Consider the following 57288-nt stretch of genomic DNA (forward strand, 5'->3'; position numbering starts at 1 on the left):
GTGATGATCGCCGGGCAGAAGCTCATGCTCGCGATCACCGGGTGGCTGGTCTACCCCCTGATCCTCATCCTCTTCGGGGCGAGCCTCTACCTCATCCCGTCCTGGAAGCCGGACGCCCTCTTCACCGGCGGCCCGGTGGACCTGGGCGGCATCCTGCTCTCCACGTGGCTGGTCATCCCCGTCCTGGTGTTCGCGTTCAACCACTCGCCGGCGATCTCCCAGTTCTCCCTGGCCATGCAGCGCCAGTACGGAGCGGGCGCGGCCACGCGCGCCTCGGCGGTGCTGGCCAAGGTCACGGGCCTGCTCGTCGTCTTCACCATGTTCTTCGTGTGGTCCTGCGTGCTGGCGCTCGGCCCGGACGGCATGGCCGAGGCCCAGGAGCAGAACCTCCCGGTGCTGTCCTACCTGGCCAACGTCCACGGATCGCCGCTGATCTCGCTGCTCGGCCCGGTCGTGGCGTTCCTGGCGATCGTCTCCTCCTTCTTCGGCCACTACCTCGGCGCGGCCGAGGGCGCCGCCGGCGTCGTCCGCTCCCTGGTGGACAAGGACGGCTCCCGCATCAGCGACCGCACCCTGCGCCTGGTCATCGCCGTCGTCATCTTCTTCACGACCTGGGCCGCGGCGGTCGCCAACCCCAGCGTCCTCGGCCTCATCGAGACCGTCGGCGGGCCGGTGATCGCCATGATCCTGTTCCTCATGCCGATCTACGCGATCCACCGGCTGGACGCCCTCGCCCCCTACCGGGGGAAGGCCTCCAACGTGTTCGTGGTCCTCGCCGGCCTCGCAGCCGTGAGCGCCCTCGTCTACGGCATCGTCCGCAGCGTCACCGGCGCCTGAGGCCGCGCCGACGCGCCTCACGCCGACACGAGTCCGGCCCTCACCCCGCGGGGTGAGGGCCGGACTCGTCCAGGGCGGCGGGCGCCGCGCGTGCGGCGGTTCCGTGACGGTTCAGCGGCGGATCAGCGCGCGGGCGCCGCGCCGGGCTCCTCGCCCATCGCGATGGGCAGGCGCACGCTGTTGCCCCACTCGGTCCACGAGCCGTCGTAGTTGCGGACGTCCTCGTGGCCCAACAGGTGCTTGAGGACGAACCAGGTGTGGGACGAGCGCTCGCCGATGCGGCAGTAGGCGATCACGTCGTCGCCCTCCTTCAGGCCGGCGCCGTCGCGGTAGATCTCCTCGAGCTCGGCGCGGGACTTGAAGGTGCCGTCCTCGTTCGCGGCCTTCGCCCAGGGCACGGAGGCCGCGGTCGGGATGTGGCCGCCGCGCAGCGTGCCCTCCTGCGGGTAGCCGGCCATGTGGGTGGTCTCGCCCGTGTACTCGGCGGGGGAGCGGACGTCGATCAGCGGCGTGGTGCCGATCGCGGCGAGGACGTCCTCGCGGGCGGCGCGCTCGGTGGTGTCGTCGCGCTGCACCACGGGGTACTCGGCGCGCTCGACCTGCGGGACCTCGCGGGTGGTCTCGCGGCCCTCGGCGATCCACTTGTCGCGGCCGCCGTCCATGAGGCGCACGTCCTCGTGGCCGTACAGGGTGAAGACCCAGAGGGCGTAGGCGGCCCACCAGTTGGACTTGTCGCCGTAGAAGACCACGGTGGTGTCGCGGGAGATGCCCTTCGAGGCGGCCAGCTCGGCGAACGCCTCGGGGCCCACGAAGTCGCGGGCCACGGGGTCGTTGAGCTCGGTGTGCCAGTCGATCCGCTGGGCGCCGGGGACATGGCCGGTGGCGTACAGCAGGGCGTCCTCATTGGACTCCAGGACCACGACGTCCGCGTCGTGGACGTGGTCGGCGACCCACTGCGTGGAGACGAGCTTCTCGGGATGGGCGTACTCGGTGGTCTGCGCGGTGTTCTCGGTCATGGGTGCCACATTACGCCAGGCCGATGATGCGTAATGGGGAAGGCGAGCCTCAATCCGGACACGCGGGGTCACACGCCGGGCAGCAGACGGAGGCTCCCGACGCCGGGGGGTCCGCCCGGCGCCGGGCCGGGGCGGGCGCCCCCTGGGGCGGCCACGACCGCGCCGGTAGCATGGCCCGGTAGTCCGCCCCCCACACCAAGGATGGAGCACCCCGTGGCCCAGACCGTCCACCTCGCCGACCGCTCGCCGCAGGTCACCCCGGACCAGCTGCTCGCCGGCTTCCATCCCTCCTACCGGTTCGGGGAGGTGTCCTTCGACTCGTACATCCCGGATCCCGCGCATCCCTCCCAGGCCGAGGCCGTGCAGCGGCTGCGCGACTTCGCCGCGTCGATCGGGCGCCCCGCGTCCGGGGGCGGCGGCGGCTTCTTCGGCGGGCTGTTCGGCGGCGGCCGTCCCAAGGCCTCGGCCCAGCCGGCCGGCATCTACCTCGACGGCGGCTTCGGCGTCGGCAAGACCCACCTGCTGGCCTCCACGTGGCACGCCGCCCCGGGGCCCAAGGCGTTCGGCACGTTCGTGGAGTACACCAACCTGGTGGGCGCGCTGGGCTTCCGCAACGCGGTGGACGTGCTCACGCAGTACACGCTCGTGTGCATCGACGAGTTCGAGCTCGACGACCCGGGGGACACGGTCCTGATGTCCCGCCTCATGCGCGAGCTGGCCGACGCGGGCGTGCGCCTCGTGGCCACCTCCAACACCCTGCCGGGCTCGCTCGGCGAGGGACGGTTCGCGGCGCAGGACTTCAAGCGCGAGATCCAGGTGCTCTCCGAGCAGTTCGACGTCATCCGCATCGACGGTGAGGACTACCGCCACCGCGGGCTCGCCGCCGCCCCGGCCCCGCTGCCGGACGCCGAGGTGGACCGCGCCGTGCAGACCAACTTCCCGCACGCCGGCGTCGTCGCGGTGGACGACTTCGATGCGCTCACCGCGATGCTCTCCCGTGTCCACCCCTCGCGCTATCGCGAGCTCGTCAAGGACGTCGACGTCGTCGCGCTCCACGGCGTGCGCACCATCACGGACCAGGCCACGGCCCTGCGGTTCGTGGTGTTCGCGGACCGGCTCTACGACAAGGACGTGCCCGTCGTCGCCTCCGGCGTGCCGTTCGACGACCTGTTCACCCAGGAGATGATGCACGGCGGGTACATGAAGAAGTACTTCCGCACCGTCTCCCGCATGACCGCGCTCGTGCGCGAGGGACAGCTGGGCGAGGTCGAGGCGAAGTGACCCGCTGAGCCGGGGCGGGCCGCGCGCCCGCCCCGGCATGGGCCGCGCTGGCCCCGGCCTCCGACGACGACGAAGGCCCCCTCCCGTGCGGGGAGGGGGCCTTCGAGGTGGAGCGGATGACGAGATTCGAACTCGCGACCTCCACCTTGGCAAGGTGGCGCTCTAGCCAGCTGAGCTACATCCGCGTGGCCCGCCCCGCGAGGGGGGTCAGTCCGTGCGCGATACTGGGATCGAACCAGTGACCTCTTCCGTGTCAGGGAAGCGCGCTACCGCTGCGCTAATCGCGCTCATCCATTCCGAGGAACGGTGAACATGCCGCCACCCTCATGCCGGGAGACTGCGAGGTCGGGACGGGATTCGAACCCGCGTATACGGCTTTGCAGGCCGCTGCCTCGCCTCTCGGCCACCCGACCAGGGGTGAAGGTGGAGCGAGCGGATGACGAGATTCGAACTCGCGACCTCCACCTTGGCAAGGTGGCGCTCTAGCCAGCTGAGCTACATCCGCAGAAGGGAACCGGGAGCCCGTTCCGAAGAACCGAAACCGCGATTTCCAACGAGAAAGAACTCTAGACCATGCCGGGCCCTCCCGCCAAATCGGCCCCGTGCCGGCGTGTCCGGGCGGATCCTGACCGTCCCCGCCGCCCTGTCCCGTCCAGGGCGTTTGAGAGGATGTCTGACCATGACCCAGCCACGACTCGCGCACCAGACGCCGTCCGGACGCATGTACGCCCGCTCGCTCTCGGGCCTGCCCGAAGTCCCCTCCATCACGACGGTGATCGGCATGGAGAAGACGGACCTGGACGGCTGGATCGGATGGATGGCCGCGGACGCCGTGGTCAAGGACGAGCGCCTGGCCCAGGCGGTCGGCTCCTCCGCCCGCCTGCGGGAGGTCGCCCGCCAGTCGGCGGACGCGGCCGCGCGCTTCCGCGACGCCGCGGCCGAGCGCGGAGACCGCGTCCACGACTACGCGGAGCAGGTCTCGCGCCGCGCCCTCGGGCAGCCGCACACCATGGCCGAGGCCCGGGCCGCACTGATCGAGCACGGGGAGGGGGCCTACGCAGACCGCTTCGACGAGTGGTGGGACCTCTACGACGTGAGGCCCGTGGCCGCAGAGATCACCGTGTGGAACCACACCGTGGGCTACGCCGGCACCCTGGACCTCGTGGCGCGGATCGGCGGTCGGCTGTGCCTGATCGACTACAAGACCAAGGGCACCGGCAGGGACGGCCGCGTCAAGGCGCTCGACCCGAAGGTGGTCATGCAGCTCACCGCGGGCCTCAAGGCGGAGGAGTCGCTCGTGGACGCCGAGGCCGGCACGTGGGAGCCCTGGCAGCACGGCGCCGCGGAGATGCTGCTCGGCGTCGCCCTGGGGGAGACGGAGGTGGCCGTCCACCAGGCCAACCCCGCCGTGCTGCCGCGGCACTGGCACAAGTTCTGGGCGCTGCGCCAGGTGTGGACGCACGCGCAGGCCGTCGCCGACGCGGGCCCGGCGCTGCGCGTGATCGGCCCGCCCCCGGTGGCGGTCCCGGCGGCGGCGGCGGGCGGCCTGGAGGCCGCCCGCGCGGCGGCCTTCGGCGGGGCGGCGGAGCCGACCGGCACCGGGTCCGCGGCCGCGGAGGCGGGCCCGGCCGATAGGGTGACCGCGTGACCGTCCTCCCCCTCCGCACCGTGCCCGATCCCGTGCTGCGCACCCCCGCCGCGCCCGTCCCAGCGGGCGTCGAGGTGCGCCGCCTCGTCGCGGACATGGTCGAGACCATGCACGCCGTCGGCGGCGTGGGGCTCGCCGCCCCGCAGGTGGGCGTGGGCCTGCGGGTCTTCGTGTTCGACGTGGACGGCATGGCCGGCCACGTGGTGAACCCCGTGCTGGTCCGGGGCGAGGAGACCAGCCGGGACCTCGGCGAGGGCTGCCTCTCCGTGCCCGGGCTGCGCTACCACCCCGCGCGCGCCGTCGAGGCCGTCGTAACCGGCGTCGACGTGGACGGGGCGCCCGTCGAGCACCGGGGGACGGGCCTGGTGGCCCGCTGCCTGCAGCACGAGGCCGACCACCTCGACGGCATGCTCTACATCGACCGGCTCGACGGCGACGAGCGCCGCGAGGCCCGCCGCCGCCTGCGGGCCGGCGAGGTCGACCGCACCGCCGCCCGGGTGAGCGCGGAGCGCGCCGCCGTCGTCGGCTCCGTTTTCGCCGGATCGGCCCGGGGAGGCGGCCGATGAGCGCCCCCCTGCGCGTCCTCTTCGCCGGCACGCCGGCCACCGCCGTGCCCGTGCTGCGGGCCCTGCTGGCCTCCGACCACGAGGTCGTGGGCGTCCTCACCCGCCCGGACGCTCCCGTCGGCCGCAAGCGGGTGCTCACGCCCTCGCCCGTCGCGGCGGCGGCGGCCGAGGCCGGGCTCCCCGCCGTCAAGGCGGATCGCCTGCGCGGCGAGGCCGGCGCCGAGGCGGTGGCCTCGATCCGCGGGCTGGACGCCGACGTCGCAGTGGTCGTCGCCTACGGGGCGCTCGTCCCCGCCGACGCGCTGCGGATCCCGCGCCTGGGGTGGCTCAACCTGCACTTCTCGCATCTGCCCGCCTACCGCGGCGCCGCCCCGGTGCAGCGCGCCGTGATGGACGGCGTCGCGGTGACGGGGGCGGACGTGTTCCAGCTCGAGGAGGGCCTGGACACCGGCCCGGTGTTCGCCCGCCTCACGCGCGAGGTGGCCCCCGACGAGACCTCGGGCGACCTGCTGGCGGACCTCGCCGAACGGGGCGGCCCGCTGGTGCTGGACGTGCTCGACGCGCTCGCGGACGGCACCGCCGTCGCCGCGCCCCAGGAGGGCGAGCCCACCCACGCCGCCAAGCTCACCGCCGCGGACGGCCTGGTGGACGCCGCCGCCCCCGCCGGCCGGGTGGCCGCGCGCATCAACGGTGTCACCCCCGAGCCGGGCGCCTGGGGCTGGCTGGCGGCCCGCGCAGACGCCGAGCCCGTGCGCTTCAAGCTCGGCGGCGTCGCCCCCGTGGCCGAGGACGACGCCGCCTGGCCGGCCGAGCTCGCGCCGCTGGCCCCGGGACGCATCGCCGTGGTGGCCAAGGGCGCCTGGCTGCGGACCGACGGCGGCGCGGTGCGGCTGAGCACGGTCCAGCCGGCCGGCAAGACGACCATGCCCGCCCTCGACTGGGCGCGCGGCGCCGGCGAGGGCGCCACGCTCCTCTCCGGCGCCGCACTCGCGGCCCACGGGGAGCGGGAGCAGCAGCGGGCGGCCGAACGGGCCGCCGCACGGCAGGAGGGACGAGCATGAGCGGAGCATCCGAGGGGACCGGCGGCCAGGGCCGCGGGCGCGGCGGCGCCGGAGGCGGAGAGCGCTCGGGCCGGCCGGCCGCAGCCGGCAAGGGCGGGCGCGGCGAGCCCCGCCGCGACGCGCAGGGGCGCACCCGCAGCCGCGGCCGCTCCGGAGCGGGACGGCAGTTCTCGTCCCAGGCGCCCTCGCAGCGCTCCCGCAGCGCCGACCCCGCGCGCCGGGTGGCGTTCGAGGCCGTGCGCGCCGTCCACGCCGAGGACGCCTATGCGAACCTCGTGCTGCCCCCGCGCATCCGCCAGGCCCGGCTGGACCGCCGCGACGCCGCCTTCGCCACGGAGCTGGCCTACGGCACCCTGCGCGGCCGCGGGCTCTACGACGCCGTCCTGGCCCGCTGCGTGGACCGTCCCCTGGAGCAGATCGACCCGCCCGTGCTGGACGCGCTGCGCCTCGGCGCCCACCAGCTGCTCGCCATGCGCGTGCCCGCGCATGCCGCGCTCGACGCCACGGTCGCGCTCGTGCTCTCCGAGATCGGCGCCGGGCCGTCCGGCTTCGTCAACGCCGTCCTGCGCCGTGTCTCCGAGCGCCCGCTCGAGGACTGGCTGGCCGACGTCGCCCCGGCCGACGGCAGCGACGCCGCCCTGGCGGTGCGCACCTCCCATCCCGTGTGGATCGTGCGCGCACTGCGCCAGGCGCTCGCCGCCCACCCCGGCGCGGACGCCGACCAGATCGAGGAGCTGCTCGCCGCGGACAACGCGGCACCGGTGGTGAACCTCGTGGCCCTGCCCGTCGACGGCGGGGAGGAGGCGCTCGCCCGGGTGATCGCGGACGGCGCCGAGCCCGGTCCGCTCGCTCCCGGCTCGGCCCTGCACGCCGGCGGCGACGCCTCCCGCCTGCCCGGGGTGCGTGAGGGCCTCGTCCGGGTGCAGGACGTCGGCTCCCAGCTGACGGCCCGCGCCCTCGTGGCCGTGCCCCGCGAGTCCGACGCCTCCGAGCGGGCCGAGCGCTGGCTCGACCTGTGCGCGGGGCCCGGCGGCAAGGCCGCCCTGCTGGCCGCGCTGGCCGCCGAGCGCGGCGCCACGCTCACGGCCAACGAGCTCGCACCGCACCGCACCGACCTGGTCCGCTCCGCCCTGGCCGCCGTGCCGCGGGAGGCCTGGACGGCGCACACGGGGGACGGGCGGCGGATCGCCGACGCGGTGGAGACCCCGGGGGACGGCTACGACCGGATCCTCGTGGACGCCCCCTGCACCGGCCTGGGCGCCCTGCGCCGCCGGCCCGAGTCCCGCTGGCGCCGCACGCCGGCCGACCTCGCCGAGCTCACCGGCCTGCAGGCCGAGCTCCTGGACGCCGCCGTCTCCGTCCTCGCTCCCGGCGGTGTGCTCGCCTACGTCACGTGCTCCCCGCACGTGGCCGAGACGACGGTCCAGGTCCAGGACCTGCTGCGCCGCCACCCGCGGCTCGAGCAGGTCGACGCCCCGGCGGCGCTCGCGGAGGTCGCGCTCGCGGACCTCGGGCTCGGCGGCGCCCCGGCCGGCGCCGGTGACGGCGGGGCGGACGACGGACCCCCGGCCGAGGAGGCCACGGCCCGCACCGCCCAGCTCTGGCCCCACCGCCACGGCACGGACGCGATGTTCCTCGCCCTGTTCCGGGCGCCGGCGGAGGGTCAGGACCGTGGCTGAGGGTCCGCACGCCCCGCGTCTGCACAGCCCCCGTCTCCACCCCTCGATCCTCTCGGCGGACTTCGCCCGGCTGGCGGAGGAGCTCGCCCGCATCCCGAGTGCGGACGCGGTGCACGTGGACGTGATGGACAACCACTTCGTCCCGAACCTGACGCTCGGCCTGCCCGTCGTCCAGGCCATCCGGGCCGCCACGGCGCTTCCCCTGGACATCCACCTGATGATCGCCGACGCCGACCGGTGGGCCCCGGACTACGCCGAGGCCGGCGCCGAGTCCGTGACCTTCCACGCCGAGGCCTCCGGCGCCCCCGTACGCCTGGCCCGCGAGCTGCGCGCCCGCGGGTCCCGGGCGGGCATGGCGCTCAAGCCGGCCACCCCCGTCGAGCCGTACCTGGACATGCTCCCCGAGCTGGACATGCTCCTGCTGATGACGGTGGAGCCCGGCTTCGGGGGCCAAGCGTTCCTGGACGTCGTGCTGCCCAAGATCCGCCGCGCCCGTGCCGCCCTGGACGGCGCCGCGACTCCGCTCGCCCTCCAGGTGGACGGCGGCGTCAACCGGGACACGATCGAGCGCGCGGCCGAGGCCGGGGCGGACACCTTCGTGGCCGGCTCCGCCGTGTTCGGCGCCGACGATCCGGACGCGGCCGTCGTCGCCCTGCGGGACGCCGCGCGTCACGCCTGCGGCTGAACACCCTCGGCCCGCAGCGCCGGCCCCGCGAACCCCCGAGGCCGCGTGGCATACTGGCGCACGCAACGTGCTCCGAGATGCGGTGGAAGTCCGCACCGGCGGTGACAGCCCGCTAACCGCGCGCCCCGCCCTCACCCGAGGGTCCGGGACCGCGGCCTGACCGGTGGAATTCCGGTGCCGACCGTACAGTCGGGATGGGAGAGGCACGCGGCCGTGCCGTCCTGCGCGCTGACGCGGGAGGGCTGCGGAGCGCACCCCTCGGAGTCCCGAACCGAGGAGGTGGCGTCAGCCCCCATGCAGTGGCTCGTGGACGTCTTCACCTGGACCATCCCCGTCGCCGGCGGCGGCCTCCTGGTGCGGGAGGTGATCGGCAACCTCTTCGGGCTGGCCTCCGCGCTCGGCGGCATGGCCCGCAAGGTCTGGGCATGGCCCGTCGGGATCATCGGCAACGCGCTCCTGCTCACGGTGTTCCTCGCCTCCCTCTTCGGCGGCGCCGACCACGCGACGCTCCTCGGCCAGGCCGGCCGCCAGGTCATGTTCATCGCGGTCTCCGTGTACGGCTGGGTCCGCTGGCGGGCCGCGAGCCGCGGCCGCGGCGACCACGCCCCCGCGATCACCCCCGAGTGGGCCGGCCGGGGCGGGCGGACGCTCCTCGTGCTGGGCCTGCTGATCGGCACCCTCGCCCTCACCCCGGTGTTCCGCGCCCTCGGCTCGTGGGAGCCGGTGTGGGCGGACGCCTGGACCTTCGTCGGCTCCCTGCTCGCCACGTACGGCATGGCCCGCGGCTGGGTGGAGTTCTGGCTCGTGTGGGTGGCCGTGGACGTCGTCGGCGTCCCCCTGCTGTGGAGCAGCGGCTACTACGCCTCCGCGGTGATGTACGCGTTCTACGGGGTCTTCACCCTGATCGGCTTCTTCGTGTGGCTGCGCGCCAAGGACCGGGAGGGCACGCGATGAGCACCCCCTCGAGGAGCACCCCCATGGACCTCGCCGCCGCCGCGGCCATGCGCGGCGTGCGCGGCGCCAACCCGCTCGTGGGCGCCGTCCTGACCGCCCCCGACGGCGCCGTGCTCGCCGTCGGTCACCACCGCGGCCGCGGCACGGCCCACGCCGAGGTCGACGCGATCGCCCGGTGGGAGGCCGCCCGCGCCGCCGACCCCGGGCTCGCCGCCCTCGACACAGCGGCGTTCGACCCCGCCGACCTCACGCTCCACGTGACCCTCGAGCCCTGCGACCACACCGGCACTACGGGCCCGTGCTCGGAGGCCGTCCTCCGCGCGGGCTTCGGCGCCCTGCGCTACGCCGTCGCCGACCCCACGGGTGACGACGGCGGGGGCGCCGCCCGCCTGTCCCGCCACGGGGTGCGCGTGGAGGGCCCGACAGGGGAGGCAGCCGCCGTCGCCCTCACGGCGCGCTGGCGGGCCGTGCGCGCCGCGGGACGCCCCTGGGTGACGGCGCACCTGGCCCAGTCCCTCGACGGGAACGCCGCCGCCGCCGACGGGACGAGCCGCTGGATCACGGGGGAGGCCTCCCGCCACCACGCCCACGAGGTGCGCGCCCGCGTGGACGCGATCGTGGTGGGCACGGGCACCGTCCTCGCCGACGACCCGCGCCTCACCGCCCGGGCCGCCGACGGCGCCGCGGCCGCGCGCCAGCCCGTCCCCGTGGTCCAGGGCCGCCGTCGGATCCCCGCCGACGCCGCGCTGCACGCCGCGCACCCCGTCGTGCTGCAGACGGGAGAGCGCGACCCCCACGACGTGCTCGCGGCGATCGCCGCCCACCCCGGGCCGTGGCCCCACGGCCGCCGCGCCGAGCACGTCCTCGTCGAGGGGGGCCCGCACGTCCTCGGCGCGTGGTTCTCCGCCGGCCTCGTGGACGAGGTCATGGCGTACACGGCGCCGCTGCTCCTGGGCGCGGGGCTGCCCGCCGTCGCCGGTCTGGATGTCGGCACGCTCGCCGACGGGATCCGCCTCGTCCCCGACCCCGCCGAGGGCGGCCCTGTGAAGGCCCTCGGCGAGGACGTCTGGACGCACCTCATGCCCGCGCCCTGACCCGGGCCACCGCCCCGCCCCCTGCTGCCTCCTCGCCCCCACGACCAAAGGATCCGCATGTTCACCGGGATCATCACCCACCTCGGCACGGTGCGCGCCGTCGAGCCGCGCCCCGAGCAGGACACGCTCACGCTCGTCCTGGACGCCGGCGGCGCCCTCGACGGGCTCCCCGCGGGCGGCTCGCTCGCCGTCGACGGCGTGTGCCTCACCGCCCTCCGCTCCGGGGAGGAGTCCGACGCGCTCTTCCGCGCCGACCTCATGGGGCAGACCCTCGCGATGACGAGCCTCGGGGACCGCGTCCCCGGGGACCGCGTCAACCTCGAGCGCTGCCTGCGCCCCACGGACCACCTCGACGGGCACCTCGTGCTCGGCCACGTCGACGGCGTCGGGGTGGTCCTCTCCGTCACGCCCCAGGGCGCGTGGACCACGATCCGCATCGGCCTGCCCGCCTCGCTCGCGCGCTACGTCCCCGCCCAGGGCTCGATCGCCCTGCAGGGCGTCTCCCTCACCGTCACCGCGGTTTCCGCGCCCGGGGACGCCGAGCACTGGTTCGAGGTCGGGATCATCCCCGCCACCCTGCGGGCCACCACCCTCGGCGGGCTCGCCCCGGGGGACCGCGTCAACCTCGAGACGGACGTGATGGCCCGCTACGCCGAGCGCCTCGCCCTGATTCCCGCCACCCGCGCCGCCGAGGAGGACGCCCATGAGTGAGCACGGGAGTGAGCACATCCGCCTGGACGCCATTCCCGACGCCGTCGCCGCGATCGCCGCCGGACGTCCCGTCGTCGTCGTGGACGATGCGGACCGCGAGAACGAGGGCGACCTCATCTACGCCGCGGCCCTCGCCACCGACGCCGTCACCGCGTTCACCGTGCGGCACACCTCCGGCGTGATCTGCGCGCCGCTCCCGGGGGCCCTCGCGGACCGCCTCGAGCTGCCGCCCATGACCACCGTGAACGAGGACCCCAAGGGGACCGCGTACACCGTGAGCGTCGACGCCGTCGCGGGGACCACCACCGGCATCAGTGCCGCCGACCGCACCCGCACCCTGCGCGTGCTCGCCGGCGCGGACAGCGACCCGGCCGACCTCACCCGCCCCGGGCACGTCTTCCCGCTGCGCGCCGTCCCCGGGGGCGTGCGCGCCCGCCGCGGCCACACCGAGGCCGGCGTCGAGCTGTGCGCGCTCGCGGACCTGCCCCCGGTGGCCGCGATCGCCGAGCTCGTCCACGACGACGGCACGATGATGCGCCTGCCCGCCTTGCGCGCGTTCGCCGACGAGCACGGCCTCGTGCTCGTCTCCATCGCGGACCTCGTGGCGCATCTCGAGACGGAGAGCCCGCTGCCGGCCGACGTCGCCCCCGAGGCCACCCTGCCCACCCGCCACGGCGTCTTCCGCGTCAGCGTGCACCCCGACGCGCAGACGGGGGCGGAGCACGTGCTGCTCCTGGCCGACCCCGTGCCGGCGCCGGAGGACCCGCTCACGGTGCGCGTGCACTCCGAGTGCCTCACCGGCGACGTCTTCGGCTCCCTGCGCTGCGACTGCGGGCCGCAGCTCGAGGACGCCCTGGCGCACGCCGCGGCCGAGGGCGGCGCGGTGCTCTACCTGCGCGGCCACGAGGGGCGCGGGATCGGCCTGGCCTCCAAGATCCGCGCCTACCGCCTCCAGGAGGAGGGCCTGGACACCGTGGAGGCCAACCTCGCGCTCGGCCTGCCGGGGGAGGCGCGTGACTACGCCGGCGCCGCCCGGGTGCTGATCGAGTCCGGGCACCCGCGGGTGCGCCTCGTGACGAACAACCCCGCCAAGGTCGCGGGCCTGCGGGCCGGCGGGGTCGAGGTGGTGGAGCGCGTGCCCGCCCCCACGCCCGTCACCGAGTACAACGCCGCGTACCTGCGCACCAAGCGCGACCGCATGGCCCATGCCCTCGCGGACCGTGACCTCGGCGAACCGGCCCCCACGCCGACCCCCATGCACCCCACCCCGAGCCCCCAGGAGGAGACCGCATGAGCGGCCACGGAGCACCCCAGACCACCCTGTCCGCCCTGTCCGAGGCCGACCGCGCCACGGCCGCCGGGCTGCGCGCCGTGATCGTCGCCGCGCAGTGGCACACCGAGATCATGGACGGCCTCATCGCCGGCGCCCGCGCCGCCGCCGCGGAGATCGGCCTGGAACCGGCCCTCGTCCGCGTGCCCGGCACCGTCGAGCTGACCGTGGCGGCCGCCCGCCTGGCCGCGGACCACGACGTCGTGGTCGTGCTCGGCGTCGTGGTGCGCGGCGGCACCCCGCACTTCGAGTACGTGTGCCAGTCCGTGACCCAGGGCGTCACCGAGGTCTCCGTGCGCACCGGAGTGCCCGTCGGCTTCGGCGTCCTCACCGTGGACACCGAGGACCAGGCCCGCGACCGCGCCGGGCTGCCCGGTTCGCGCGAGGACAAGGGCCGCGAGGCGCTCGAGGCCCCCGTGCTCACCGAGCTGGCGCTGCGCGGCGCCGGGGCCTGAGGCCCGCCCGGCCGGCCGGCGAGGGAGCCGCGCGCACGCCGTCCCCGGAGGCCGGCCTCCTCATCGCGGCGCTCACGGGCGCCGTCGTGTCGATCCTCGTCCTCCTCGTCACCCCACGGCATGCGCCGGGGCGGCTGTGGGTGGCGGCGGTCCCGGTGATCGACCTCCTCGCGCTGCCCCTCCTCCTCCTGGCGCTCGGCCGGTCCCTCCACCTCGCGGCGGCGGTGACGGCGCTCGCGGCCGTGATCGCCGCGCTGATCGGCCGCACCTACCTCGAGGCGCACGGGCGCACGCCCCGGGATGCCCACCGCATCGCCGGTCTCGTCGCCCTGGCCCACATGGCGACCGTGCTGCTCGCCGTCCCGCTCGCCGCCGTGACGGTCGGCCTGGGACCGCTGGTCTTCGTCGTGGCCCTCCTTCCGCCCCTGCTCCACGGTCTGTGGTTCACGACTCTGGGGCGAGGCGGAGTCGACCGCGCGCCCGCGGCCCCCTGCTGCGGCCCGCCGGCACGGCGACGGGCCAGGCCGGCCGTCGTCCTGCCGGCTGCCGCGGCCATCGTCCTCATGGCCGCCTGGGCCGCCTGGCCGGTGCCCGCACCCCCGGCCGACGCCACACCGCAGGCCCGGCCGGCACGCCATCCTGCGGCTCAGAGCAGCTCGCACTCACGGTCGGCGGATTCGACTCCGCGATGGGCACGTCCTCGGCGGGGATCACGGCCGTGAACACGTCGGACGCCGCCTGCGCCCTGCGGGGCCGCCCGGACGTGGAGATCGTGCAGGGCGGCGACCCGATCGGCCTGCGCCTCGCACCGATGGACGCCCGGGCCCTGACGCTCACCCCGGAGCAGGCGGCCCGGGAGGACCCCGATCTCGGCGTGGTCCTGGAGCCCGGGCAGCAGGCCGTGGCCGGGCTCCTGTGGCCGGGCTACCGCACGCTGGCCGACGGGAGGACTCCGCAGGCCGTCCGGGTCGGACTCGCCCCGGGAGACGCCGCGCTCCGGGCCCCCATCGGCGTGTCCGACGAGCTGGGAGGGAGTCCGGGCCCGGCACCCTTCGACCTCCAGGACGGCGTGCCGGGCGGAGCGGAGCTGCGCGTCGGACCGTGGACGTCGCGCCGATAGGGCACGCCGGACGGTGCTGCCGCGTCACACGAGGACGACGACGGCGCGCCGCACCGGGGTGCCGCTAGGGTGACGGCCGTGAAGACCTTCGAAGAGCTGTTCGCCGAGCTGACCCGCACCGTGGCCGAGCGCCCTGAGGGCTCCCACACGGTCGCCCGCGTGGACGCCGGCGTCCACGCCATCGGCAAGAAGGTCGTCGAGGAGGCCGCCGAGGTCTGGATGGCGTGCGAGCACGAGTCCGACGACGCGGCGGCCATGGAGATCTCGCAGCTGCTCTACCACCTGCAGACGATGATGATCGCCAAGGGCCTCACCCTCGAGGACGTCTACCGCCACCTCTGAGCGGGACCGCGCGACGACCTCGCGCGTCCCCGCCGCCCGCCTGAACCCCCCACGAGGAGAGACCGTGCTGCGCATCGCCGTCCCCAACAAGGGCGCCCTGTCCGAGGCCGCCCGCGAGATCCTGCTGGAGGCCGGCTACCGCCAGCGGCGCGACTCCCGGGAGCTTGTGCTCGTCGACCCGGAGAACCAGGTGGAATTCTTCTACCTGCGGCCGCGCGACATCGCGGTGTACGTCGGCCAGGGCACCCTCGACGTAGGCCTGACCGGCCGAGACCTGTTCTGCGACGCGCAGGTGGGAGACACCGCCGAGGAGGTCATGGCGCTCGGCTTCGGGAGGTCCGTGTTCCGCCTGGCCGCGCCGGTCGGCGCGTTCAGCGCGGCCGGCGAGCTCTCGGGCAGGCGCATCGCCACGAGCTACGACGGCCTGCTCACGGCGTACCTCGAGCGGACCGGCCTGGACGCCACCGTCGTCCACCTCGACGGCGCCGTCGAGTCCTCCGTGAAGCTCGGCGTGGCGGACGCGATCGCCGACGTCGTGGAGACCGGCAACACCCTGCGGGCCGCGGGCATGGAGGTCTTCGGCGAGCCGATCCTCGACTCCGAGGCGATCATGATCGGCCGCCGGGGCGCCCAGCCCGAGGGCCTCGACGTGCTGTTGCGCCGCCTCAACGGCGTCCTCGTGGCCCGCCGCTGGGTGATGATCGACTACGACATCCGCCGCGAGCTCCTGGACCGCGCCACCGCGGTCACGCCGGGACTGGAGTCCCCGACCGTCTCCCCGCTGCGCGACGAGTCGATGGTGGCCGTGCGCTCCATGGTGCGCAAGGGCGACGCCAACCGCGTCATGGACGAGCTGTACGACCTCGGAGCCCGCGGCATCCTCATCTCCGCCATCCACGCCATCCGCCTCTGACCCCCTCGGACCACACGGTCCGCACCCCCGTCGGCCTCGAAGGAGCCCCGCCATGACCGTCGCCGTCCGCGTCATCCCCTGCCTCGACGTCGACGCCGGGCGGGTGGTCAAGGGCGTCAACTTCGAGGACCTGCGCGACGCCGGCGACCCGGTCGAGCTCGCCCGCCGCTACAACGCCGCGGGGGCGGACGAGCTCACGTTCCTCGACGTCACCGCCTCCACCGCGGACCGCGCCACCACGTACGACGTCGTCACCCGCACGGCGGAGGAGGTCTTCATCCCGCTCACGGTGGGGGGCGGCGTCCGGACCGTGGACGACGTCGACCGCCTCCTGCGCACCGGTGCGGACAAGGCCTCGGTGAACACCGCCGCCGTCGCCCGCCCTGCGCTCATCACGGAGATCACCCGGCGCTTCGGCTCCCAGGTGCTCGTGCTCTCCCTCGACGCGCGGCGCACACAGGACCCCGCGTGTGCGTCCGGCTACGAGGTCACCACCCACGGCGGGCGCACGGGGACCGGCATCGACGCGGTGCAGTGGTGCCGGGAGGCGTCCGAGCGCGGCGTGGGGGAGATCCTGCTGAACTCGATCGACGCGGACGGGACGCGGGCCGGCTTCGACCTGGAGATGATCCGCGACGTCCGGGCCGTGACCCGTGTGCCGCTGATCGCCTCGGGCGGCGCGGGGGAGCCGGCCCACTTCCCGGAGGCGGTGGCCGCGGGGGCGGACGCGGTGCTGGCCGCGTCCCTGTTCCACTTCGGCCCGGACGACATGCTCGCCCGCGTCAAGGACGCGCTGCGCGCCGCGGGGCACGTCGTCCGCTGAGGGGCACGGACCACGCCGCGCGGCTCAGGCCGCGCCGGTGACGCGGTCCGTGGTCACGAGCGCGGCGCGGCGTCGCCCGTGCGCGTGCAGGACGAGCTCGCCGGCGGCCCCCGTGACGCGCACGCTCACGCCGTCCTCGCCGGGCCGGCGCGCGACGATGGGCGTGTTGTCCACGCGCGAGGCGGGCCGGAGCCGGCGGGCGAGCACGATCCCGGTCTCGGCCCCGCGGTAGAGGAGCCGCGCGCGACCGCGCAGGCGGGTGTAGAGCGTGTCCGCGTAGTCGTCGGCGAGGATGCGCGGAGCCCAGCGCTCCTGCGCACGCCGCACGTCCTCGGTGTGCACGAAGAACTCGAGCAGCTGCACCTGGCCGGCCACGCGCCGTCCCGGGGCGGTCCGGCGGGCGGCCGCGGCCAGCCCCCGCAGCCGGGCCGCGACGCGGGGACCCTCGCCGGGCGCGCGCAGGGGTCCGCGCGCCACCAGCGCGACGAGCTCGGCGTAGCCCTCCTCGGAGGCGTGGGCGTCGCCGAGCTCCTGCGTGAGCTGGGCGAGCCGGCGGCGGGCGACCCCGGGCAGGACGATCCCGGCGGCCGAGGGGGAGGTCTCGCGCAGGTGCACGTGGGCAGCCAGGTGCTCCGTGCGCCAGCCCTCACACAGCGTGGGCGCCGCCGGGCCCGCGGCGAGCAGCGCCTCCACCAGCGCGGCGCGCGAGGCCACCGCGAAGTCGGTGGCGGTGTGCTGCGCGGCGGCGGGGGTCTCGGCCATGGCCTCCACGCTACACGCGGCTCCCTAGAATGGACCTCCATGAGCACCCCCCAGACCGCCGGCCTCCCGGAGTCCCTGACCTTCGACGACCGGGGCCTCATCCCGGCCATCGCGCAGCAGCACGACACGGGCGAGGTGCTCATGATGGCGTGGATGGACGAGGAGTCCCTGCGCCTCACCCTCGAGTCCGGATGGGCCACCTACTGGTCCCGGTCCCGCGGGAGGCTGTGGCGCAAGGGCGAGAGCTCGGGCCACCGACAGCGCGTCCTCGCCGTCAGCGCGGACTGCGACGGCGACACGCTCCTGCTGCGCGTCGACCAGACCGGGCCCGCGTGCCACACCGGCACCGCCAGCTGCTTCACCGACCGCCGGATCGCGGACCTGACGGGCCGCACCCCCGAGGAGGACGCCCGATGACCCGCCCCCACGCCTCCGACGCCACCCCCGACCGCGCCGAGTTCCTGCGCCTGGCGGACACCGCACGCGTGATCCCCGTGGTGCGCACCGTGCTCGCCGACGGCCTCACGCCCCTGGCCATCCACCGCCGCCTCGCCGCATCGCGTCCGGGCACCTTCCTCATGGAGTCCGCGTCCCAGGGCGCCGCGTGGTCCCGCTACAGCTTCATCGGCGCCGGCTCCGCGGCCACCCTCACGGCGCGCGACGGCGAGGCCCACTGGCAGGGCACGCCCCCCGAGGGGCTGCGCCGCGAGGGCCCGGCCCTCGAGGTCCTCGCCGACTCCCTGCGCCTGCTGCGCACGGACGTCCGGGACCGGGTGGGGGTGTCGCTGCCGCACCTGGTCTCGGGGCTCGTCGGCTTCCTGGGCTGGAACACGGTGCGCTCGTGGGAGCACCTGCCGCACCCGCCCGAGGACCACCTTCGCCTTCCCGACCTCGCCATGAACCTCGTCACGGACCTGGCCGTGCACGACGCGGTGGACGGCACCGTCACCCTCATCGCGAACGCGATCAACGGCAACGGCCTCGCCACCGGGGCCGAGCAGGCCCACGACGACGCCCTCGCGCGGCTGGACGCCATGGTCGAGCGGCTCCGCACGCCCGTGCCCGAGCCCGTGAGCGCCGTCTCCCGCCGCTGGCTGGACGCTTCCGCGGAGGACGTGGCGGCGCAGGCCGAGGACCGCTGGGGGGCCGAGGGCTTCCGAGCCGCTGTCGGGAAGGCCCAGCAGGCCATCCGGGACGGCGAGGTCTTCCAGGCGGTGCTCTCCCGCCGCCTCTCCGTGACCACGGACGTGAGCGGGGAGGACGTGTACCGCGTGCTGCGCACGGTCAACCCGAGCCCGTACATGTACCTCTTCTCCTTCGAGACGCCCGAGGGGGAGCCGTACGAGATCGTCGGCTCCTCGCCCGAGGCCCTCGTCACCGTCCAGGACCGGCACGTCGTCACGCACCCGATCGCCGGCTCGCGCCGCCGCGGGGCGAGCGCCCAGGAGGACGCGCGCCTCGGCGAGGACCTGCTCCACGACCAGAAGGAGCGCGCCGAGCACCTCATGCTCGTGGACCTCTCCCGCAACGACCTCTCCCGCGTGTGCGAGGCCGGTTCCGTGGCGGTCACCCAGTTCATGGGCCTGGAGGCGTTCAGCCACATCCTGCACCTGGTCTCCCACGTGGAGGGGCGCATGCGCGACGACGTCGACGCCCTCCAGGTGCTGCGGGCCGCCTTCCCGGCCGGCACCCTCTCCGGAGCCCCCAAGCCGCGCGCGCTCCAGCTGCTGGACGAGTGGGAGCCCACCGAGCGCGGGCCGTACGGCGGAGTCGTCGGCTACTTCGACCTCGCCGGCAACATGGACATGGCCATCAACATCCGCTCCGTGACCCTGCACCGCGGACAGGCCCACGTGCAGGCGGGTGCCGGGATCGTGGCGGACTCGGACCCGCGGGCCGAGGCCGCCGAGACGGTCACCAAGGCCACCGCCCCGCTGCGTGCGGTGCTCGCGGCCGCCGAGCTGGAGGAGGCGTGATGCGCCGCCGCACGGCGGTGCTCCTCGCCCTCGCCTCCGGCGCGCTGGTCCTCGCGACCGCGGGGCAGACCTGGGTCGAGGCGTCGGGCCTGACGGGTGGGACCGCCGACCACGCGCGGGCCGTGGGCGCCTCCGCGGCGCCCGTGGCGACCGCGATGGCCGTCGTCGTGATGGCCGGGGCGCTCGCCCTGACCACGGCCCGCCGGGTCGGCGCCGTCGTCGTGGGCCTCCTGACGGTGCTGGCCGGCGTGGTCATCGCCTCGACCGCCGTCTTCGCCGCCCTGGACCCGGTGGCGACGGCGACCCCGGCCGTCGCCGCCGTCACGGGCACCACCGCTGACGCCGCCTCCTATGCCGTGACCGTGTGGCCGTGGGTGTGCGCGGCGGCCGGCGTCCTGGCCGCCCTCACGGGGGCGGCCGCCCTGGCCTCGGCCCGCTCGTGGCGCTCCGCCCGCCGCTACGAGGCGGCCGCCGGCACTCCCGCCGGCGCCCCCGCGGGCGCGACGGCCGCACCCGCCGCCACGGTGGACGAGATGGACGCGTGGGACGACCTCTCGCGCGGTCACGACCCGACCTGAGCGGCGTCCCGTGGCACAATGAGGGGCAGTCGTCATGCACACCACGTCGAGTGAGGGACACCCATGAGCCACACCGAGACCACCACCACCTCCGGCACCCGCCGTCGCGACCTGCGCGAGGAGCGCGACGCGGACCGCGGCGTCGACGCGGGGGTCGTCGTCACCGAGGACGGCCGCGTGCTGGGCGACCCCACGCACGCGGAGGTCCCGGACCACGGCAACACCCCGGGCGGCTGGATCATGGCCGGTCTCGGCGTGCTCGGCGTCCTCGCCGGCTGCATCGGTGCGCTCACCGACCTGCAGATCCTCATCTGGATCGGCCTCGCCATGCTCGTGATCGGCGGCATCGTGGGCCTCGTGTCGGCCAAGCGCCAGTCGGCCCGGCCCGACTCGGCCCGCCGCGGCCACTGAGGCCCACTCCGTGAGCGTCCTCGACGACATCGTCGAGGGAGTCCGCGAGGACCTCGCCGAGCGCCGCCGATCGCTCCCTCAGGAGCGGCTCGCGGAGCTCGTCGCGGCCGCCCCGGCCCCCCTCGACGCGCACGCGGCGCTGACCGGCGGCCGTACCGACCCCGCGGGGATCCACGTGATCTCCGAGGTCAAGCGCGCCAGCCCGTCCAAGGGGCACCTCGCCGACATCCCCGAGCCCGCCGCCCTGGCCTCCGCCTACGAGCGCGGGGGAGCCTCCGCCGTCTCCGTGCTGACCGAGGCCCGACGCTTCGGCGGCAGCCTGGCCGACCTCGACGCCGTGCGCGCCGCCGTCGCCCTGCCCGTCCTGCGCAAGGACTTCACGGTGGAGGAGTACCAGGTCCACGAGGCCCGCGCCCACGGGGCGGACCTCGTGCTCCTCATCGTGGCCGCCCTCGACGACGCACGCCTGCGTAGCCTCCTGCAGCTGACGGAGTCACTCGGGATGCATGCCCTCGTCGAGGCCCACACCCCCGGGGAGGTCGAGCGCGGCGTGGCCGCCGGCGCCCGGATCCTGGGCGTGAACGTGCGCAACCTGAAGACCCTCGACATCGACCCGGACCGCTACGCGGCCCTGGCCGCCGGGCTCCCCGAGGACGTCGTGCGCGTCGCCGAGTCCGGCGTGGAGTCCGAGGAGCAGATCCGCTCCTACGCTGCCGCCGGCGCCGACGCCGTCCTCGTGGGCGAGGCCCTCGTGCGCCACGGCCACCCCGAGGCGGCGCTGCGCGCGTTCCGCGCCGCCTCCCTCACCGTCCGCTGACCCCCCGACCGAAGGAAGTGGTCCGCCCATGAGCGCGGAGCGATCCAGCACCCAGCCGTCCATCGAGTTCGAGGGCGTGTTCCAGGGCCTGCCGGGCCCGTACTTCGGCCGGTACGGCGGGCAGTGGATGCCCGAGTCCCTCATGGCGGCGCTCAAGGAGGTCACGGAGACCTACGACGTGGCGCGCCGGGACCCGGCGTTCGAGGAGGAGCTGCGCGGCTACTTCCGGGACTACGTCAACCGGCCCTCGCTGCTCACCGAGGTGCCGCGCTTCGCTGCCGAGACCCCGGGCGTGCGCATCTTCCTCAAGCGCGAGGACCTCAACCACACCGGCTCGCACAAGATCAACAACGTGATCGGCCAGGCGCTGCTGGCCCGGCGCATGGGCAAGACCCGCCTGATCGCGGAGACCGGCGCCGGCCAGCACGGCGTGGCCACCGCCACCGCGGCCGCCCTCTTCGGGATGGAGTGCACCGTGTACATGGGGGAGGAGGACACGCGCCGCCAGGCCCTCAACGTGGCCCGCATGCAGATGCTCGGCGCGGAGGTCATCCCCGTGACCATCGGCGCCCGCACCCTGAAGGACGCCATCAACGAGGCGCTGCGCGACTGGGTGGCCTCGGTGGACACCACGCACTACCTGATCGGCACCGTCACCGGCCCGCACCCCTACCCCACCATGGTGCGGTACTTCCACTCCGTGATCGGGGAGGAGGCCCGCGAGCAGGTCCTCGCCCAGACCGGCCGCCTGCCCGACGCCGTCGCGGCGTGCGTGGGCGGCGGATCCAACGCGATGGGCCTCTTCCACGGGTTCCTGGACGACGAGGGCGTGGAGCTGTACGGCTTCGAGGCCGGCGGCGAGGGCCTCGAGTCCGGCCGCCACGCCGCCTCCATCACCCTGGGCCGCACCGGCGTGCTGCACGGCGCCCGCACCTACCTGATGCAGGACGAGGACGGGCAGACCATCGACTCGCACTCGATCTCCGCGGGCCTGGACTACCCCGCCGTGGGTCCCGAGCACGCCTTCCTGCACGACACCGGCCGGGCCGCGTACGAGCCCGTCACCGACGCCGAGTGCATGGCCGCGTTCCAGCGGCTCACCCGCACCGAGGGCATCCTTCCGGCGATCGAGTCCGCCCACGCCCTGGCCGGCGCGCTGCGCCTGGCCCGCCGCTGGGCCGACGAGGGCCTCGTGGGCGCGGACACCGCCGAGGGCGAGGAGCGCATCATCGTGGTCAGCCTCTCCGGCCGCGGCGACAAGGACGTGGCCACGGCCGCGGCCTGGTTCGGCCTCGGGGAGGCGGACGAGCAGAAGGACCCGCTGGACGAGCTGACCCCGGGAGAAGAGCAGTGAGCACCGACGTGACCTCCAAGACCGCCGCCGCGATCGCTGCCGCCCGCGACGCCGGGCGCACCGCCCTCGTGGCCTACCTGCCCGCCGGCTACCCCTCCGTGGCGGACTGCGTGGAGGCCGCCGTCGCCCTCGGGGAGAACGGCGCCGACGTGATCGAGATCGGCCTGCCCTACACCGACCCGGTGATGGACGGCCCCGTCATCCAGCGCGCCACGGCCGCCTCGCTCGCCGCCGGCTTCCGGGTGGCGGACGTGTTCGAGATCGTGCGGCAGGTGACCGCCCGCACCGACGCGGCCGTGCTCGTCATGACGTACTGGAACCTCGTGGACCGGATGGGCGTCGAGGAGTTCGCGGGCCGCCTGGCCGCGGCCGGGGGAGCGGGGCTCATCACGCCCGACCTCGTGCCCGAGGAGGCCGGGGAGTGGTTCGAGGCCTCGGACCGCCACGGCCTGGACCGCGTGTTCCTCACCGCCCCCTCGTCCTCGCCGGAGCGCGTGCGCCTCACCGTGGAGGCCTCGCGCGGGTTCGTCTACGCCGTCTCCGTGATGGGCGTCACCGGCGCCCGCGACCAGGTCTCGGACGCGGCCGAGGCCGTCGTCCGGGCCGCCCGTGAGGCCGGTGCCGAGCACGTGTGCGTGGGCCTGGGCGTCTCCCAGGCCGAGCACGTCCGCGAGATCGGGGCGTTCGCGGACGGGGCGATCGTGGGGACCGCGCTGGTGCGCGCCCTCACCGACGGCGGCCCCGAGGCCGTCGCGGCCCTGACGCGCGAGCTGGCCGCCGGCACCGTGCGGGAGGCCTGAGCATGTTCGCCGGTGCCCTCGCCCCCCTCGCGGCGATCCCGTCCCCGTCGTGGGACGGCCTGCAGCTGGGCCCGCTGAAGGTCCACGCCTACGCGCTGTGCATCATCCTCGGCATCATCCTGGCCCTCTGGCTGGCCTCGCGCCGCTGGGATGACCGGAACGGCCCCGAGGGCGCGGTCCTCGACGTCGCGATCTGGGCCATCCCGTTCGGCTTCGTGGGCGGCCGGCTCTACCACGTGCTCTCCTCCCCGGACCGGTACTTCGGCCCGGGCTTCGACGGCACGGGCGATCCGGTCCAGGCCTTCTACGTGTGGAACGGCGGCCTGGGCATCTGGGGCGCCATCGCGCTGGGCGCCGTGGGCGCCTGGATCGCGTGCCGCCGGTACGGGCTGCGCCTGAGCGCCTTCGGCGACGTCGTCGCCCCGGGCATCCTGCTGGCCCAGGCCGTGGGCCGCTGGGGCAACTGGTTCAACCAGGAGCTGTTCGGCGGGCCCACCACGGCCCCGTGGGGCCTGCGCGTGGACGCCGACCACCCGAACTTCCCGGACGGCGTCGCCCCGGACACCCTGTTCCACCCCACGTTCCTCTACGAGTCCCTGTGGTGCCTGCTCGGCGTGGCCGTGCTGCTCCTGGCGGACCGCCGGTGGCGGCTGCGCCGCGGGGCGATGGTCTGGGCCTACGTGGCCTGGTACACCGCCGGGCGCGTGTGGATCGAGACGCTGCGCATCGACGACGCGGAGCTGGTCACCCTGTTCGGCCTCACCCAGCGCCTGAACGTGTGGACCTCGATCGTGATGCTCCTGCTGGCGCTCGTGATGCTCGCCGTCATCCTGGTCAAGCACGGCCCGGCCGCCGCCGGCCCGCGCTCGGACGACTCCGTGTGGCTGCCCGGCCGCGGCCCCGCCCTCGAGGCCGGCGCGGGCGCGCCCGTCGACGCGGCGGTCGCGGGGCAGGGCCCCGACGACGGCGCCGGATCCACGGCCGCGGGGGTCCGCGAGGACCGCTGAGCGTCCAGCATTCGGACATCCGCGTCTGAGAATGTGGCGCAGGTCGCCTTCCTCTCTACTCTCGTGCGCAACGCGACCCGCCGGGCGATCCCCGAGGCAGGGTCCGCTCACCATCGCAGGGGCCAGCGTCGTCCCCTCCTCACCCCGGCCCTCCGGCCGGCCACAGGAGAAGGACGCGCCATGCAGCACCCATCGAAGACCCCGCACGCCGACCCGTTCCGCGCGTTCGCGGCCCAGCCGGAGGCGGCGGGTCTCTACGACCCGGAGCAGGAGAAGGACGCGTGCGGCCTCGCCGCCGTCGCCACCCTGCGCGGCCCGGCCACCCACAAGATCGTCCAGGACGCGCTGACCGCCCTGCGGGCGCTCGAGCACCGCGGCGCCGTGGGCGCGGACGAGGGCACCGGCGACGGCGCGGGCATCATCACCCAGGTCCCCGACGCCCTGCTGCGCGCCACCGTCTCCTTCGAGCTGCCCGCGGCGGGGGAGTACGCCGTCGGCACCGCCTTCCTGCCCCAGGACGAGGCCGCCCGCACCGCCGCGCAGGAGGCGATCGCCGAGGCCGCCGTCGTCGAGGGCCTGGACCTGCTCGGCTGGCGGCCCGTCCCCACCGACGAGTCCGTGCTCGGCCCGGGCTCGCGCGCCGTCGTGCCGGTCTTCGAGCAGCTCTTCCTTGCCGTCTCCGCGGGCGAGGACGTCGAGGCCCCCGGCCAGTCGCTGGACGCCCGCGCCTGGCGCCTGCGCCGCCGCGCCCAGCGCAGCGGCGTCTACTTCCCCTCCCTGTCCTCGCGCACCCTCGTCTACAAGGGCATGCTCTCGACGGCGCAGGTCGAGCCGTTCTACCCGGACCTCTCGGACGAGCGGTACGTGACCCGCCTGGCCGTGGTCCACTCCCGCTTCTCCACGAACACGTTCCCCTCGTGGCCGCTGGCCCAGCCCTTCCGCACGATCGCGCACAACGGCGAGATCAACACGGTCAAGGGCAACCGCAACTGGATGCGGGCCCGCCAGGGCGAGCTGCGCCACCCGCTGCTCGGCGAGGTGCCCGAGGAGATGTTCCCCATCGTGAGCGCCTCCGGCTCGGACTCGGCCTCGTTCGACGAGGTGGCCGAGCTGATCCACCTGGCCGGCCGCCCGCTCTCGCACGCGATCATGATGATGGTCCCGGAGGCGTGGGAGAACCACACCACCATGGACGAGGACCGGCGCGCGTTCTACCAATACCACTCGATGCTCATGGAGCCGTGGGACGGCCCCGCCGCGATCGCCTTCACCGACGGCGTGCAGCTCGGCTCTGTGCTGGACCGCAACGGCCTGCGCCCCGCCCGCTACTGGGAGACCCGGGACGGGCTCGTGGTGCTCGCGTCCGAGGTCGGCGTCCTGGACATCGACCCGGCCACCGTGGTCCGCAAGGGCCGGGTCAAGCCCGGGCGGATGTTCCTGCTGGACACCGAGCAGGGCCGCATCATCGAGGACGAGGAGGTCAAGGCCGAGATCGCCGCCTCCGCTCCGTGGAAGGACTGGGTGGCCGACTCGCTGCGGCGGATCGAGGACCTGCCCGAGCGCGAGCCCGTCCGCTACCACGGCGACTCCGTCCGCCTGCGCCAGCGCCTGTTCGGCTACACGGACGAGGAGGTGCGCACGATCATCGAGCCCATGGCGCGGCACGGCGCCGAGCCCCTCGGGGCGATGGGCACGGACACCCCGATCGCGGTGCTCTCCCCGCGCCCGCGCCTGCTCTTCGACTACTTCATGCAGAACTTCGCGCAGGTGACCAACCCGCCGCTGGACTCCATCCGCGAGGAGCAGGTCACCTCGATGCGCACGTGCATCGGACCCCAGGCGAGCCTGCTCGCCGCGGGCAAGGTGACGACGGACGCCGTCGAGATCCCCTTCCCGGTGCTGGACAACGAGCAGCTCGCCCGCATCGCCGCGGTGCGCGCCGAGGACGGCACGCGCCGCGCCCTCAAGGTCAAGGGGCTCTACCTCGTGGCCGGCGGCGCCGAGGAGATGCGCTCCCGCCTCAAGGAGATCTGCGAGCAGGTCTCCGCGGCCGTCCAGCGCGGCGTGCAGTACGTGGTCCTCTCGGACCGGGACGCCAACGCGCAGTGGGCGCCCATCCCGTCCCTGCTGCTCACCTCGGCCGTGCACCACCACCTGCTGGCGAGCGCCTCGCGCACCCGCACCTCCCTGCTCGTGGAGGCCGGCGACGTGCGCGAGGTCCACCACGTGGCCGTGCTGATCGGCTACGGCGCCTCCGCCGTCAACCCGTACCTGTCCATGGAGACGGCCGAGGAGCTCGTGCGCACCGGCACGCTCACCGGCGTCACCGAGCAGGAGGCCACCCGGAACCTCATCCACGGGCTCGGCAAGGGCGTGCAGAAGATCATGTCCAAGATGGGCATCTCCACGGTGGCCTCGTACTGCGGCGCCCAGACGTTCGAGGCGCTCGGCCTCTCCCGGTCCTTCGTGGACCGCTACTTCACGGGCACCCGCTCGCCGATGGACGGCGTGGGGCTGGACGTGATCGCGGCCGAGTCCGCGGCCCGCCACGCCACGGCGTTCCCCGTGGACGGCTCCTCCGCCTCCACCGTGGGCCCGCGCGGCACCTCGGGCCTGCCCGTGGGCGGCGAGTACAAGTGGCGCCGCGAGGGCCCGCCCCACCTGTTCAACCCCGAGACCGTGTTCCGCCTGCAGCACGCCACCCGCGAGCGGCGCTACGACATCTTCAAGGACTACACGCGGCGCGTGGACGAGCAGTCCGCGGACCTGATGACCCTGCGCGGCCTGCTCGGGCTCGCCACGGAGGGGCGCGAGCGCGTGCCGGTCTCCGAGGTCGAGTCCGTCGAGTCGATCGTGACGCGGTTCTCCACCGGCGCCATGTCCTACGGCTCGATCTCCCAGGAGGCCCACGAGACGCTCGCGGTGGCCATGAACCGCCTCGGCGCGCGCTCGAACTCGGGCGAGGGCGGCGAGGACCCCGAGCGCCTGCTCGACCCGGAGCGCAACTCGCGCGTCAAGCAGATCGCCTCGGGCCGGTTCGGCGTCACGAGCCTGTACCTGTCCACCGCCACGGACCTGCAGATCAAGATGGCCCAGGGCGCCAAGCCCGGCGAGGGCGGCCAGCTCATGGGCGCCAAGGTGTACCCGTGGGTGGCGCGCACGCGGCACTCGACGCCGGGCGTCTCCCTCGTCTCCCCGCCGCCGCACCACGACATCTACTCGATCGAGGACCTCGCCCAGCTGATCCACGACCTCAAGCGCGCCAACCCGCAGGCCCGCGTGCACGTCAAGCTGGTCTCCGAGACCGGCGTGGGCACGGTGGCCGCCGGCGTGACCAAGGCGAAGGCCGACGTCGTGCTCATCTCGGGCCACGACGGCGGCACCGGCGCCTCCCCGCTGAACTCGCTCAAGCACGCCGGCACGCCGTGGGAGCTGGGACTGAGCGAGGCCCAGCAGACGCTGCGGCTCAACGGGCTGCGCGACCGCGTGACCGTGCAGGTGGACGGCCAGCTCAAGACCGGCCGGGACGTGGTGATCGCGGCCCTGCTCGGCGCCGAGGAGTTCGGCTTCGCGACGGCGCCGCTCGTGGTCTCGGGCTGCATCATGATGCGCGTGTGCCACCTGGACACCTGCCCCGTGGGCGTGGCCACGCAGAACCCCGAGCTGCGCGCCCGCTTCACCGGCCGGCCGGAGTTCGTGGTGACGTTCTTCGAGTACATCGCCCAGGAGGTGCGCGAGCTGCTCGCCGAGCTCGGCCTGCGCTCCCTGGACGAGGCGATCGGCCGCCAGGACCTGTTGCACAAGGACGCGGCGATCGGGCACTTCAAGACCGAGGGCCTGGACCTGTCCGGCGTGCTCTCGGACGCCGGGGTGCCCGAGGAGGCCCCGCGCCGCCGGCTCACGGAGCAGGACCACCGGCTCCAGGACCAGGCGGACCAGCGCTGGCTGGACCAGGTGGCGGACGCCGTGGTCACCGAGACGCCCGTGACCGTCACGGACCGCCTCGTGAACACCGACCGCTCCGTGGGCACCCTGCTGGGCCACCGCGTCACCGCGGCCCGGCTCGACGACGAGCTGCCCCGGGACACCATCCGCATCGAGCTGACCGGCGAGGCCGGGCAGTCCCTCGGCGCCTTCCTGCCGGCCGGCGTGACCATCACCCTGTCCGGGGACGCCAACGACTACGTGGGCAAGGGCCTCTCCGGCGGCACGGTGGCCCTGCGACCCGACCCCGAGGCCCCCTTCGCGGCCGAGGAGAACATGATCGCCGGCAACGTGGTGGGCTACGGCGCCACCTCGGGGCGGCTGTTCCTCAACGGCCGCGTGGGGGAGCGGTTCCTGGTCCGCAACTCGGGGGCGGTCGCCGTCGTCGAGGGCATCGGCGACCACGGCCTCGAGTACATGACGGGCGGCACCGCCCTCGTGCTGGGGGACACCGGCCGCAACCTCGCGGCCGGCATGTCCGGCGGCGTCGGGTTCTTCCTGGACCTGGACCCCGCTCAGCTCAACCCGCTCGCCGTCAAGGAGGACGAGCTGCTGCTCGGCCGCCCCGAGGGTGCGGACCGCGCGCTGATCCGCGAGCTGCTCGAGGAGCACCGGGCCGCCACCGGCTCGGACCTGGCCGCGCGCCTGCTCGCCGAGCTGGACGGCCCCGCTGAGGCCGCCGAGGCGCTCTGGGAGCGCTTCACCACCGTCCTGCCGCGCCGCTACGCGGCCGTCCAGGAGATCCGAACCGAGAGCGGGGACGCCGGCACCGACCCCGACGGCGACGCCGCCTGGGCCCGAATCCTGGAGGTGACCCGTGGCTGACCCGCGCGGATTCCTGAAGCATCGCGAGCGCGTCGCGCGCCCCTCGCGCCCCGTCCCCGTCCGCATCATGGACTTCAAGGACGTCCACGTGCGCCAGGACGAGGCGATCGTGCGCACGGAGGCCTCCCGCTGTATGGACTGCGGCGTGCCCTTCTGTCACGCCGGCTGCCCCCTGGGCAACCTCATCCCCGAGTTCAACGACCTCGTGTACCGGGACGACTGGGACGAGGCCGGCGCCCGCCTCGAGGCCACGAACAACTTCCCCGAGTTCACCGGCCGGATCTGCCCCGCCCCGTGCGAAGCCTCGTGCGTGCTCGGCATCAATCAGCCGGCCGTGTCCATCAAGCAGGTGGAGCTGTCGATCGCGGACCACCTCTTCGACGCGCCCTCCCTCACCCCGCACCCGCCGCAGCGGCAGAACGGGCTGACCGTCGCCGTCGTCGGCTCGGGCCCGGCGGGCCTGGCCGCCGCCCAGCAGCTGACCCGCTCGGGCTACACCGTGGTGGTCTACGAGAAGGACGAGGCGCTCGGCGGGCTGCTGCGGTTCGGCATCCCGGACTTCAAGCTGGAGAAGCATCTGATCGACCGCCGCATCGCCCAGATGACCGAGGAGGGCACCCGGTTCCGCACCGGCGTGCGGATCGGCACGGACATGAGCTGGGAGGCGCTGCAGCGCCGCTACGACGCCGTGGTACTGGCCACCGGCGCCCCCGTCGGCCGGGAGCTGCCTCTGCCGGGCCGTGGCCTGGACGGCATCCACCTGGCCATGGACTACCTCGTGCCCGTCAACCGGCGGGTCGCCGGCGGCGAGCCCGAGCCGATCAGCGCCCAGGGCCGGCACGTCGTGATCCTCGGCGGCGGCGACACGGGCGCGGACTGCATCGGCACCGCCCACCGCCAGGGGGCCGCCTCGGTCACCACGCTGGCGATCGGCAGGCGGCCGCCGGAGCAGCGCCCCGAGCATCAGCCCTGGCCCACCGTGCCCACCCTGTTCGAGGTCGCCTCCGCGCACGCCGAGGGCGGCGAGCGCACCTACCTCGCCTCCACCGTCGAGTTCCTCGGCGACGCGGACGGCCGGGTGCGCGCCCTGAAGGTGGCCGAGACCGAGATCCGGGCCGACGGCACCCGCGGCCCGCGCGCCGGCACCGAGCACGAGATCCCGGCCGACCTCGTGCTGCTGGCCCTCGGCTTCACGGGCGCGGACCTGGACGAGCTCGTGGACCGCTCCGCCGTGAGCCTCGAGCGCGGCCTTGTGGTCCGCGACGAGACGTACGCCACGCAGGCCCCGGGCGTGTTCGCCTGCGGCGACGTCTCCCGCGGCGCCTCGCTCGTGGTGTGGGCGATCGCCGAGGGCCGCGCCGTCGCGGCCGAGGTGGACCGGTTCCTCACGGGGGACACCATGCTCCCGGCGCCGGTCCGGCCCTCCGACCACGGCTTCGTCCTGAGGTGAACGGCGGGGCGCGCCCCTCGGACGGGGGGCGCGCCCGTGCCTAGAGTGGACCCATGAGACACGCCAAGATCATCGCCACCTTTGGGCCCGCCACCGCCTCCGACGAGACCACCCGCGCGATCATCCGGGCGGGGGCGGACGTGGTCCGCCTCAACATGAGCCACGGTGACCACGAGGTGCACGCGGGCTCCTTCGAGCGCGTGCGCCGGCTCAGCGTGGAGGAGCGGCGCCCGGTCGCGATCTTCGCGGACCTGCAGGGCCCCAAGATCCGCCTCGGCCGCTTCGCCGACGGCCCCCACGGCCTCGAGACGGGGGACCGCTTCACCATCACCACGCGCGACGTCGAGGGCACCGCGGACCTCGTGGGGACCACCCACGCCGGCCTGCCCGGGGACGTCCGCCCGGGGGACACCCTCCTCGTGGATGACGGCAAGGTGCGCCTGCGCGCCGTCGAGGTGACCGACACGGACGTCGTCACCGAGGTCGAGGTCGGCGGGGACGTCTCGGACAACAAGGGCATCAACCTGCCCGGCGTCGCCGTCGACGTGCCCGCCCTGTCCGAGAAGGACGAGGACGACCTCCGCTGGGCGCTGCGCACCGGCGTGGACATGGTGGCCCTGTCCTTCGTGCGCGACGCCGCGGACGTCGAGCGCGTCCACGCGATCATGGACGAGGAGGAGCGCCGCGTCCCGGTGATCGCGAAGATCGAGAAGCCGCAGGCCGTGGAGAACCTCGAGGCGATCGTGGACGCGTTCGACATGATCATGGTGGCCCGTGGCGACCTCGGCGTGGAGCTGCCGCTCGAGGAGGTGCCCGTGGTACAGAAGCGCGCCGTGGACCTCGCCCGCCGCTGGGCCAAGCCGGTGATCGTGGCCACCCAGGTGCTCGAGTCCATGATCGAGAACCCGCGCCCCACCCGCGCCGAGGCCTCGGACTGCGCGAACGCCGTGCTCGACGGCGCGGACGCCGTCATGCTCTCCGGCGAGACCTCGGTGGGCACGTACCCCGTGCTGACCGTGGAGACGATGGCGCGCATCATCGAGTCCACGGAGACGCACGGGCTCGAGATGATCCACCCGCTCGGCTCCCGCCCGCGCACGCGCGGCGGGGCGATCACGCGGGCGGCCGTCGACGTGGCCGACCAGCTGGACGTGCCGTTCCTCGCCACCTTCACGGAGTCGGGCGACACCGCCCGCCGCCTCTCCCGTCTGCGCCCGCGGCAGCCGATCTACGCGTACACGCACCGCGAGCACACCCACAACATCCTGTGCATCGCGTGGGGGGTGTACCCGAAGATGGTCCCCTTCGCGGAGACCACGGACCACATGACCCGCCTCGTGGAGGAGTCCCTCACCTCGGAGGGCATCGCCGAGCGCGGAGACCTCGTCGTGATCGCGGCCGGCTCGCCCCCCGGGCAGGTCGGCTCCACGAACACCCTGCGCGTGCACCGCGTGGGCGACGACGCGAGCGGGGTCGCCGTCCCGCCCTCCGAGCGCGAGCCCGTGGGCTTCTGGCCCGCGCACTCCCCGCGCTGAGCGGCGTGGCGGCCGCGGCGGCCAGCCGTCAGCCGACCTGGTCGACGACCGTCTGCGCGACCTCGCGCATGGTGAGGCGCCGGTCCATGGAGGTCTTCTGGATCCATCGGAAGGCCTCCGCCTCCGTCAGGTCCATCCGCTCCTGGAGGAGCGACTTGGCGCGATCCACGACCTTGCGGGTCTCGAGGCGATCGCCCAGGTCCCGGACCTCCGCCTCGAGGCTGCGCAGCTCGTCGAAGCGCGCGACCGCGAGCTCGATCGCGGGGACGATGTCGCTCTCCGTGAAGGGCTTCACCACGTAGGCCATCGCCCCGGCGGTGCGAGCCCGCTCCACCAGCTCGCGCTGCGAGAAGGCCGTGAGCATGACGACCGGTGCCAGGCGGTCCCGGGCGATCTCCCCGGCCGCCGCGATCCCGTCCATGACCGGCATCATCACGTCCATCACGACGATGTCCGGGCGGTGCTCGCGCACGGCGTCCACGGCGGCGCGGCCGTCGCCGGCCTCCGCGACCACGGTGTAGCCGGCCGCGGTGAGCAGCTCCACCACGTCGAGACGGATGAGGGCCTCGTCCTCGGCGACGACGGCGCGCAGGCGGGGGGTCTCGGCGTTGGGGCTCATGGGGACCTCCGGGTGAGGGGGCCGGGCCGGGTGCCCGGGCGCAAGAAGCGTACCGTGTGCGCCTGAGGCCCCCTGTTAGAGTGGTCGGGGCCGCCGTCGTGCGGACCTGCCCGAATGGTGGAATCGGTAGACACGCCGCACTCAAAATGCGGTGCCGTGAGGCGTGTGGGTTCGAGTCCCACTTCGGGCACCCCCATCGACCCGCCGGAAGGAGGCGCCTGCATGGAGTCTCCTGACACGCGCTGTGCCGACGTGAGCGCCCGGGGCACCAACGGGCAGGTCTCCTCGTGGGGGGCCCTCCACGCCGGCGTGCCGCCGAGCCGCCGCTGAGCCGGCCCGCCGCGGACCTCCCTCCGCCCGTGGGCCCCACCGGCCCACGTCCGACGTTCCTCGACCATGCGGGGTGTCCCACTTGCTCCTGATCAGCCTCTGTCTCACCGCCCTCGCGGTGGCGGCCGCCGTCCCGCTGGGCCGGTGGCTCGGCCGCGACGCGGGATGGGTGCTGGCCGTGCCCCTCCTCGCGGCCGCCGGCGTCCTCCTCTCCGCCTGGACGGGGGAGGCCGTCCGCGAGCACCACGCCTGGATCCCCGCGATCGGGGTGGACCTCGACCTGCGCCTGAACGGGCTCGCGCTCGTGTTCTCGCAGATCGTGCTCGTGATCGGCGCCGGCGTCCTGGCGTACTCCAGCCGCTACCTCGGCCGGGACCGCGAGAAGGAGCGCCACGGGACGTTCTACCTGCTGATGACCGTCTTCGCCGCCTCGATGCTCCTCCTCGTCCTGGCGGACAACCTCGTCGTGCTGTTCGTCGCGTGGGAGTTCACCTCCTTCACCTCGTTCTTCCTGATCGGGCGGGCGGGGGAGAAGGGCCGCGAGCCGGCGATCCGCACGCTCCTCGTCACGGTCGCCGGCGGCCTCGCGCTGCTGGGCGCGGTGGCCGTGATGATCGTCCAGGCCGGGACGGCGTCCCTGTCGGACGTGCTCGCGGCCGACCTCTGGCGCGACCCGGCGGTGAGCACCCTCGTGGCGGTCCTGCTCGCGGTGGCGGCGTTCACCAAGTCGGCGCAGTTCCCCTTCCAGGCATGGCTGCCCGACTCGATGGTCGCGATCTCCCCGGTCTCGGCCTACCTGCACGCCGCCGCCATGGTGAAGGCCGGCGTGTTCCTGCTGCTCGTCTTCAGCCCCGTGCTGGCCGGCACCGCCGTGTGGTCCACCCTGCTGATCGCCTCAGGCCTCACCACGGCGATCTTCGGAGCCGTCTCGGCCATCCGCCGCCATGACCTGAAGGGCCTGCTCGCCTACTCCACGATGAGCCAGCTCGGCCTGCTCGTGACCCTGATCGGCGTGGGCACCCCGGCCGCCCTCACGGCGGCGATCGTCCACACCGCGGCGCACGCGCTCTTCAAGAGCGCCCTGTTCATGCTCATCGGCATCGTCGACCACCAGGCGGGCGGGCGGGACCTGCGCGACCTCGCCGCCCGGAACGTCCGCATGCCCGTCACCGGGACGGCGATCGTGCTGGCCGCCGTCTCGATGGCCGGCGTGCCGCCGCTCCTCGGCTTCGTCTCGAAGGAGGGGCTGCTGGACGCGGCCCTCGACACGCCGGGGCCGGCGTGGACGGCCTGGGTCGTCACGGGCGGGATCGCCCTGGCCTCCGTCTTCACGTTCGCCTACTCCGGGCGTCTCGTGCTCGGCGCGCTCGGCCTGTGGGGCAGCAGCCCCACGGGCGCGCGCCACACGTGGCAGTCCGGCCGGGGCGAGCCGGTGCACGACCCCTCGTTCACGTTCTGGGCCGTCCCGGCACTGGGCGCGCTGGCCGGCCTCGTCCTGGGGCTCGCCCCCGGGGTGCTGGACGAGCCGGTCGGGAAGGCGGCGACGGCCGCGGCGGGCCTGCCGGTCCACCCTCACCTGGCCCTGTGGCACGGGCTCACCCCCGCCCTGGGCGTCTCGGCCGCCGTGATCGCGTGCGGCCTGCTCCTCGTCGCACTGCGCCGCCCCGTCGAGCGGATCGCCTCCCACGTCGAGCTGCCCCTGTCCGGTCTCGCCGCCGTGGACGGCGTGCGCCACGCCCTCGTGGACATCGGCGCCTTCGTCAGCCGCGCCTCCGGGACCATCGCCCCGCGCGGCCACCTGCTGACGCCCGCACTCGTGCTCGGCGTCTTCGCGGTGGCGGGCGTCCTCACGGTCGAGGACCTCCCGGCTGTGGTGGGCCAGCCCTCGCGCTGGCACGACTGGGCCCTGGTCCTCCTCGTGGGCGCGGGCGTCGTCGCCACCATCCGCGCCAAGACGCGCATCGCGGCGATGGTCGTCGTGGGCGTCGTGGGCTTCGGCGTGACCCTGTGGTTCTTCACCCTCGGGGCCGTGGACGTCGCGCTCACCCAGCTCCTCGTCGAGGTCCTCACGGTGTGCGTCATGGTGCTGCTGCTGCGGCGCCTCCCGGCGCGGTTCCGCACGGACGGCACCCCCCGCCGGGCGGGGGCCGTGGTGGCGGCCCTCATCGCGGGCCTCGCGTCCATGCTGGGCGTCCTCGCCTTCACGGGCCGCGGCGGGGTCTCGGAGATCTCCCGCTACTACCTGGAGCACTCCTACCACGACGCCGGCGGGTACAACGTCGTCAACGTCATCCTCGTGGACTTCCGAGCCCTGGACACCTACGGCGAGATGACGGTGCTGGGCGTCACCGGCCTGACGATCGCCGCCCTCCTGATGAACCGGCGCCCCGCGCCGCCGCGCCCCTCCGCCGTGGACCTGAACTCACCGCTCGCCTCCGTGCGGGAGAACCTCGTCTACGCCCGGACCTTCGGACGAGCGCTGAGCCCTGTCATCATCGCCCTGTCCCTCCTGCTGTTCTTCCGCGGGCACTACGAGCCCGGCGGCGGCTTCATCGCGGCGCTCGTGGGCGGTGCCGGGTACGCCCTGATGTACCTGGCCGCGGACACGGGGACGGCGCGTCGTCTGCAGTGGCCCTACATGAGCCTGATCGGCGGGGGCATCACCCTCGGCTCGCTCGCCGGCCTCGCCGGCTACCTCACCGGCAAGGGCTTCCTGGGCTCCGCGAGCGTCAAGGTGCTCGGCTATGGCGTCTCCACCACGCTCGTGTTCGACCTGGGCGTCTATCTCTCCGTCATCGGGCTCGTCGTCGCCGCGTTCGCGCTGCTGGGCGGGGACGAGGCGGAGGAGGAGTCCGACGAGCACGGCCCGGTCGACGACGGCGCCCCGCCGGGAGTCCTCCCCGCGCCTCCCGGGGCACCGGTCACGGCCGTCGCCCCGACCACCACGATCACGACGACACGAGAGGGGGCCTCCCGATGACCATCGCCATCACCGTGGGCCTGCTGATGTTCGGGGCCGTGTACCTGTTCTCCAAGCGCGAGCTGCTGCGCGTGATCCTCGGCATGGTGCTGCTGGGCCACGCCGCCAACCTCGCGATCATCGCGGCCGGCGGCACCGACCGTCGGACACCCCCCTTCACCCCCGGGGGAGCGGTCCCCGAGGGGGCGGCCGATCCGCTGCCGCAGGCCTTCGTGCTCACGGCCATCGTGATCTCGTTCGCCATCACCGTGCTGCTGCTCGTGCTCGCCGTCACCGGCCGCACCGACGACGCCACGGCGGACCCCCACGAGACACCCGATGCGCTGGAGGCCGCGGCCTCCGACGCCCGCTTCCCCGCGGCGGAGCGCAGGGCCGCCGCCGAGGAGCTGCGCAGCGGCGCCATCCCGCGCGTGTCCGCGCGGGCCGCCGAGCCGTCCGCCCCGCACGGTCCGGGGGCACGCGCATGAGCGACCACGCCGTCGGGCTGCTGCTGCCCCTGTTCGTCGCCCTTCCCCTGCTCGCGGCGGGCCTGCTCGTGATCGCCGGCGAGCACCGCCGACTGCATCGGGGGGCCCTCACGGCGCTCCTCGCGCTCACCGCCGTGGCCGGCACGGCCCTGCTCGTGCGGTCCCTCGACGGCTCCGTCGCGGCCGCCGGGGTGGGCGGCTGGCCGGACGGGGTCGCGATCCCGTTCGCCGCCGACACGCTCACGGCCCTCATGCTGACCCTCACGAGCGCCCTCACCCTCGTGGGCGCGGCCTTCGCCTACGGCTCCCGCGTGGCCAACTCGGTCCACTTCGCCCCGCTCATGCTCGTCCTCGTGGCCGGCGTGAGCGGCGCGCTGCTCACGGCGGACCTCTTCAACCTGTTCGTGTTCATCGAGGTCATGCTGCTGCCCTCGTACGGGCTCTTCGTCCTCTCAGCCAACCGCCGCGAGCCGCTGCGCCGCGTGGACGGCGCCCGTCTCTACGTGACGCTGAACCTGCTCACCTCCACGATCCTCGTGACGGGCGTGGGCTTCGTGTACGCGCTCACTGGCACCGTCAACCTCGCGGCCCTCGCCGGGGCGGCCGCCCGGGACGAGCGCGTCGCCCTCGCCGCGGGGCTCGTGCTCTTCGCGCTCTCCATCAAGGCCTCGGTGCTCCCCCTCCACGGCTGGCTGGCTCGCGCTTACCCGTCCACATCGCCCGCCGTCACGGCGATCTTCGCGAGCCTGCACACCAAGGTCGCGGTGTATGCGATCTACCGGATCTACTCCGTGGTGTACGACGGCGACCCGCGGCACCTCTGGTTGCTGCTCACCCTGAGCCTGCTCACGCTCGTGGTCGGCGCCGTCGCCTCCGTGGGCGAGCACGGCACGCGCTCGGTCCTCTCGTGGCAGATGGTCAGCGGCATCGGCGGGATCCTCCTGGGCGTCGCCCTCTCCAGTCAGGCCGGACTGTCCGCCGGGCTCTTCTACCTGATCCACCACATGGTGGTGATGGCCTGCCTGCTCACGGCCACCGGCGCGATCGAGGTGCGGTACGGGACCGGCCGCCTCGCGGACCTGCAGGGCCTCGCCCGGCGCGAGCCCCTGATCGCCACGGCGTTCTTCGTCGGCATGCTCTCCCTCATCGGCATCCCCCCGTTCTCCGGCTTCGTGGGGAAGCTGATGCTCGCGGTGGCCGGCGTCGAGGCGGGTCGGACCGTCATGGTGACCCTGCTGCTGGGCTCCTCGCTCGTGAGCCTGTGGGCGCTGTTGCGCGTGTGGAACGCGTGGTTCTGGGGCGAGCCCCGGGCCCCGCACGGACACCGCGAGCGGCTCGCGACGTCGGCGATGCCCGTCGTGAGGGCGGGGCAGAGCGCCCACCCGGAGCCGGCCGGCTCCGCCGCGACGGGCCGCGGGTCGAGCACGGACACCGAGCGCACCGAGTCCTGGATGTCCTCCGAGGCCCTCGACGCGCCCACGGGCGTGCTGCCCGTGGTGCTCTCCCCGGACGAGGACGCCCACCGATCGCGCATCCCGGCGCGCCTGGCGACCCCAGCCGTCCTGATGGCCGCCACGACGCTGGCCCTCGGCCTCGGCGCCCAGGGCCTGTGGACTCTCACGGACCAGGCCGCCGCCGGCCTCGTGGACCCGAGCGCCTACATCGAGGCGGTGCTCGGCCTGTGACCCCCACTCCGCAGACCTCAGGGAGGCCCAGCATGACCCCCACGGACGGGACGGTGGACCTGCGCCCGGGCACGAAGGGCGCGCTCTCCTGGCCGGTGCGCTGGCTCGTGTTCTGGTGCTGGTACGCCTGGGCGCTGGTGACGTCGTCCGGCGCCGTGCTGCACGACCTGATCACGCCCGGCGACCAGGCCCGCTCCGGGATCGCCCGCGTGCACAGCAACTGCCGCACGGACCCGGAGCTGACCCTGCTCTCGACGCTCATCACCCTCACCCCCGGCACCCTCACGCTGGGCACCCGCCGTGAGGCGGACGGCCGGCGCCTGCTCTACGTCCACGGCCTGTACGCGGACGACGCGGACGCACTCCGCGAGGAGATCCATGACATGGAGCGGCGCATGCTGCACGCGATGCGCCGCACGGGGGTGACCGCATGAGCGCGCTCGACTACGAGTGGTCCCACCTCGGCATCGACATCGCCCTGGTCCTCCTGCTGGTCTCCGCCGTCGTGTCGGCGGTCCGGATCCTGCGCGGGCCGCTCGATGCGGACCGCGCCGTCTCCGGCGACCTGCTCAGCTTCAGCGTGATCGGGATGGTGGTGCTGCTCGGCGTGCGCGCCGGGAATCCGTTCACGTTCGACCTGGTCCTCGTGGCGGCGATCGTGGGCTTCCTGTCCGGCATGTCCCTGGCCCGCGCACTCACGCGCGGAAAGCGATGAGGAGGTCCTGACGATGGACGCCTTCCTGACGGTTCTCGGCTCGATCATGGTGGTGGGGGGAGCCCTCGTGTTCCTCGGCGCCGCCGTCGGGCTGATCCGCTTCCCCGACCCCTACATGCGCATCTCGGCCACCGGCACCGCCGGCGGCGTGGGCATGATCCTGATCGTGGTCGGCGCCCTCCTGCACATGCCGAGCGTGTCGAACCTCGTGAAGGTGGTGCTGATCGTGGTGCTCCAGCTCGGCAGCGCCGCGGTGGCCACCATGGCCCTCGGGCGCTCGGCCTACCTCACGGGCGTGCCCATGGCCTCGGGCCACTACGACGAGCTCGCAGCGGACACCCCGGGGCGCGAGCACGGCGAGCCGGCGCCGCGGGCCGCCGACGCGGACTGAGGGGCTCCGGCGCGGTCGGAGCGGCCGTGGCGTGGTGCGTCAGCCCTGGCGGGCGAGCACGAGGTTCGTGATGCGGGCCGTCGAGAGGCGGCGCCCGTCCTCGCCCGTCATGACCACCTCGTGGGTGATGAGCGTGCGGCCCACGTGGACCGCCGTCGCCGTGCCGGTGACGGTTCCGGCGCGCGCCGCGGCGTGGTGCGTGGCGCCGATCTCGATGCCCACGACGTTGTGGTCCCGCCCGGCGGCGACCTTGGCGGCCACCGAGCCCAGCGTCTCGGCCAGCACGAGGTGGGCGCCGCCGTGCAGCAGGCCCACGGGCTGCTCGTTGCCGGCCACCGGCATGGTGGCGACGGCGCGCTCCGCGGTGAGCTTCGTGAACACGATGCCCATCTTCAGGGCCAGCGGGCTGACGCCGGCCCCGCCGAGGGCGTCCTGCAGCTCGGGCGGCAGGCCCGCCGCGGCGGAGAGCTCCGCGAGCTGCTCGGGCGTGAACCGCGGTCGCACCCCCGCCCGGAAGGTGAGGTCGGCGAGGGCGGCCGGGAGGTCGGGGCTGTAGGCGGGGGTGTCGCTCATGGGCACTAGGCTGGCACCTGGACCACGAGAGGAGCAACGAGACCATGGGTGAGACCGCCGCGGCCGAGACCGGCACCTCCGAGACCCGGCCGCGCCTTATGGTGCTGGACGGCCATTCGATGGCGTTCCGCGCCTTCTACGCGCTGCCGGCCGAGAACTTCGCGACCGACACCGGTCAGCACACCAACGCGGTCTACGGCTTCACGGCGATGCTGCTGACGATGATCCGCCAGCAGGCGCCCACCCACGTGGCGGTCGCCTTCGACCTCTCCGGGCCCACGTTCCGCTCCGCCGAGTACGCGGAGTACAAGGCGGGCCGCTCGGAGACGCCCGCCGAGTTCGCGGGGCAGATCGAGCTGACCGTGAAGGTCATGGAGGCCCTCGGCATCCCCACCCTCACGGTGGAGGACTACGAGGCGGACGACATCGTGGCCACGCTCTCCGCCCGCGCCGAGGCCGCGGGGTGGGACGCCGTCGTCGTGTCCGGGGACCGGGACGCGTTCCAGCTCATCTCCGAGCACACCACGGTCCTGTACCCGAAGAAGGGCGTCTCTGACATCCCGCCGATGGACGCGGACGCCGTCATGGCCAAGTACGGCGTGAGCCCCGCCCAGTACCCGGACCTCGCCGCGCTCGTGGGGGAGTCCGCGGACAACCTGCCGGGCGTGCCCGGCGTCGGCCCCGGCTTCGCGGCCAAGTGGATCAACGCCTACGGCGGGCTCGAGGGCGTGCTGGAGAACGCGGACAGCATCACCGGCAAGAAGGGCGAGGCCCTGCGCGCCCACCTCGAGGACGTGCGGCGCAACCGCCGGCTCAACGCCCTCGTGCGGGACCTCGACCTGCCCGTCGACCTCGAGGCCATGGCGCTGACGATGCCGGACCACGACACCGTGTCCGAGCTCTTCGACGCCCTCCAGTTCAACCGCATCCGCGACCGCGTCTTCGAGGTGTTCTCCGAGCGCCTCGGCGCGGACGCCCCCGCCGCCGAGGTCGAGGAGGCCCCCGAGCACGTGGTCGCGACGACGGCCGCGGACCTGGGCGGGTTCCTCGCCGCCCACGCCGGCGCGCTGCTCGGGGTGCACGTCGTCGTGGACGGCCCGGACATGCTGCCGAAGCGCAAGGTGCCCGTGCCGGGCACCCACGGCACCCCCGTCGGGGTGGCGTTCGCCGCCGACGACGCCGCGCTCTACGTGGACCTCGACGCCGAGGGGCCGGACGCGGAGCTCATGGCGGCCGTGCGCGACGCGCTCGAGGACGCCGGCACCGCCAAGGCCGTGCACGACCTCAAGCGCACCGTGAAGGCGCTGGCCGCCCCGACCCGGCCGGCCGGCCTGGGGGAGGGAGCCGTGATCGGCGGGGTCGAGGACGACGTGCTCCTCTCGGCCTACCTGATCCAGCCCGACCGCCGGGACGTGGACCTGGCCTCGCTCGCCGAGGCGCACCTGCGCACTCCGCTCGCCGCGCCGGCCACGGGGCAGCCCGCCTCCGCCCAGGGCGAGCTCGACCTCGACGGCGGAGCCGCCGCGGCCGAGCGCGTGCAGCGGGCCACGGACGCCGTCCGCGCCGCGTGGGTGGTCCGCCGCCTCTCCGCCGAGTTCACCCCCCAGGTGCTCGAACGCGGCGCCCAGCGGCTGCTCCAGGAGATGGAGATCCCGCTCGCGCGCCTGCTCGCGCGCATGGAGCTGGCCGGGATCGCCGTGGACCGCGACCACCTCGAGGCGCTGCGCGCCGACTTCGCCGAGCGCGCGGACGCCGCGAAGGAGTCCGCGTGGGCCTCGGTGGCGGAGGAGACCGGGGGCATGGAGGTCAACCTCGGCTCCCCGAAGCAGCTGCAGGAGGTCCTCTTCGAGCGCCTCAACATGCCGCGCACCCGCAAGACGAAGACCGGCTTCTCCACGGACGTGGACTCGCTGCAGGACCTGCTCGAGCAGACGCAGCACCCCTTCCTGGAGAACCTCATGGCGCACCGCGACGTCACGAAGCTCCGCCAGACCGTGGAGGGCCTGCTGGAGACCGTGGCGCCGGACGGGCGCATCCACACCACCTACTCGCAGACCGCCGCGGCCACGGGCCGCCTCTCCTCCCTGCACCCCAACCTGCAGAACATCCCTGTGCGCACCGAGGCCGGCCGACGCATCCGCGAGGCCTTCACGGCGGGCGAGGTGGACGGCACGGAGGCCGTGCTGCTCTCGGCGGACTACTCGCAGATCGAGATGCGCATCATGGCCCACCTCTCCGAGGACGCCGGCCTCATCGAGGCGTTCAACATGGGGGAGGACCTGCACAGCTTCGTCGGCTCGCAGGTGTTCGGCGTGGACCCGCACGAGGTGAGCGCGGAGCAGCGCTCCAAGGTCAAGGCGATGAGCTACGGGCTCGCGTACGGACTGAGCTCGTTCGGCCTGTCCAAGCAGCTGAAGATCTCGGTGGACGAGGCCCGCGGCCTGATGAAGGGCTACTTCGACCGCTTCGGCGGGGTGCGGGACTACCTGCGCGACGTCGTCGCCCAGGCCCGGCAGGACGGCTTCACCTCCACCATCGAGGGGCGGCGCCGCTACCTGCCGGACCTGAACTCGGACAACCGCCAGCTGCGGGACATGGCCGAGCGCGCCGCCCTCAACGCCCCGATCCAGGGCTCGGCGGCGGACATCATCAAGCGGGCCATGCTGGACGTGCAGGCCGGCCTCGAGGAGCAGCGCCTGCGCTCCCGCCTCCTGCTCCAGGTCCACGACGAGCTCATCCTCGAGGTCCCGCGCGGCGAGCTCGCGGCCGCCACGGCCCTGCTCGAGGAGCGCATGGGGCGGGCCGCGGACCTCTCCGTGCCGCTGGACGTCCACGTCGGCGAAGGAAGGACCTGGCATGCCGCAGCCCACTGACACCACCGCCCCTCGAGAGTCCTTCGGCCCCACGGCGCCGCCCGATCCGGCCGGCGCGCTGGCCGAGAACGGGCTCGAGCTGCGCCCGGTGCCCTCCCCGTGGGAGGCCGGGCTGGCGGACCCCGAGGCGCCGTTCGACCTTGCGCGCCGCTGGGACGACGCCCCCGCCGTCCGCCGGCACACGGCCGTCCTGCAGCGCAACTTCCACGAGGTCGGCGACCCGGAGCTGCGCCTGGCCGACCGCTTCATCGGCGTCGAGCAGGGCGACCGCCGCCGGCTGGTGGGCGTCTACCCCGAGGGCGCCGACCCGGACGCCGTCGACCCGGTGGGCACTCTCGTGGACTTCACGAAGGACCTGAATGTGGGCGCCGGGCGCCTCCTGCCGGCCTGGTGCATCTCCGAGGTGACCGTCTCGCCCACGCACAGGCGCCGCGGGATCCTGCGCGCCATGATGTCGGACTCGCTGCGCCGCGCCCGTGAGGCGGGCGTGCCGATCGCCGCGCTCACCGCCACCGAGGCCACCATCTACCGCCGCTTCGGCTTCGGCGTCTCCACGTACTACCGCTCCGTGTGGCTCGACGTCACCCGGGGGATCCAGCTGCGCGGCGCCCGCCCCGAGGGCGGCTTCCGGTTCATCGAGCCCACCACGTCGGGCGAGCTGATCGAGGGCCTGTGGCGTCGGGCCTTCGAGGGACAGCTCGGCTCGGTCGAGCGCATCCGCTTCCACGCAGCCAAGGAGACGGACCGGGACCCGCGCATGGACGAGGGCCGGCCGCAGGGGCTGCGCGGCGTCGTGTTCTCCGGCCCCGACGGCACGGACCGCGGCGTGGCCGTCTACCGGGTGACGGGAGAGACCTCCGAGCTCGTGGCGGACGAGCCCGTGACCGCCACCGTGGTGGCCCTGTGGGCCGCCGACGCCGAGGCCTACCGGGCCCTGCTGGAGTTCCTCGGCAACCTCGACCTCGTGGTGCGGCTGCGCCTGCCCCCGGTCCCCAACGACCGCATGCTCGAGTTCCTCGTGCGCGACGAGTCCCGGATCTACACCCGTGGCGTCCACCACCACCTGTGGCACCGGATCCTGGACGTCGCCGCGTGCTTCGAGGCCCGGCCCTACCTCCACGACGGCGCCGTGACCGTGACGGTCGAGGACGACCTCGGCCACGCGGCCGGCACGTGGGAGATCTCGGCGGCGGACGGCCGGGGGCGCGTCCGCCCGGCGGACGAGGACCAGGCCGAGCTGACCCTCGACGTGGCGGAGCTGGGCTCCGTGCTCCTGGGCGGGGTGCAGGCCGAGGTCATGCGCGAGGCGGGCATCCTGCGCGAGCACCGCCCCGGCGCGGCCACGGACCTGGACACGCTCCTGCGCCAGCCCCGCCTGCCCTTCGCCCTGACCGGCTTCTGACGCGTCCCGACCCAGGAGGACCCATGCCCCCGCACCACGCCCACGACGACAGCCTCGCCGCGCACGGCCTGCAGCTGGTGGTGGCCCCAGGACGCGCCGGCGACCCGGCGTTCGAGCGGCACACCCTGGCCGTCGAGCGGGGGTTCTACGAGGAGCCGCCCGCGGGCGAGGCGCTCGCGCAGCTGCTCGAGGCGGGGGAGGCGGACGGCCGGCGCATGGTCGACGCGTACGCCGCCGGAGACGACCCGGCCGCGTCCCGCCCCGTCGCCACGTTCGAGGACTTCCCGTCCGAGCTGACCGTCTCGCCCGGCGTCACCGTCCCCGCCTGGCTCATCAGCGCCGTGACCGTGGACCCGGGGTTCCGCCGCCGGGGGATCCTCCGGGCGCTCATGGGCCGCAGCCTCGCGGACGCGGCGGCGGCCGGGATGCCCGTCGCGGCCCTCACCGCCTCCGAGGCCGCGATCTACGGACGCTTCGGGTTCGGCGCCGCGACCCGCTGGCGCCGCACGCACCTCGACGTCCGCGGCGAGGTGCGGCTGCGTGGCGACGCGCCGGCGGGACGGGTCACGCGGGAGGAGCCGCGCGAGATCGGCCCCCTCGCCGACGAGCTCTACCAGAGGGTCCGCCGCGCGACCCCCGGCGCCACTCAGCGACCGGCCATGACCGCGATCCGCTGGGAGGACCGCAGCCGGTTCAAGAACGACGGCAAGGGCTCCGGCCTCTACGCCGCCGTGCATCGGGACGAGGCGGGGCGGGCGCAGGGGATCGCGCTGTACCGTTTCAAGGGCTGGGACGTCGAGCCCCCCACGGTGACGATGGAGCTCTTCATCGCCCTCACCCCGGAGGCCCGCCGCGGCCTGCTCGCGCACCTCACGAGCCTCGACCTCGTCGAGCGGGTCGAGTGGGAGCGGGCCCCCGAGGCCGGATGGGTCGAGGCCCTCCTCGAGGACGAGCGCCGCATGCGCACCCAGCGCGACGGCGACGACCTCTACCTGCGGATCCTCGACGTGCCCGCCGCCCTCGGCGCCCGCGACGACCTGGGCGAGGGCGAGGTCGTCCTGACGGTGGCGGACCCGCTCGGCCACGCCGACGGAACGTGGCGGCTCGCGGTGCAGGAGGGCGCCGCGAGCGTGGCCGCGGCCGAGCCGGCGGAGGCCGATCTCGTGCTCGACGTGGCCGACCTGTCCGCGGTGTGGCTGGGCGGGCACGGGGCGGCGGGCGGGGCCGCGGCCCGCGTGGCGAGCGGCCTGGTGGAGGAGCGGGTGCCCGGCGCGGCGGACCGCCTGGACGCGATCCTGCGGCCCACGGCGCCCGTGCGGTCCCTGGTGGGTTTCTGATAGCCTGGAAGGGCACTTTCGTGCGCTCTTGAATCTGACCATCACAACCCATGCCGGGTGACGGACACGCGCGTGCCCGGGCCGCCTCGGCATGAACCCCAATCCCATCGGAGTCCCTCCTACATGACCACCACTTCCAACGCCCCCCAGGTTGCCGTCAACGACATCGGCACCGCCGAGGAGCTGCTCGCCGCGATCGACGCGACCATCAAGTACTTCAACGATGGCGACCTCGTCGAGGGCACCGTCGTCAAGGTGGACCGCGACGAGGTCCTGCTCGACATCGGGTACAAGACCGAGGGCGTCATCCCCTCCCGCGAGCTGTCCATCAAGCACGACGTGGACCCGGATGAGGTCGTGGCCGTGGGCGACTCCGTCGAGGCCCTCGTCCTCACCAAGGAGGACAAGGAAGGCCGCCTGATCCTCTCCAAGAAGCGCGCTCAGTACGAGCGCGCCTGGGGCGACATCGAGAAGATCAAGGAGGAGGACGGCGTCGTCGAGGGCACCGTCATCGAGGTCGTCAAGGGCGGCCTCATCATCGACATCGGCCTCCGCGGCTTCCTCCCCGCCTCGCTGGTGGAGATGCGCCGCGTGCGCGACCTGGCCCCCTACATCGGCCAGAAGCTCGAGGCGAAGATCATCGAGCTGGACAAGAACCGCAACAACGTGGTGCTCTCCCGCCGTGCCTGGCTCGAGCAGACCCAGTCCGAGGTCCGCTCCAACTTCCTCCACAAGCTGGAGAAGGGCCAGGTCCGTCAGGGCGTCGTGTCCTCGATCGTCAACTTCGGCGCGTTCGTCGACCTGGGCGGCGTGGACGGCCTCGTGCACGTCTCCGAGCTCTCCTGGAAGCACATCGACCACCCGTCCGAGGTCGTCGAGGTCGGCAAGGAGGTCACCGTCGAGGTCCTCGAGGTCGACATGGACCGCGAGCGTGTCTCCCTGTCGCTGAAGGCGACCCAGGAGGATCCGTGGCAGCTCTTCGCCCGGACCCACGCCCTGGGCCAGGTCGTGCCCGGCAAGGTCACCAAGCTCGTCCCCTTCGGCGCGTTCGTGCGCGTCGAGGACGGCATCGAGGGCCTCGTGCACATCTCCGAGCTGGCCTCGCGCCACATCGACACCGCCGAGCAGGTCGTGTCGGTCAACGACGAGCTGTTCGTCAAGGTCATCGACATCGACCTCGAGCGTCGCCGCATCTCCCTCTCCCTCAAGCAGGCCAACGAGGGCGTGGACCCGGACGGCACCGAGTTCGACCCCGCGCTCTACGGCATGGCCGCCGAGTACGACGAGGAGGGGAACTACAAGTACCCCGAGGGCTTCGACGTCGAGACCAACGAGTGGATGGAGGGCTTCGAGTCCGAGCGCGCGGCGTGGGAGCAGCAGTACGCCGACGCCCAGACCCGCTGGGAGGCCCACAAGGAGCAGGTGCGTCGCTCCGTCGAGGAGGAGGCCCAGGCGGGCACCGAGTCCTCCTCCGCCGGCGCCGGCGCCTCCACGTACTCCTCCGAGGCCCCGGCCTCCGACGGCGGCACCCTCGCCTCCGACGAGGCCCTCGCCGCCCTGCGCGAGAAGCTGACCGGCAACTGATCCGGTGCGGTGAGCCGGTGACGGCCGCCGCCCGGGCGGACGCCCACCACGGACGAGCGCCCCGTCCCTCCATCACGGAGGGGCGGGGCGCTCCGTCGTGTCCGGGGTCAGCCGCGCCGCGTGGAGGCCGTCACCGTGAACGTGCGGTTCCGCGCGACCTGCCGGGTGGGCCCGACGACGGACTGCAGGATCCCGCGGTGGTGCAGGTGCGAGTTCCACACGCACCACAGCTCCCCCTCCGGAGCCAGGACGCGCGCGGCGGCCTCGAAGAGGCGGTGTGCGACCGTGGGGTCCACCGCGTTGCCGTCGTGGAACGGGGGGTTCAGCAGGATCCGCTCCTCGGAGGCGTCCGCCCACGAGGCGAGCGCGTCGTCCCGGACGGCCTCGATCCGCTCGGCCAGGCCGTTGGCCTCGGCCGTCGCCCGCGTCGAGGCGACCGCGACGGCGGACTGGTCCGTCGCGGTGATCCGGGCGTGGGGCCACAGGCGGGCCGCGCCGACCGCGATCAGGCCGTTGCCGCAGCCCAGGTCCACGGCGCGGGCCGGGGGGCGCGGGTCCTCCGCCAGCGCCTCGAGGAGCAGGCGGGAGCCGGGGTCGGCGTGCGCCCCGCCGAACGTGCCGGCCTCGGCCACGAGGCGCACGGGGCCGATCCCCGGCAGGGCCGCCGTGGTCTCGTCATGGGGCCGGGGCGCCACGCCCGCGCGGGGCGCGCGGGCCGTGAGCACGCGCGCCTTGCGGCGGCCCCGGTTCGCGACGACGTCCTGGAAGGACGCCGCCAGCACGGCGTTCATCCGCGGGCTCATGTGCTTGTCCCGGCCCCCGGCCAGCACGACGACGGAGGGGTCCGCGCCGCGCGCCAGGATCCGGGCGATCCGGTCCAGCTCGTCGAGGGAGCGGGGCAGGGGGAGCAGCACGGTCCGGGCGCCGCGGACGAGCCGATCGTCGAGCTCCGCGTGCGTCAGGGACCCGGCGGAGTCCCGCAGCAGGCCCTCCGCGCGCCAGCGCTCCAGGTTCGCCCGCACCGAGCGCTCGGCGGACGCGTCGTCCTGGGCCAGGCGGACGTCGTGCCCGGCCGCGAGCAGGGGGAGGGTGAGGGCGCCGTGCCGGTCCTCGAGGACCACCACGGGGCCGGCCGCGTGGCCGCACGCCAGCCATCCGGCGAGGGTGTCGAGGAGCAGCACGTCCGCGGCGTCGTGGGCGGCGCGCCCCGCCTCGGCGGGCAGCGGCCAGCGCATGAGGGACTCCCACGGCACACCGCGGGTCAGGTCGTCCGGGAGCCCGCCCAGCACCACGTCGGGGGTCACCCCCGCCGGGACACGGCCGCGGTCATCGTGCGAGGTCGTCGTCATGGTCCACCCAGTCCTCTCCGACGCGCTCCACGCGTCCGCTGCCCGCGGTGATCCCCGCGAGGCTCTGCTCGAGATCCGCCCACGCGGCGGGGGAGTCCGCCACCGCGACGTGCAGCCACGCGGCGTCGGCGGCGTAGTCGGTCGCCGTGACGTGCACCCCGGAGGCACGCAGGTCGTTCTCCCAGCGCCCCGCGTCGGCATGGGGCGCGGCGATCGTTCCGAGCGCCATGCGCTCCCGGGAGAGCAGCGGCGCCGTGGCCAGGGCGGCGGAGACGGCGTCCGAGTATGCGCGCACCAGGCCGCCCGCCCCGAGCTTCACGCCCCCGAACCAGCGCACGACGACGGCGCAGACGTCCGTGAGGTCGGCGTGGCCGGGGCGGGTCTCCCGCTGCACGAGGGCCTCCAGCATGGGGGTGCCCGCGGTGCCGGCCGGCTCGCCGTCGTCGGAGGAGCGCATGCGCTCCCGGCGCGGGCCCAGGACGAAGGCGCTGCACACGTGCCGCGCGTCGTGGTGGCGGCGCCGCAGCTCGGCGACCACCTCGCGGGCCTCGTCCTCGTCGGCGACGCGTCCCAGGTAGGCGCGGAAGCGGCTGCGCCGCACCTCCTGCTCGAGGCGGACCCAGCCCTCGGGGCGCCGTGCGCCGGCGGGGAGCACGGTGCACCGCGCGGCGTCGGCGGGCCCGGGCAGGCCCGGGGCGGGGTCGTCAGACATGGGCACCAGCGTAGGCGCTCGGCATGCGCCGACCGCGGGCGCACGCTAGCCTGGTGACCCGTGCCACCCGGCACCGGCCCACCGGTGAGCGCACGAACCGCCGCCGCGGGCTGGACCCGACCCCGTCTGCGAGACCCATGACCTCCCCGCTCACGCGCCTGCACGACGCCCTCCGGCTCCGCACCAGCCCGGCGATCTTCTTCGGCTCCCTCGGCCTCATCGTCCTCTTCACCGCGGCCATGGGGCTCTTTCCGGGCCCGGTGCAGCGCACCTTCGGCATCGTCGCCACGTGGCTGCGCTACGACGCCGGCTGGATCTACACCCTGAGCCTCACCGTTCTCGTCGTCTTCATGCTCGGCCTGGCCTTCAGCCGCTATGGCCGGGTCAAGCTCGGCGACGACGACGCGGTCCCCGAGTACTCCGGCCTCGTCTGGTTCGCCATGATGTTCGCCGCCGGCGTCGGCGCCGTGCTCATGTTCTGGGGGATCGCGGAGCCGATCAACCACTACGCGAACCCGCCGCTGGCCGGCACCGAGCCCTTCTCCGACCAGGCGGCGTCGGAGGCGATGAGCATCGCCAACTTCCACTTCGGCATCCACATGTGGGCGATCCTGCTGGTGCCGGGGCTGTGCTTCGGCTACTTCACGTACAAGCGCAAGCTGCCCCCGCGCGTGTCGTCGGCGTTCCAGCCGCTGCTGGGCGACGGCATCCACGGCCCCGTCGGCAAGGCCATCGACATCATCGCGGTGGTCTCCACGGTCTTCGGCCTCGGCGTGTCCGTGGGCCTGGGTGCCATGCAGCTGAACTCCGGCATGAACGAGGTGCTGGGCACGCCCGTCGCCCCCTGGGTCCAGGCCCTGATCCTCGCCGTGATCACCGCGGTGGGCGTCGCCTCCGTCCTCGCGGGCATGGACAAGGGCGTCAAGCGCATCTCCTACGCCAACATCATCCTCGCGATCGCCCTCCTGGTGTACGTCCTCATGTGGGCGGGCTCGAGCATGGACGTCATCCGCGGGACGGTCCAGGCCGTCGGCGAGTACGTCACCGCACTGCCCCTGCTCTCCACCTACAACGACACCTACAACTCGGGCGCCTGGTCCGGCGACTGGACGGTCTTCTACTGGGCCTGGACCGTGACGTGGGCCCCGTTCGTCGGCATGTTCTTCGCGCGCATCTCCCGCGGCCGCACCATCCGCCAGTTCGTCGCCGCCGGACTCGGCCTGCCGACGGCGTTCGTGATCATCTGGATGGGTGTCTACGGCCATTCGGCGTTCCAGTCGGACCGGGCCACGGCCCCGTCTCCGGGGACGGGCGGAGACCTGACCCGGACCATCGTGGAGGAGGGCAACGTGCAGGCCGCGCTGTTCCAGCACCTGCAGGGCACCCCCCTCTCCCTCGGCGCCGCCGTCGTCGCGCTCGTGGTCATCTCGCTGTTCTTCATCACCTCGATCGACTCCGGCGCCCTGGTCATGGATGCCATGGTCAACGGCCACGAGGACCCTGCCCCGCGCATCCAGGGCGTCGTCTGGGCCGTGTCGATCGGCGCCGTGTGCGCCGCGATCATCCTCACGGCGGGGGAGGACGGCCTGGCCGCCCTCCAGGAGGTCATCATCGTCATCGGCCTGCCGATCCTCATGATCACCGTCGTCCAGGTGGTGCTCCTCGTTCAGGCGCTCCGTGAGGACGCCGGCACCGTCCGTCCGATGCGCACCCGCCAGTGGAAGAAGGTGCTCCCCGCCGAGGAGTACCGCCGCCGCGCCGCGGAGGACGGCGCCGACGTGTCCGACTACGTCGTGCGCCCCGAGTTCGAGGTGGGCACGGAGCCGGAGTACGACACCCACACGCCGAAGACGTGGCACCAGCAGCGTGCGGCCGCCGAACACGCCCTCCTGACGGTCGGCCTGACCGGCGGCGTCGCGGCCGGCCGGACCGCGGTGGGGGAGGAGCTCGAGCGGCTCGGTGCCGTCGTCGTCGAGTTCGACGACCTCATGGGCGAGGTCCTCGTGCCCGGCAGTGCCGTGCTCGACGAGCTGCGCGAGGTGTTCGGAGAGGAGATCGTGCACGCGGACGGCTCCCTCGACGTGCGCGCCCTCAACCGCCTGACCACGGAGAGCACGACGGCGCGCCGCCGCATGTACGAGATCGTCGCGCCGGCCGTGCGGACCGAAGCCGACGCCCGGGCCAGGGCCGTCGGGGAGGACGCCGTGCTGGTGATGGACCTCGCGCTCCTGACCGAGACCGGCTCCGCCCGCGAGTTCGACCAGGTGCTCGCGGTCTCCGCCCCGGCCGAGCTGCGCGTCGCCCGCCTCATGGACTCCCACGCGATGAGCCGCGAGCGGGCCTGGGCGTTCATCGACGAGGAGGCGGCGGACGAGGAGCGCGCCGAGGTCGCGGACACGGTGCTCGAGAACGCCGGCACCCTCGAGGAGCTCCGCGACGAGGTCCGGGCATACTGGGACGCGAGGATCCAGCCCGTCGTCGACGCCGCCGGCGCCTCCCACCCTGCCCGCTGAGTCCTCCAGGAGAGTCGATGTCCGAGCCCCCCGCCCCCGTCGCCCACCGTCCCCGCGTCCACGTGGGGCTCACCGGGGGCATCGCGGCCGGCAAGTCGGCCGTGGCCCGGGTGCTCGAGGAGCGCGGCGCCCTGCTGGTGGACTCGGACGCACTGGCCCGCGCCGTCCTCGAGAAGGGGACGGAGGGCCTCGCCGCCGTCCAGGACGCGTTCGGGGACCGGGTGATCACCGCCGACGGGGAGCTCGACCGGGTCGCGCTGGCCCGCATCGTGTTCGGCGACGCGGGCCAGCGGGAGCGGCTCAACCGGATCGTGCACCCCCGGGTGCGGGAGATGGCCCGCGGGATCGTGGCCGAGGCGGGCCCGGACGCCGTCGTGGTCCAGGACGTGCCGCTGCTCGTGGAGACCGGCCAGGCGGACGCCTTCGACCTCGTCGTCGTCGTGGAGGCCCCGCTCGAGGAGCGGATCCGGCGCATGACGCAGGACCGGGGGATGAGCCGGGAGGACGCCGAGGCGCGCATCGCCGCGCAGGCGAGCGACGCGCAGCGCCGCGCGGCCGCCGACGTCGTGATCGTCAACGACGCCGACCTCACGCGCCTGGCCTCCGCCGCGAACCAGGTGTGGGACCGGTTCCTCGCTGCGCCCGCTGCGCCGTGACGCGCTGACGCGTCGGCGGCGCGCGTAGGGTTCTGCCCATGAGCCTGGCCAAGCAGATCAACCGCGTCGTCGCGCCGTTCGAGGTCGTCTCCCCGTTCGAGCCCTCAGGCGACCAGCCCGCCGCCATCGCGGAGCTCGCCGAGCGCGTCCAGGCGGGGGAGAAGGACGTCGTCCTCCTGGGCGCCACCGGCACCGGCAAGTCGGCCACGTCCGCGTGGCTGATCGAGAGGCTGCAGCGGCCCACCCTCGTGATGGTGCAGAACAAGACGCTCGCGGCACAGCTGGCCAACGAGTTCCGTGAGCTGCTGCCGAACAACGCGGTCGAGTACTTCGTCTCCTACTACGACTACTACCAGCCCGAGGCCTACGTCCCGCAGTCGGACACCTTCATCGAGAAGGACTCCTCCGTCAACGAGGAGGTGGAGCGGCTGCGCCACTCCGCCACCAACGCCCTCCTCACACGCCGGGACGTCGTGGTGGTGGCCACCGTCTCCTGCATCTACGGCCTCGGCACGCCCGAGGAGTACATCGAGCAGATGGTCACCCTGCGCCGCGGCGGGGAGATGGACCGGGACGCCCTGCTGCGCCAGTTCGTGCAGATGCAGTACGTGCGCAACGACATGGACTTCCACCGCGGCACGTTCCGGGTGCGCGGGGACACGGTGGAGATCATCCCCATGTACGAGGAGCTCGCGGTGCGCATCGAGTTCTTCGGGGACGAGATCGAGTCCATCCAGACCCTCCACCCCCTCACCGGCCAGGTCGTGCGGGAGGAGACGGAGATGTACATCTTCCCGGCCTCCCACTACGTGGCCGGGGACACGCGCATGGGCAAGGCGATCACCTCGATCGAGGACGAGCTGCGCGAGCGTCTCCAGGAGCTGGAGTCCCAGGACAAGCTGCTCGAGGCCCAGCGCCTGCGGATGCGCACCACGTACGACCTCGAGATGATGCAGCAGATGGGCTACTGCAACGGGATCGAGAACTACTCCCGGCACATCGACGGGCGGCCCGCCGGCTCGGCCCCCCACTGCCTGCTGGACTACTTCCCGGACGACTTCCTGCTCGTGGTGGACGAGTCCCACGTGACCATCCCGCAGATCGGCGCGATGTACGAGGGGGACATGTCCCGCAAGCGCACGCTCGTGGAGCACGGCTTCCGCCTGCCCTCGGCCATGGACAACCGGCCGCTGAAGTGGGACGAGTTCCTCGAGCGGATCGGGCAGACCGTCTACATGTCCGCGACGCCCGGCACCTACGAGCTCTCCCAGGCGGACGGCTGCGTGGAGCAGATCATCCGCCCCACCGGGCTCGTGGACCCGAAGATCGTGGTCAAGCCGACGCAGGGCCAGATCGACGACCTGCTCGAGCAGATCCGCTTCCGCGTCGAGAAGGACGAGCGCGTCCTCGTGACCACGCTGACCAAGCGCATGGCCGAGGACCTCACCGACTACCTGCTCGAGGCGGGTGTGAAGGTCGAGTACCTCCACTCGGACGTGGACACCCTGCGCCGCGTGGAGCTGCTGCGCGAGCTGCGCCAGGGCGTGTTCGACGTCCTCGTGGGCATCAACCTGCTGCGCGAGGGCCTGGACCTGCCCGAGGTCTCGCTCGTGGCCATCCTGGACGCGGACAAGGAGGGCTTCCTGCGCTCCTCCACCTCGCTCATCCAGACCATCGGCCGCGCGGCCCGCAACGTCTCCGGCGAGGTGCACATGTACGCCGACCGCGTCACGGACTCCATGCGGCAGGCCATCGAGGAGACCGACCGCCGGCGCGCCGTGCAGGTGGCGTACAACGAGGAGCACGGGATCGACCCGCAGCCGCTGCGCAAGAGGATCGCGGACATCACCGACCAGCTGGCCCGCGAGGACGCGGACACCGCCGATTTCCTCAAGGGCATGGGGGGCGTGAAGTCCGGCTTCGACTACGGCATGGGCCACCGCGGGCTCTCCTCCGTCCGCGAGGGCGCGGAGCGGGCGGGCACGGGCTCCGACGGCGACGCGCCCGCCGTCGGAGCCGGGTCCATCCCCGCCAAGGACCTCCAGGACCTCATCGAACAGATGTCCGCCCAGATGCACCAGGCCGCCACCGAGCTGCAGTTCGAGCTCGCGGCGCGCCTGCGCGACGAGGTCGCGGAGCTGAAGAAGGAGCTGCGCCAGATGGAGCGCGAACAGTGACCCCCGCCGGGCTCCTCGACACCACCCCCCGCCGCGCCGCCCAACGCCGCACCGTCCGCACCCTCGCCGCCAGCCAGGTCTTCTCCGGCCTCGGCAACGGCTCCGCGCTCGCGGTCGGCTCGGTCATGGCCGTCGAGCTCAGCGGCCACGCCGGCTGGGGCGGGACCACCACCATGGCCATGTCCCTCGCCGGGGCGCTGAGCGCGCTTCCCCTGGCCCGCCTGGCCCTCGCCCACGGCCGGCGCACGGCCCTCACCGCCGCCTACGGCCTCGCCGCCCTCGGCACCGTCGGCATGGTCCTCGCCCCCGTGCTCGGCAGCTACCCGCTGCTCCTCGCCGCCGCGCTCCTCGTGGGCCTCGGCGCCGCCGGCAACCTCCAGGCCCGCTTCGCCGCCACGGACCTCGCCGACGACGCCACCCGCGCCCGCGACCTGGGCCTCGTCGTCTGGTCCATCACCCTCGGCGCCGTCGCCGGCCCCAACCTCATCGGCCCCGGTGCTGCCCTGGCGCGACCGCTGGGGCTGCCGGACACGTCCGGCCCGTTCCTGCTGTCCCTGGCGGGCATGCTGCTCGCCGTCGCCGTCCTCCAGGTCGGCCTCCGCCCCGACCCCCTCACCACGGCCCTGCGCCTCGGGGGCGGACCCCCCGCCCCCCGCCCCCGGCTCGCGGACGGTCTCGCCGTCCTGCGCCGGGAGCGGGCGGTCGCGCTCGCCGTGACGGCTGTGGTGACCGCGCACGCGGTGATGGTGGCCGTCATGTCCATGACGCCCGTGCACCTGGCCCGCCTGGCCCAGGACGCGGCGGCCCAGGACGCGGCCTCCGGTGCGGCGCACGCCGCGCACGACCATGCCGCGCACCTGGACACCTTCGTGGTGATCGGGCTCGTCATCTCCCTGCACGTCGCGGGCATGTACGCGCTCTCCCCGGTGATGGGCCACCTGGCGGACCGGTGGGGACGCGTGCGTCTCACCGCGGTCGGGCTGGGGACGCTGGCGGCCGCGTGCCTCCTCGCGGGGGCGGGTCGGGCCTCGGTGCCCGTGGTCACCGTGGGTCTGATCCTGTTGGGCCTCGGCTGGTCGGCGGCCACCGTGGCCGGTTCGGCCCGGGTGTCGGAACTGGTCACGGGGACGGACCGGGTGCTGGTGCAGGGCGTCACCGACGCCGGCATGGGACTGGCCGGAGCCGCGGGCGCCGGGCTGGCCGGCGTCGTGCTGGGCGTGGCCGGCTACGGCGGCCTGGCGGTGCTGTCCGCGATGCTGGCCCTCGTCGTGGCCGCTGCCGCGCTGCGGGGGGCATCGCCCGGACCGACGCGTGTCAGGAATGCTGATATTCGCTGATTATCAGCAGTGATGTAACATCAGGGCCATGCCACGTCGCCGGACGGACACCGCAGCGCGAGAGCCCCTACCCACCCGGGGCGTCGCCGTGATCGCGGACATCGTCGGATCCCGCACCCTTGCGGACCGGGCGGCCGCCCAGGCCGCGATCCTCCACGCCTTCGCCGCGGCCGAGCGCCAGGTGCCCCCGCTCCTGCCGGGCTGGGCCACGGTGGGGGACGAGTTCCAGTCGCTCCACACCCACTGGAGCACGGCCGCGCGCGCCGTCCTGCGGGTCGGCCTGGCGCTGCCGCCCGGGCTCGCGCTGCGGTTCGGCCTTGGCGAGGGGGACCATCACGAGGTCGGCGGGGACGCGGGGGAGGGCGGCCCGATCCTGGACGGCACCGCATGGCACCGCGCCCGCGCGGCCCTCGAGACCGCGGACGGCCGGGCCCCCGGCGCGGCCACGGCGTTTCTCGGCCCGGACCCGGAGCTCTCCCTCGCCGTGGACGGCCAGCTTCTCCTGAGGGACCACCTCGTCGGGCGGCTCCGGGCCCGGGAGCGCCGCCTGGCGGCGGCCCTGCTCGCCGGGTCCACGCAGACCGAGGCCGCACGGCAAGAGCGCATCACCCAGTCGGCGGTCTCCCAGGCCGTCGCCCGCTCCGGAGTGGGGCGGATCCTCGAACTGGACGCCCTGCATGCCGCCGCGGGGGAGGGCCGATGACCGCGCTCGCCCTGCTCGCCGTCGGCCTGTACGACCTCGCGCGTTCGCTCGCGCCGGCGGCGTGGTCCCCGGATCGGGCGGGGCGGACCGCCCTGGGCGCCGCGGTCGTCGGCGTGCTGCTGGGCGCGGCGGCGCTGGCCGTCGTCGGCCCGCCGTGGACCTCGGTGGCGGGCGCGGTCCTCGTGGCCTGCGGAGCCCTCCTGGCGTGGGGGGCCACGGGAGCGGAACGGCCCCGCGTCCTGCTGGGCGTGGTGGCCGCCCTCGGGCTGGTCGGCGTCCTCGAGCTGGGTCTCGGCGCACCGGAGCACCGCCTCGCACCGGCGGGGCTGACGATGGTGGCGGTGGCCGTCGCCCTCGCCGAGACGGCCAACCGCATCACGCGCGCCGTGCTGCAGCTCGCCGGGCGCCGCACCGGGGAGTCGGAGGCCGCCCCGGCCGCCGAGGCGGAGCCGCCCCTGCGCGGGGGCCGCTACATCGGCCCCATGGAGCGGGTGCTCATGGTGCTCCTCGGCCTCGCCCACGCGTGGCAGGTCATCGCCGCGCTCATGGCGGCCAAGGGCATCGTGCGCTTCCCGGAGATCTCGGCCGACCGGGGGGACGGCTCGCGCGCCGAGGAGTTCCTGGTGGGCTCACTGGCCAGCTGGGGGCTCGCCGCCGTCGGCGGTCTGCTCGTGTGGCTCTCCCTCGGCTCTCCGCCCTTCCCTGCGGGAGGGTGAGACAGCGACGACGCCGTGTCACACGAACACTGATAGTCCCAACATATAAGCAGTTTCGCGCGAACGCCCCGGAGGCCCGCCCCCATGACCCACCACCTCGACGACGCCGACTCTCCGGCTGCCCTGGCCCGCGCCGGGTCCCCAGCTGCCCTGGC

51 protein-coding genes and 5 tRNA genes (2 of these 56 running past the window's edge) are annotated in these 57288 nt (G+C 74.3%); 46 read left to right on the top strand and 10 right to left on the bottom strand.

What is annotated here, in order from left to right; genetic code table 11:
• On the top strand, positions 1-837 hold the 3' portion of the coding sequence (locus tag LG274_RS01640; protein ID WP_404464997.1) for an HAAAP family serine/threonine permease. It extends 492 nt beyond the left edge of the window; only the last 837 of its 1329 coding nucleotides appear in the window; its start codon lies off the left edge, out of view; it ends in the stop codon at positions 835-837.
• 122 nt (positions 838-959) lie between these two features.
• Here the strand turns inward: LG274_RS01640 and LG274_RS01645 are convergent, their stop codons facing one another.
• Positions 960-1853 (bottom strand): sulfurtransferase, encoded by an 894-nt coding sequence (locus LG274_RS01645; RefSeq protein ID WP_298986283.1) that lies wholly within the window; start codon positions 1851-1853, stop codon positions 960-962.
• A 213-nt stretch (positions 1854-2066) separates the two neighbouring features.
• Here LG274_RS01645 and zapE point away from each other — a divergent pair, with 213 nt between their 5' ends.
• A complete protein-coding gene (zapE, locus tag LG274_RS01650) occupies positions 2067-3134 on the top strand; it encodes a cell division protein ZapE (RefSeq protein ID WP_404464999.1) in 1068 nt (355 codons plus the stop codon).
• Positions 3135-3242: 108 nt separating this feature from the next.
• Here zapE and LG274_RS01655 read toward each other — a convergent pair.
• The 4 genes from LG274_RS01655 to LG274_RS01670 form a co-directional block, all read right to left on the bottom strand.
• Positions 3243-3319 (bottom strand) — tRNA-Gly (locus LG274_RS01655).
• 30 nt (positions 3320-3349) lie between these two features.
• Positions 3350-3421, bottom strand: a tRNA-Val gene (locus LG274_RS01660).
• Positions 3422-3476: 55 nt separating this feature from the next.
• A tRNA-Cys gene (locus LG274_RS01665) sits at positions 3477-3547 on the bottom strand.
• An 18-nt stretch (positions 3548-3565) separates the two neighbouring features.
• Positions 3566-3639, bottom strand: a tRNA-Gly gene (locus tag LG274_RS01670).
• A 174-nt stretch (positions 3640-3813) separates the two neighbouring features.
• Between LG274_RS01670 and LG274_RS01675 the strand changes: the two genes are divergently transcribed.
• The 15 genes from LG274_RS01675 to hisF all read left to right on the top strand — a co-directional run bounded on the left by LG274_RS01675 (position 3814) and on the right by hisF (position 16515).
• Positions 3814-4782 (top strand): cytochrome, encoded by a 969-nt coding sequence (locus LG274_RS01675; protein ID WP_404465001.1) that lies wholly within the window; start codon positions 3814-3816, stop codon positions 4780-4782.
• A complete protein-coding gene (gene def / locus LG274_RS01680) occupies positions 4779-5348 on the top strand; it encodes a peptide deformylase (RefSeq protein WP_404465003.1) in 570 nt (189 codons plus the stop codon). Before LG274_RS01675 ends, def begins: the two co-directional genes overlap by 4 nt.
• The gene (locus LG274_RS01685) at positions 5345-6409 is read left to right on the top strand and encodes a methionyl-tRNA formyltransferase (RefSeq protein ID WP_404465005.1); all 1065 of its coding nucleotides are present in this window, start codon (positions 5345-5347) and stop codon (positions 6407-6409) included. Before def ends, LG274_RS01685 begins: the two co-directional genes overlap by 4 nt.
• Entirely contained in the window at positions 6406-8088 is a 1683-nt protein-coding gene (locus LG274_RS01690; RefSeq protein ID WP_404465007.1) for an RsmB/NOP family class I SAM-dependent RNA methyltransferase, read from the top strand. Before LG274_RS01685 ends, LG274_RS01690 begins: the two co-directional genes overlap by 4 nt.
• Positions 8081-8773, top strand: coding sequence for a ribulose-phosphate 3-epimerase (gene rpe / locus LG274_RS01695; protein WP_298710342.1), 693 nt, complete (start codon positions 8081-8083; stop codon positions 8771-8773). Before LG274_RS01690 ends, rpe begins: the two co-directional genes overlap by 8 nt.
• A 294-nt stretch (positions 8774-9067) precedes the next feature.
• A complete protein-coding gene (gene pnuC, locus LG274_RS01700; RefSeq protein ID WP_404465009.1) occupies positions 9068-9727 on the top strand; it encodes a nicotinamide riboside transporter PnuC in 660 nt (219 codons plus the stop codon).
• Positions 9724-10821 (top strand): bifunctional diaminohydroxyphosphoribosylaminopyrimidine deaminase/5-amino-6-(5-phosphoribosylamino)uracil reductase RibD, encoded by a 1098-nt coding sequence (gene ribD, locus LG274_RS01705; protein ID WP_404465011.1) that lies wholly within the window; start codon positions 9724-9726, stop codon positions 10819-10821. Before pnuC ends, ribD begins: the two co-directional genes overlap by 4 nt.
• A 57-nt stretch (positions 10822-10878) precedes the next feature.
• Entirely contained in the window at positions 10879-11532 is a 654-nt protein-coding gene (locus tag LG274_RS01710; protein ID WP_404465013.1) for a riboflavin synthase, read from the top strand.
• The gene (gene ribB / locus LG274_RS01715; protein ID WP_404465015.1) at positions 11525-12826 is read left to right on the top strand and encodes a 3,4-dihydroxy-2-butanone-4-phosphate synthase; all 1302 of its coding nucleotides are present in this window, start codon (positions 11525-11527) and stop codon (positions 12824-12826) included. The genes LG274_RS01710 and ribB overlap by 8 nt, the downstream gene beginning before the upstream one ends.
• Complete coding sequence (gene ribH, locus LG274_RS01720) at positions 12823-13317, top strand: 6,7-dimethyl-8-ribityllumazine synthase (protein WP_404465017.1); 495 nt, start codon at positions 12823-12825, stop codon at positions 13315-13317. The genes ribB and ribH overlap by 4 nt, the downstream gene beginning before the upstream one ends.
• Positions 13318-13403: 86 nt before the next feature.
• Entirely contained in the window at positions 13404-14039 is a 636-nt protein-coding gene (locus tag LG274_RS01725; RefSeq protein ID WP_404465019.1) for a hypothetical protein, read from the top strand.
• On the top strand, positions 14006-14437 hold the full coding sequence (locus LG274_RS01730; protein ID WP_404465021.1) for a DUF4232 domain-containing protein: 432 nt from the start codon (positions 14006-14008) through the stop codon (positions 14435-14437). The genes LG274_RS01725 and LG274_RS01730 overlap by 34 nt, the downstream gene beginning before the upstream one ends.
• Before the next feature lie 78 nt (positions 14438-14515).
• Positions 14516-14779: a phosphoribosyl-ATP diphosphatase gene (locus LG274_RS01735; protein ID WP_248116922.1), complete on the top strand. Its 264-nt coding sequence runs from the start codon at positions 14516-14518 to the stop codon at positions 14777-14779.
• 64 nt (positions 14780-14843) lie between these two features.
• Entirely contained in the window at positions 14844-15692 is an 849-nt protein-coding gene (gene hisG / locus LG274_RS01740; RefSeq protein WP_248116925.1) for an ATP phosphoribosyltransferase, read from the top strand.
• Between the two features lie 52 nt (positions 15693-15744).
• Positions 15745-16515, top strand: coding sequence for an imidazole glycerol phosphate synthase subunit HisF (hisF, locus tag LG274_RS01745; protein WP_248116927.1), 771 nt, complete (start codon positions 15745-15747; stop codon positions 16513-16515).
• A gap of 24 nt (positions 16516-16539) precedes the next feature.
• Here hisF and LG274_RS01750 read toward each other — a convergent pair whose 3' ends face one another.
• Positions 16540-17277, bottom strand: a complete 738-nt coding sequence (locus tag LG274_RS01750; protein ID WP_404465024.1) for a maleylpyruvate isomerase family mycothiol-dependent enzyme — start codon at positions 17275-17277, stop codon at positions 16540-16542.
• Positions 17278-17316: 39 nt separating this feature from the next.
• Here LG274_RS01750 and hisI point away from each other — a divergent pair, with 39 nt between their 5' ends.
• The 11 genes from hisI to pyk all read left to right on the top strand — a co-directional run bounded on the left by hisI (position 17317) and on the right by pyk (position 32014).
• On the top strand, positions 17317-17694 hold the full coding sequence (hisI, locus tag LG274_RS01755) for a phosphoribosyl-AMP cyclohydrolase (protein ID WP_248116931.1): 378 nt from the start codon (positions 17317-17319) through the stop codon (positions 17692-17694).
• Positions 17691-19253, top strand: coding sequence for a chorismate-binding protein (locus LG274_RS01760; RefSeq protein WP_298710323.1), 1563 nt, complete (start codon positions 17691-17693; stop codon positions 19251-19253). Before hisI ends, LG274_RS01760 begins: the two co-directional genes overlap by 4 nt.
• On the top strand, positions 19253-19831 hold the full coding sequence (locus LG274_RS01765) for a Trp biosynthesis-associated membrane protein (RefSeq protein ID WP_319074827.1): 579 nt from the start codon (positions 19253-19255) through the stop codon (positions 19829-19831). The genes LG274_RS01760 and LG274_RS01765 overlap by 1 nt, the downstream gene beginning before the upstream one ends.
• A gap of 63 nt (positions 19832-19894) precedes the next feature.
• Complete coding sequence (locus LG274_RS01770) at positions 19895-20242, top strand: HGxxPAAW family protein (protein WP_298710319.1); 348 nt, start codon at positions 19895-19897, stop codon at positions 20240-20242.
• A 10-nt stretch (positions 20243-20252) separates the two neighbouring features.
• Entirely contained in the window at positions 20253-21059 is an 807-nt protein-coding gene (gene trpC, locus LG274_RS01775; RefSeq protein WP_248116937.1) for an indole-3-glycerol phosphate synthase TrpC, read from the top strand.
• 28 nt (positions 21060-21087) lie between these two features.
• Positions 21088-22413, top strand: a complete 1326-nt coding sequence (gene trpB, locus LG274_RS01780) for a tryptophan synthase subunit beta (RefSeq protein ID WP_248116938.1) — start codon at positions 21088-21090, stop codon at positions 22411-22413.
• Complete coding sequence (gene trpA / locus LG274_RS01785; protein WP_248116939.1) at positions 22410-23213, top strand: tryptophan synthase subunit alpha; 804 nt, start codon at positions 22410-22412, stop codon at positions 23211-23213. Before trpB ends, trpA begins: the two co-directional genes overlap by 4 nt.
• A gap of 2 nt (positions 23214-23215) precedes the next feature.
• Entirely contained in the window at positions 23216-24220 is a 1005-nt protein-coding gene (gene lgt / locus LG274_RS01790; protein WP_404465029.1) for a prolipoprotein diacylglyceryl transferase, read from the top strand.
• A 180-nt stretch (positions 24221-24400) separates the two neighbouring features.
• Complete coding sequence (gltB, locus tag LG274_RS01795) at positions 24401-29029, top strand: glutamate synthase large subunit (RefSeq protein ID WP_404465031.1); 4629 nt, start codon at positions 24401-24403, stop codon at positions 29027-29029.
• The gene (locus LG274_RS01800; protein WP_017488361.1) at positions 29022-30479 is read left to right on the top strand and encodes a glutamate synthase subunit beta; all 1458 of its coding nucleotides are present in this window, start codon (positions 29022-29024) and stop codon (positions 30477-30479) included. Before gltB ends, LG274_RS01800 begins: the two co-directional genes overlap by 8 nt.
• Before the next feature lie 53 nt (positions 30480-30532).
• On the top strand, positions 30533-32014 hold the full coding sequence (pyk, locus tag LG274_RS01805) for a pyruvate kinase (protein ID WP_404465034.1): 1482 nt from the start codon (positions 30533-30535) through the stop codon (positions 32012-32014).
• Positions 32015-32042: 28 nt separating this feature from the next.
• Here the strand turns inward: pyk and LG274_RS01810 are convergent, their stop codons facing one another.
• Positions 32043-32633 (bottom strand): ANTAR domain-containing response regulator, encoded by a 591-nt coding sequence (locus LG274_RS01810; RefSeq protein ID WP_248116944.1) that lies wholly within the window; start codon positions 32631-32633, stop codon positions 32043-32045.
• Between the two features lie 108 nt (positions 32634-32741).
• Here LG274_RS01810 and LG274_RS01815 point away from each other — a divergent pair.
• The 7 genes from LG274_RS01815 (at position 32742) to LG274_RS01845 (ending at position 39201) form a co-directional block, all read left to right on the top strand.
• A tRNA-Leu gene (locus tag LG274_RS01815) sits at positions 32742-32823 on the top strand.
• Between the two features lie 213 nt (positions 32824-33036).
• Complete coding sequence (locus tag LG274_RS01820; RefSeq protein ID WP_404465036.1) at positions 33037-35943, top strand: DUF4040 family protein; 2907 nt, start codon at positions 33037-33039, stop codon at positions 35941-35943.
• The gene (locus LG274_RS01825) at positions 35940-36410 is read left to right on the top strand and encodes a sodium:proton antiporter (protein ID WP_248116948.1); all 471 of its coding nucleotides are present in this window, start codon (positions 35940-35942) and stop codon (positions 36408-36410) included. Before LG274_RS01820 ends, LG274_RS01825 begins: the two co-directional genes overlap by 4 nt.
• The gene (locus LG274_RS01830; RefSeq protein WP_404465038.1) at positions 36407-38095 is read left to right on the top strand and encodes a monovalent cation/H+ antiporter subunit D family protein; all 1689 of its coding nucleotides are present in this window, start codon (positions 36407-36409) and stop codon (positions 38093-38095) included. Before LG274_RS01825 ends, LG274_RS01830 begins: the two co-directional genes overlap by 4 nt.
• A gap of 32 nt (positions 38096-38127) precedes the next feature.
• The gene (locus LG274_RS01835; protein WP_298710300.1) at positions 38128-38529 is read left to right on the top strand and encodes a Na+/H+ antiporter subunit E; all 402 of its coding nucleotides are present in this window, start codon (positions 38128-38130) and stop codon (positions 38527-38529) included.
• Entirely contained in the window at positions 38526-38810 is a 285-nt protein-coding gene (locus tag LG274_RS01840; RefSeq protein ID WP_319074817.1) for an MrpF/PhaF family protein, read from the top strand. The genes LG274_RS01835 and LG274_RS01840 overlap by 4 nt, the downstream gene beginning before the upstream one ends.
• 13 nt (positions 38811-38823) lie before the next feature.
• The gene (locus LG274_RS01845) at positions 38824-39201 is read left to right on the top strand and encodes a monovalent cation/H(+) antiporter subunit G (protein WP_248116955.1); all 378 of its coding nucleotides are present in this window, start codon (positions 38824-38826) and stop codon (positions 39199-39201) included.
• A 39-nt stretch (positions 39202-39240) separates the two neighbouring features.
• Here the strand turns inward: LG274_RS01845 and LG274_RS01850 are convergent, their stop codons facing one another.
• Positions 39241-39774, bottom strand: a complete 534-nt coding sequence (locus tag LG274_RS01850) for a hotdog fold thioesterase (RefSeq protein ID WP_404465041.1) — start codon at positions 39772-39774, stop codon at positions 39241-39243.
• Between the two features lie 44 nt (positions 39775-39818).
• Here LG274_RS01850 and polA point away from each other — a divergent pair, with 44 nt between their 5' ends.
• From polA to rpsA, 4 genes are all read left to right on the top strand, one after another.
• Complete coding sequence (gene polA / locus LG274_RS01855) at positions 39819-42647, top strand: DNA polymerase I (RefSeq protein ID WP_404465043.1); 2829 nt, start codon at positions 39819-39821, stop codon at positions 42645-42647.
• A complete protein-coding gene (locus LG274_RS01860) occupies positions 42631-44049 on the top strand; it encodes a GNAT family N-acetyltransferase (RefSeq protein WP_404465045.1) in 1419 nt (472 codons plus the stop codon). The genes polA and LG274_RS01860 overlap by 17 nt, the downstream gene beginning before the upstream one ends.
• A 23-nt stretch (positions 44050-44072) precedes the next feature.
• Positions 44073-45386: a GNAT family N-acetyltransferase gene (locus LG274_RS01865; protein WP_404465047.1), complete on the top strand. Its 1314-nt coding sequence runs from the start codon at positions 44073-44075 to the stop codon at positions 45384-45386.
• Between the two features lie 123 nt (positions 45387-45509).
• A complete protein-coding gene (gene rpsA / locus LG274_RS01870) occupies positions 45510-46970 on the top strand; it encodes a 30S ribosomal protein S1 (RefSeq protein ID WP_248116965.1) in 1461 nt (486 codons plus the stop codon).
• Positions 46971-47077: 107 nt separating this feature from the next.
• On the opposite strand, the gene LG274_RS01875 is transcribed toward rpsA, so the two are convergent.
• Both LG274_RS01875 and LG274_RS01880 read right to left on the bottom strand, forming a co-directional pair.
• The gene (locus LG274_RS01875; RefSeq protein ID WP_404465049.1) at positions 47078-48319 is read right to left on the bottom strand and encodes a class I SAM-dependent methyltransferase; all 1242 of its coding nucleotides are present in this window, start codon (positions 48317-48319) and stop codon (positions 47078-47080) included.
• Positions 48297-49031, bottom strand: a complete 735-nt coding sequence (locus LG274_RS01880) for an IMPACT family protein (RefSeq protein WP_404465051.1) — start codon at positions 49029-49031, stop codon at positions 48297-48299. The genes LG274_RS01875 and LG274_RS01880 overlap by 23 nt, the downstream gene beginning before the upstream one ends.
• A 137-nt stretch (positions 49032-49168) precedes the next feature.
• Here LG274_RS01880 and coaE (LG274_RS01885) point away from each other — a divergent pair, with 137 nt between their 5' ends.
• From coaE (LG274_RS01885) to LG274_RS01915, 7 genes are all read left to right on the top strand, one after another.
• The gene (gene coaE / locus LG274_RS01885; RefSeq protein WP_404465975.1) at positions 49169-51544 is read left to right on the top strand and encodes a dephospho-CoA kinase; all 2376 of its coding nucleotides are present in this window, start codon (positions 49169-49171) and stop codon (positions 51542-51544) included.
• Between the two features lie 17 nt (positions 51545-51561).
• A complete protein-coding gene (gene coaE / locus LG274_RS01890; RefSeq protein WP_298710285.1) occupies positions 51562-52200 on the top strand; it encodes a dephospho-CoA kinase in 639 nt (212 codons plus the stop codon).
• A 38-nt stretch (positions 52201-52238) separates the two neighbouring features.
• Positions 52239-54377, top strand: coding sequence for an excinuclease ABC subunit UvrB (gene uvrB, locus LG274_RS01895; protein ID WP_404465053.1), 2139 nt, complete (start codon positions 52239-52241; stop codon positions 54375-54377).
• Complete coding sequence (locus tag LG274_RS01900; protein WP_404465055.1) at positions 54374-55714, top strand: MFS transporter; 1341 nt, start codon at positions 54374-54376, stop codon at positions 55712-55714. The genes uvrB and LG274_RS01900 overlap by 4 nt, the downstream gene beginning before the upstream one ends.
• A gap of 28 nt (positions 55715-55742) precedes the next feature.
• Positions 55743-56417: a hypothetical protein gene (locus LG274_RS01905; RefSeq protein WP_404465057.1), complete on the top strand. Its 675-nt coding sequence runs from the start codon at positions 55743-55745 to the stop codon at positions 56415-56417.
• Positions 56414-57133 (top strand): hypothetical protein, encoded by a 720-nt coding sequence (locus tag LG274_RS01910; RefSeq protein ID WP_404465059.1) that lies wholly within the window; start codon positions 56414-56416, stop codon positions 57131-57133. Before LG274_RS01905 ends, LG274_RS01910 begins: the two co-directional genes overlap by 4 nt.
• An 84-nt stretch (positions 57134-57217) precedes the next feature.
• Positions 57218-57288, top strand: partial view of a putative hydro-lyase gene (locus LG274_RS01915; RefSeq protein ID WP_404465061.1) — the 5' portion only. 748 nt of this gene lie beyond the right edge of the window; 71 of the gene's 819 nt are visible here — the first part of the coding sequence; its start codon is at positions 57218-57220; the stop codon falls past the right edge of the window.

This window comes from Micrococcus antarcticus (genome assembly GCF_044872765.1).
Classification (GTDB): domain Bacteria; phylum Actinomycetota; class Actinomycetes; order Actinomycetales; family Micrococcaceae; genus Micrococcus.

Coding starts and splice junctions, on each gene's coding strand:
- LG274_RS01810 (WP_248116944.1), bottom strand. CDS start 32,633: ATGAGCCCCAACGCCGAGACCCCCCGCCTGCGCGCCGTCGTCGCCGAG.
- trpB (WP_248116938.1), top strand. CDS start 21,088: ATGAGCGCGGAGCGATCCAGCACCCAGCCGTCCATCGAGTTCGAGGGC.
- ribB (WP_404465015.1), top strand. CDS start 11,525: ATGAGTGAGCACGGGAGTGAGCACATCCGCCTGGACGCCATTCCCGAC.
- LG274_RS01835 (WP_298710300.1), top strand. CDS start 38,128: ATGACCCCCACGGACGGGACGGTGGACCTGCGCCCGGGCACGAAGGGC.
- pnuC (WP_404465009.1), top strand. CDS start 9,068: ATGCAGTGGCTCGTGGACGTCTTCACCTGGACCATCCCCGTCGCCGGC.
- LG274_RS01845 (WP_248116955.1), top strand. CDS start 38,824: ATGGACGCCTTCCTGACGGTTCTCGGCTCGATCATGGTGGTGGGGGGA.
- coaE (WP_404465975.1), top strand. CDS start 49,169: ATGACCTCCCCGCTCACGCGCCTGCACGACGCCCTCCGGCTCCGCACC.
- pyk (WP_404465034.1), top strand. CDS start 30,533: ATGAGACACGCCAAGATCATCGCCACCTTTGGGCCCGCCACCGCCTCC.
- LG274_RS01770 (WP_298710319.1), top strand. CDS start 19,895: ATGAGCCACACCGAGACCACCACCACCTCCGGCACCCGCCGTCGCGAC.
- LG274_RS01905 (WP_404465057.1), top strand. CDS start 55,743: ATGCCACGTCGCCGGACGGACACCGCAGCGCGAGAGCCCCTACCCACC.
- LG274_RS01875 (WP_404465049.1), bottom strand. CDS start 48,319: ATGACGACGACCTCGCACGATGACCGCGGCCGTGTCCCGGCGGGGGTG.
- uvrB (WP_404465053.1), top strand. CDS start 52,239: ATGAGCCTGGCCAAGCAGATCAACCGCGTCGTCGCGCCGTTCGAGGTC.
- LG274_RS01690 (WP_404465007.1), top strand. CDS start 6,406: ATGAGCGGAGCATCCGAGGGGACCGGCGGCCAGGGCCGCGGGCGCGGC.
- LG274_RS01730 (WP_404465021.1), top strand. CDS start 14,006: ATGGGCACGTCCTCGGCGGGGATCACGGCCGTGAACACGTCGGACGCC.
- LG274_RS01910 (WP_404465059.1), top strand. CDS start 56,414: ATGACCGCGCTCGCCCTGCTCGCCGTCGGCCTGTACGACCTCGCGCGT.
- coaE (WP_298710285.1), top strand. CDS start 51,562: ATGTCCGAGCCCCCCGCCCCCGTCGCCCACCGTCCCCGCGTCCACGTG.
- ribD (WP_404465011.1), top strand. CDS start 9,724: ATGAGCACCCCCTCGAGGAGCACCCCCATGGACCTCGCCGCCGCCGCG.
- lgt (WP_404465029.1), top strand. CDS start 23,216: ATGTTCGCCGGTGCCCTCGCCCCCCTCGCGGCGATCCCGTCCCCGTCG.
- ribH (WP_404465017.1), top strand. CDS start 12,823: ATGAGCGGCCACGGAGCACCCCAGACCACCCTGTCCGCCCTGTCCGAG.
- hisI (WP_248116931.1), top strand. CDS start 17,317: ATGAGCACCCCCCAGACCGCCGGCCTCCCGGAGTCCCTGACCTTCGAC.
- LG274_RS01765 (WP_319074827.1), top strand. CDS start 19,253: ATGCGCCGCCGCACGGCGGTGCTCCTCGCCCTCGCCTCCGGCGCGCTG.
- hisF (WP_248116927.1), top strand. CDS start 15,745: ATGACCGTCGCCGTCCGCGTCATCCCCTGCCTCGACGTCGACGCCGGG.
- LG274_RS01880 (WP_404465051.1), bottom strand. CDS start 49,031: ATGTCTGACGACCCCGCCCCGGGCCTGCCCGGGCCCGCCGACGCCGCG.
- LG274_RS01685 (WP_404465005.1), top strand. CDS start 5,345: ATGAGCGCCCCCCTGCGCGTCCTCTTCGCCGGCACGCCGGCCACCGCC.
- LG274_RS01830 (WP_404465038.1), top strand. CDS start 36,407: ATGAGCGACCACGCCGTCGGGCTGCTGCTGCCCCTGTTCGTCGCCCTT.
- LG274_RS01710 (WP_404465013.1), top strand. CDS start 10,879: ATGTTCACCGGGATCATCACCCACCTCGGCACGGTGCGCGCCGTCGAG.
- LG274_RS01860 (WP_404465045.1), top strand. CDS start 42,631: ATGCCGCAGCCCACTGACACCACCGCCCCTCGAGAGTCCTTCGGCCCC.
- LG274_RS01760 (WP_298710323.1), top strand. CDS start 17,691: ATGACCCGCCCCCACGCCTCCGACGCCACCCCCGACCGCGCCGAGTTC.
- gltB (WP_404465031.1), top strand. CDS start 24,401: ATGCAGCACCCATCGAAGACCCCGCACGCCGACCCGTTCCGCGCGTTC.
- rpsA (WP_248116965.1), top strand. CDS start 45,510: ATGACCACCACTTCCAACGCCCCCCAGGTTGCCGTCAACGACATCGGC.
- LG274_RS01825 (WP_248116948.1), top strand. CDS start 35,940: ATGACCATCGCCATCACCGTGGGCCTGCTGATGTTCGGGGCCGTGTAC.
- LG274_RS01840 (WP_319074817.1), top strand. CDS start 38,526: ATGAGCGCGCTCGACTACGAGTGGTCCCACCTCGGCATCGACATCGCC.
- LG274_RS01850 (WP_404465041.1), bottom strand. CDS start 39,774: ATGAGCGACACCCCCGCCTACAGCCCCGACCTCCCGGCCGCCCTCGCC.
- LG274_RS01675 (WP_404465001.1), top strand. CDS start 3,814: ATGACCCAGCCACGACTCGCGCACCAGACGCCGTCCGGACGCATGTAC.
- LG274_RS01645 (WP_298986283.1), bottom strand. CDS start 1,853: ATGACCGAGAACACCGCGCAGACCACCGAGTACGCCCATCCCGAGAAG.
- LG274_RS01865 (WP_404465047.1), top strand. CDS start 44,073: ATGCCCCCGCACCACGCCCACGACGACAGCCTCGCCGCGCACGGCCTG.
- polA (WP_404465043.1), top strand. CDS start 39,819: ATGGGTGAGACCGCCGCGGCCGAGACCGGCACCTCCGAGACCCGGCCG.
- LG274_RS01750 (WP_404465024.1), bottom strand. CDS start 17,277: ATGGCCGAGACCCCCGCCGCCGCGCAGCACACCGCCACCGACTTCGCG.